Below are 57,671 nucleotides of genomic sequence, written 5' to 3'. Positions count from 1 at the left end.
CGGCGATACCGGCAGCTTTCAGGCCGCGATTCTCCAGCGCGGTGAGCGGCGGCAGACGATCGTTGTTGCCGCCGTTCCACGCGGGCAGGCGCGGCTCGACAAACTTGTCGGTCAGCAGCGCACCGGCGATGGTCAGCACAATCACCGAGCTGGCCATAAAGTACCAGTTGTCGATCACGCTAACGTGCACGGTATCGCTCACCGCTTTGGCGGCTTCGGTGCTGATGCCAGAAAGCAGCACATCGGTGGTGACAATCAGCAGGTTGGCGGTAAAACCCGATGCCACGCCGGCAATCGCCGCCATCAATCCCGCCACCGGATGGCGTCCCACCGCGAGGAAGATCAGCGCGCCGAGCGGCGGCATTACTACCAGCGCGGCATCGGACGAAATGTGGCTGAAGAAGGCGATAAACAGCACCATGTAGCTGGCGTAGCGACGGCTCACGCGCGAAGCCATCTTCACCATCAGCGACTGCAGCAGGCCGACTTTTTCCGCCAGGCCCGCACCAATCACCAGCGCCAGAATCGATCCCAACGGCGTAAAGCCGCTGAAGTTTTTGATGATGTTGGGCAGGATCCACTGAATCCCGGCAACGCTCAGCAGGTTGTTCACCCGCACCAGCTCGCCGTTGGCCGGGTTTTTCACCGCCACGTCGAAGCTGCTGAGTATGGCGGTGGCCACCATTAGCACCACAATCAAATAGACGAACAGTAAGAATGGATTCGGCACTTTGTTGCCGACGCGTTCAATCCAGCTAAACAGCTTTCCGGGGCTGCGGTTCTCCGTGGTGGCTTCCATAGATCATTCCTCGTCAGTCGTCTTGTTATGTTTGCATGCCCGCTGGGGGCTATATTTTTTGTATTTTTTTGGTATTTCAGAGGTCGCCATTAATGGCGATCTGTATCGTGCGTTCATGGTGACGGTCGCCATAAATGGCGACCCTACGGCGCAGGGTGCGCGCCGGTAAAACGCATTGTTATTTCAACTTCGATGGCGTGACATCCGCTGGAATCGGGCAGACGTAAGGCTGCTCGCGGCGCACGCGCTGGAACTCGTCGCGGCAGCGTGCCAGCGCTTCGTCATCCTGCAACAAGGTCAGCGCGGTGGCAGCCATCACTTTTGCGGCCAGACACATGCCTTTGTGGGCAATGGACGTGCGGCCCTGCGCCACCAGTTGCCAGGTGTGCAGCGGCGTGCCGAAGGCGAAGCAGGGCGCAAAACACTGTGCGGTGGGCGTCACCCAACTCACATCGCCGACGTCGGTTGAGCCGTAAAGGATCTCGCGCGTCACCGCATAAGGCGCCACTTCATCCATCAAAATCTTGTCGCCCAACGCTTCGGTCCAGGCAACGCCCGCTTCACCGCCGGTGCGCGCTGCATTGAGACGCGCGTTGCGCAGATCGTCTTTGCTTAGCGTGGATCGAATCTCGGCGGCAAACGCCTGCTCCGCTTCACTGTAGTCAGGTAAACCAAACTGATGCAAATAACGCTCCATCACGCTTTCCAGCGCGCGATTCGGCACGTAATTGGAGCAGGCTTTATCGAAGCGCACCGTCATCTGCGTGTCGGTCATCAGGGCCGCGCCTCGGGCGATGTTGATGACGCGCTGATAGATATCCTGCGCCTGATCAAGCTGCGGCGCGCGAATCAGATACAGCACTTCGGCATCGGCTTGCACCACATTGGGGGAGACGCCGCCGGCATTGGTCACCGCGTAGTGCAGACGCGCTTCCTGCACGATGTGCTCGCGCAGGAAGTTGGCGCCGGTGTTCATCAACGTCACCGCATCCAGCGCGCTGCGTCCTAAATGCGGCGAGTTAGCCGCGTGCGCTGCCACGCCTTTGAAGCGGAAGGCGGCCTGAATGTTGGCCAGCGTGCTGAGGTTGAACATGCCGCTGAAACCTTCGGGATGCCAGGTCACTGCCGCATCAACATCATCGAACAAGCCTTCGCGCACCATAAAGGTTTTGCCGGAGCCGCCTTCTTCGCCCGGACAGCCATAAAAGCGCAGCGTGCCGCGCTGGCCGTATTCGGCCCACCAGGCTTTGATGGCGAAAGCGGCAGCCAAACCGGCGGTGCCGAGCAGATTGTGTCCGCAGCCGTGGCCGTTGCCGTTTTCCACCAGCGGCTGCGGCGTGGCGCAACCCGATTGCTGACTCAAACCCGCCAGCGCATCGAACTCGCCGAGAATGGCGATCACCGGTTTTCCGCTGCCAATGCTGGCGATAAACGCGGTGTCGATGTTGCCGACGCCGCGCTCAACGCTAAAACCTTCGTGTTCAAGCGCATCGGCCAGCAGCGCGGAAGACTTTGTCTCTTCAAATCGGGTTTCCGGCACGTCCCAGATGGCATCGCTGAGGGCGGTAAAACGCGGCTGGTTTTGGTTGATGTAGTGATCGATAAATTCGCTATGGCTCATCGCTGGCCTCCAAACTGTGATTGATTAAGTGCCAGCGTCGCCAGCGTCTGTACGGCAGTCGCCATGATCGCTTCGTCGAAATCGAACTTCGCGTTGTGATGGCCCGCCGCCAGATCGCAACCGAAAATTACGTAGGAGGATTGGCCGCCGCGCTGCTGCACGCGCTCCAGCATGTAAGTGGCATCTTCCGAGCCCGCCGCCTGCTGTTTGGTATCGATCACTGAGTTGAAAATGCCCAGCGCCTCGGCCTGCTGGTGGATGAAATCCACCCACGGCGGGCTCGGCGTGCAGCTACGCGCGCCGCCCATCAGCTTGACGTCATATTCCACGCCATACATCGCCGCCGCACCGGCAATCACGCGCAGCGCCTGCTGATAGATATCGTCGTTAACCTGATTGCTGACGCCGCGCGTTTCCACCTTCATTAGTGCGCAGTCGGGCACCACGTTGCGTCCGGTTCCGGCCTGCAACACGCCAACGTTAACGCGCGCCACACCGCCGCTGTGCTGCGGCAGATTGTGCAGCGCCAGCGTGGCCTGCGCCGCTGCCAGCAAGGCGTTGCGACCCTCTTCCGGTTTGCCGCCGGCGTGCGCGCCGACGCCGGTGAAATTGACGTCGAGTTTGGTGGTGGCGAGGAAGCTGTCGCTGCCACAGACGATTTCTCCGGCCGGTACGCCGGTGCCGAGATGAATGGCAGTGAACAGATCAACATCATCCACCACGCCCGCCGCCACCATTGCTTTCGCCCCGCGCACGCCTTCTTCGGCAGGCTGGAAAATGAGTTTGATGGTGCCGCTCAGCTGCGCTTTCATCTCCATTAATACGCCCGCCAGCGCCAGGCCGATGGTGGTGTGGCCGTCGTGACCGCAGGCGTGCATCATACCGGGATTGCAGGAGGCAAAGCCTTCGCGCGTTGGCAGATGATCGGCAGCGCGGCTTTCATTCTGATCGAGCGCATCCATATCCACGCGGAAACCCATCACCGGGCCAGGACGACCAGTTTCCAGCGTGGCGACCACGCCACAAAATCCGCCGGAGAAGTGTTTAATCCATTGCGGCAGCGCGCCTTGCTCCAGCGCGCGCGCTTCCTGCTGCGCCAGCACCTCATCAGAGGGTAATCCCATGCGCGAGTCGGCATCGATCACCTCGCGGCCCAGCTTGAGTTGATAACCAAGACGATGCAACTCTTCAGCTACCAACGTGGCGGTGCGGAACTCCAGCCAGCCCGATTCGGCAAAATGGTGCAGATCGCGTCGCCAGGCCTGCATCTGCGGGATGCGCGCGTTGACGAGGTCAGAAAGGGTTTTCATCGGCATTTCCTTTGTGTTGGTTTTTTATGCATTCATCCGAATCTACACATTGGTTTTGCCGCGCATAAGATGCGAATATCTTGCTACTGATAAACAACGGTTATCATCAAACTATGTCTGCGAACCTCAAACTTCATCAGCTGCGCGCGTTTGTTGACGTGGCGCGTCAGGGCAGCATCCGCGCCGCCAGCCGCTTGTCCGGACTTTCACAGCCTGCGCTAACCAAAGCGATTCAGGAACTGGAGCTGGCGCTGGGCGCGCGCCTGTTTGAGCGGCGACAGCAGGGCGTTACGCTGACCGATATCGGTGATAACTTTTTTAAGCATGCCAGCCTGATACTGGAAGAGCTGCGGGTGGCGCAGGAAGATATTCAGCAGCGGCTGGGATTGGCTGGCGGGCGCGTCAACATCGGCGTGGGCGGCAGTATTGCGCGCACCGTCATGCCGCAGGTGATCAATCAGTTTCATCGCGAGTATCCGCTGGTTAAGGTGCGGATTGTTGAAGGCCAGCTGGTTTCGATGGTGCATGAACTGCGTCAGGGCGAATTGGATTTCACCATCAACACCTATGATAAAAATCATCTCGATCAGGAATTGGTGTTTGAACGGCTGATGGAGCGCGACTATCAGGTGGTGATGCGCAAAGGGCATCCGATGGCGCACGCGCGCACGCTTGCTGAGCTGCAGCATTGCGACTGGACCATGCCGACGCCGCAGGGCAGCTATTATCGGCTGCTGCACGATCTGTTTGGCGAACGCGGCATGGCGCCGAAAATCGTCGTCACCTGCGAGACCTTTATGGCCTGCACCAGCCTGGTGGCGCAGAGCGATTTCGTCAGCATTATTTCGCGCGATGTGATTGAAGACCCGACGCACGGCGGCCAGCTGATTTCCCTCGATCTCGACGAACCCTTACCGAAAGCCACTTTCTATCTTATCCAGCGCAAAGACACCGCGCTGACACCGATGAGCGCCTATATGGCGCAGCTGTTTCGGCGCTACTGTCAGCAAAGGTAAGAGTGCGGCCTGGCTCGCAACTGTATAAATAATGCGCACTACACTTGCAGTGGACGTTCCCTTTATGGAGTACAGACCATGCAAGTTACCCCGTATGTGTTTTACAGTGGTCGCTGCGAAGAGGCGATTGCCTTCTACCTCGACGCCACCGATGGCGAGCTGCTGTTCAAGATGACTTATGGCGATATGCCGGATGAAACGCCGGTTGAGGACGAAGGTTGTATCTCGGGCGTGAGCTTTTCGCCGGAGCAGATTATGCATGCCCATCTGCGCATCGGGCAGGGCGAAATTATGATGAGCGACGGCGCACCGCAGGCGGCGTATGGCGGTTTTGCCGTGAGTTTATCCACGCCGGATGAGGCGCAAGGCAAGCGTTGGTTTGAGGCGTTGTCAGCGGGCGGTGAAGTGACGAAAAGCTGGGCACCGACGTTCTGGGCCAATGGCTTTGGCATGTTAACCGATAAGTTCGGCGTGCCGTGGATGGTGAATGCGTATAAGCCGCAGATTTAGGTGGGTGGTGCGCGCTGGCCCTCACCCTAACCCTCTCCCACAAGTGGGAGAGGGAACCGATCGAGCTAACAACGCCCTCTCCCGCTTGCGGGAGAGGGCTGGGGTGAGGGCTATGCAGCTCAAAACTTAGAAGTTGTAACCCACCACCAAATAATAACCCCAGCCAGTCGATTTCACTTCAAACGGACCGTTACCGAAGTTCACCTCCTGGCCGTCAGCCCACTGGCCGCCGTTGTGGAAATAACGCGCCACGGTTGAAACATGCCAGTGATCGTAGTTCAGCGACAGAATGTGGCTCGATGCAATCGAGTTGCTGGTGCGTGAACGATCGGACTTATCACGCAGATCGGAACCCCAGTCGAAGTTGGTGAAGCCGATGTAGCTCAGCTTGCCGCCCCATAGATCGGTAATCGGCACAAAGTATTTCACCTTGAAGCGATAACCATCCCAGCTGTTCTCGTTCGCCGCACCGTAGTTTTCCCACTGGTATTTCGCGTAAACGTTCAGCGACAGGCCGATATCGCTGTGCGTATCGATGTCGGTGCCGAGACCCATGTACCAGGTGTTCTGACGGCTATCGCTGTTGCGACCCATGTCATAGATGTAGTTGTTGGCGAAGTACCACTCTTTAAACGGACCAAAAGAGAGGTCGGTGCCGGTCAGCTTATCGATGGAGAAACGTGGCTCAATTTCCATGAACATCGGCGAACCGTGGTCGAACACGCCGTTGGCGTTGCTGTTGCCCACGCCGAAGAAGTTGGTCAGATCGAGGTAGCCGTAGAAATCGAACCAATCCTTTTTAGCAAAGGCTTCGTATTCCAGATACACGTCGTTGTTGAACTGGGGTCCAAAACGGGTGTGGTAGCTGCCCACCACGTTCACGCTCTGATGCCACCAGTCAGAAACGTACTGCGGATCGCTGTCTGCCGCTTGTGCCGCACCAGTCCAGCTGCTGGCCAATAAGGCCCCTGCTATCAACGCTTTATATTTCATTATTGTTAACCACATGCTTTTGATCGCCGGGCCGTCGCCGCGATCGGGTGAAATTGATCCCAGGGGATGGGCAGTGAGTTGTCGTATCCGGTCTGTGTCGCCAGATTTTCAAGCTTGCGTAATGTGCCTGTAACAGAGGCATAGAAAATAGATTTTGGTCACGTTTGTCAAAAAGTGTTGCAGTTTGATTCACTGGAAATGTGATCATTATCACATAAAGGCCGTGAGGCGAACGGAACCCCGCAACCGTTTACGTTGTCGCGTTCGTCGGGAAAAAGGTGTTGAGGGGATGGTGCGATAGGTTGCAAGGTCGCCATGAATGGCGACCTTGCGGGGTTATGGGAGGGTAACGCGTACCTGCAGGCCGGCAATCTGGCCCTGCTGATCGTGGCGGTTCGACAGCGCAACCTGCATCTGATGCTTTTGCGCCACGCTGCGCACAATCGATAAGCCTAAGCCGCTGCCTTGCGCCTGCACATCTGGTGAACGGGTGAAGCGATCAAAGGCGCGTTCGATAAAGGATTCCGCCATGCCGGGCCCGTTATCGACAATATCCACCACGGTGTGATTGCCGACGCGATGCAGCAGCACATCGACCAAACTGCCTTCCGGCGTGTGCAGCATCGCATTGCCGATCAAGTTATCGAACAGGCTACGCAGATCGGAGCGGCTGGCGTGCAGGCGATAATGCGTGGTGCCGTTAAAGCCGATATCAATGCCGCGCTTATCTGCCACCACCATCAGCTGCTCAATGCTCTCTTTCAACAGGTCGTCCAGCTCGATGCTTTCTACCGTGGCGACCACCGATTGATCTTCCTGACGTGAGATATTCAGCAGCTGCGTCACCAGATGGCGCGTGCGCGTTACGCCCGCTTCCAGCTGATCGAACTGGCGGCTGGCTTCACCGGGTTGAATATGTTGCCGCAGATTCTCCAGCTGCAAAGTCACGGCGGTAACCGGCGTGCGCAGCTCATGCGCCGCATCTTCGAGGAACTGGCGCTGCGACGACCAGGCCGCGCGCAGTCTATCCAGCAAAGCGTTGTAAGCTGCCACCAGCGGCAGCACTTCATCCGGCAAGCCATCAGGAGAAACGCTATGCGGATGCAGGGTTTCCTGGGCTGCGATATGGCGCGACGCCACGCGTAAATCGCGCGTTATCGCCCGCACCACCAGCCATATCACAATCAGTGAGAGCGGCATCATCAGCACCAACGGAATGATGGCGGAGAGCGCCCGCTTGACCATGATACTTTTCATGTAGCCGATATTATGCAGCACCTGAATATTGCCGATTTCACTGCCCAGCTCGCCGGGCCGCGTGTAAACACGCCATTCACAGTCGTCGCCACAATCACCAACTTTCAAATCGGTCCAGCCTTTTTTCAGCTGCAACGGCGCATGCAGGCCCGGCCACGAGCTGGCGCGCAGATGGTTGCTTTCGTCCCACAGCTGAACGATATAGGTGCTTTTGAGTTTCTCTTCATGCATCACCATCGGCATCAGTGCGGGCATGCGTTGGCTGCTGGCCCAGGCATCGGCGATCTTGGCGAGCTGATCGTCCTTCATGGTGCCCATCATGTCGCCGTAGCAGTGATAGAAATACCAGGTGACGCCGCCAATCATCGCCAGATGCAGAATCACCAGCGTGGCGAGCAGTTTGTTACGCAGCGAGCGCATAAAGGTGAAAGGTTTCATATTGCCGGTACCCGCCAGCCAAGTCCGCGTACGTTGCGGATCACTTCGTTATCCAGTTTGCGACGCATACCGTGAATCAGTACATCCACCGCGTTGCTGCTGACCTCTTCGCCCCAGCCGTAAATACGGTTTTCTAACTGTTCGCGTGAAAGGATCGCGCCGGGCCGCTCCAGCAAGGCGTAGAGCAGGGCATATTCGCGTGCGGTGAGCTGTTCGCGCTGGCCTTTGTACAGCACTTCGCGCGTCATGATGTCGATCTGCACGTCGCCGCTGCCGAGCAGAGAATCTGCCGCACCGTGACGACGGCGGGTAATGGCGCGCATACGCGCCAGCACTTCTTGCAGATCAAAGGGTTTCAGCAAATAGTCATCCGCGCCGCTGTCCAATCCCTGAATGCGCTGCTGCACGGTATCGCGGGCGGTGAGCACCAGCACTGGCGTCATGTCGCCGCGCGTGCGCGCTCGACGCAGCACCTGCAGGCCATCTTCACGCGGCAAACCAAGATCCAGTAACACGCAGGTATAGCCGCCTTCGGCCCAGGCATTGCTGGCATAGACGCCGTCGCGTACCCAATCCACCGACCAACCTGCCGCTTCCAGCGCTTGCTGCAGATTCGCGCCAATCATTTCGTCATCTTCTACCAGCAGCACACGCATGATGCCCTCCAACTTAACTGAACGCAGTGTAGCGACAGATAATTAGGCCAGAATTATACCCGTTTTCCCCCTTGCTAATTCTGCGCTAATTTTCTGCTAATTAAGGGATAAATTTAACGCGCTATTGTGGCTGCACTGGACATATTGCCAACGCAGGAGAATCCCATGAATCAGCGCGAATTTATCCGTAGTTTGCTGGACTGGATAGAGAATAACTTAGGGCACGATCTTCATCTGGATGAAGTAGCACGCCGCTCGGGATACTCCCGCTGGCATCTGCAACGTCTGTTCCGTCAGCACACCGGTTTTTCGCTGGCCGAGTACATTCGCCAGCGCCGCTTAACCGAATCTGCATTGACGCTGATTAACAGCGATGAGGCGATTTTGCAGGTGGCTATGAGTTACGGCTTCGATACGCAGCAGGCTTATACTCGCACCTTCAAAAACTACTTCATGGTTACGCCAGGCCAGCTGCGCCGCCAGCGTCGCGTCGAGCCAGATCGCTTATTGTTCCCATTGGCGGTCGCGTAGGGTCGCCATTTATGGCGACCGTTTCACCAACCGCACAAACCCAATGGCGACCGGGCTCGGGGATGTGTTGTAATCTGCTGTTCTCACTCTCTTAACTGCCAGAGAACATGGACAACAGCGACAATCTCTCCGCCATGATGCTGTTTGCACGCGTAGTGGAACGACAAAGCTTTAGCGAAGCCGCACGCACCTTAGGCGTTTCCAAATCCCACGTCAGCCGCGAAGTGGCGCGACTGGAAGTGCGACTCGGCATCAAGCTGCTGCAGCGTACCACGCGCAAAGTGATGCTGACGGAGCTCGGCCAGGCTTACTATCCATTCTGTGTGCGCATGCTGGAAGAGATGCATCGCGCCGACGCCTTTGTGCAGCAGGTGCATCAACTGCCGGCGGGCAACGTGCGCTTGCAGGCGCCGATCACTTACGGCTGCCAGTGCGTGGTGCCAACGCTGAATGACTTTATTCGCCGCCATATTCACATCAATGTCGATCTCGAACTCACCACCAGCGATGACCCGCAACCCAGCGCCGACGTAGCGATTGTCATCCGCGCACGTGCGCCCGATGCAGCCAACTATCGTGAACTCGCCAGCATTGACTGGGGCTTGTACGCCACGCCGGATTATCTGGCGGCGCATGCGCCCATCGATCATCCCGACCGCCTGACGCGTCACGATCTGCTGCTGTTTCACGGTCCGGCGCACACCGCCGCGCTGCCGTTTCGCCGTGATAAACAGCGGCTGGCGCTGGATGTGCATAGCCGTTTCCGCGCTAACAACAGCATGGCGCTGCTCAATGCGGCGCTGGCGGGCACCGGCATCGCCTATCTGCCCGCTTATATGACGCAGGATGCCTTAGCGCGCGGTGAAATCCAGCAGGTGTTACCGGAGTGGCAAATGGATCGCCTGCACAGCTATCTGTTGCTGAAAGAGCAGCCGCAACCCTCTTCGCCGGTAACCTTGCTGTGCGATGCATTAATCAACGCGCTCGGCACGGCGTAATTGTTGTTATCTGGCGACAATGTTGCGCCGCCTGGCAATTATCATCACAACCCTGTTTTCTCTGATTGCTCGCTGTTAGCCTGCTAAAAAAGCAAAAAACAGGGATATCACCATGCAGCAACCTCCACTCGCGTTAGCGCCCGAACAGCAACACTGGAAGCGAAATTTATTTGTCTGCGTGCTGGGTTCGTTCAGCACCATCGTGGCGATGACGCTACTGTTGCCGTTTCTGCCTCTCTACGTGCAGCAACTCGGCGTGCAGGAACCGGCGGCGATTGCGCGCTGGTCGGGTGCCGCCTACGGCGCCACCTTCCTCAGCGCCGCCCTGACCGCGCCACTGTGGGGCAAACTGGCCGATCGCTATGGCCGCAAATTGATGTTGATTCGCGCCAGCCTCGGCATGGCGATTGCGATGTCGCTGATTGGCATGGCCACCGCGCCGTGGCAGCTGGTGGCGCTTCGCTTACTAGCGGGTTTGCTCGGCGGTTATGCCTCGGGATCGACCATTCTGGTGGCGGCGCAAACGCCGAAAGAGCAAACCGGCTGGGCGCTCGGCGTGTTGTCGTCCGGCATTATGGCGGGCAACGTGGTGGGGCCGCTGCTGGGCGGCGTGTTGCCGCCGCTGATTGGCATTCGTCACACCTTTTGGCTGACCGGCGCGGTGATTTTCCTCGCCTTCCTCGCCACCACCTTTTTGCTGAAAGAGGTGCCGCGCTCCTCTGGCAAGAAAACCGTGCAAAACGCAGCGGACGACGCGAAGTCACTGAATCTGCCGGTGGTGCGCCTGATGTGGCTGTCGGGCATGCTGCTGATTTTCGCCAATATGTCGATTGAGCCGATCATCACGCTGTATATCGGCCAGTTTGTCAGTGGCGATCACGCAATAACCGTCACCGCCGGATTGGTGATGGCCGCCGCCGCGCTCGGCAGCATTATCTCCGCGCCGCGTCTGGGACGGCTGGCCGATCGCGTTGGGCATGGTCGCGTGCTGGTTTACGGATTGATAGCCTGCGCGTTGCTGCTGATCCCGCAGGCGTTTATCAGCGAAGCATGGCAATTGGTGGTGCTGCGTTTTCTGATGGGCATGGCGCTGGGTGGATTGATGCCGTGCGTCACGGCGCTGATTCGTCACAGCGTGCCGCAGTCACAGGTGGGTAAGATGCTGGGTTATTCCACTTCGGCGCAGTATGTCGGCCAGGTTTCAGGTCCGCTGTTCGGCGGCTTTATTGGCGGCGCGCTTGGTATGCGTCCGGTGTTTCTGGCGACCTGCGTGATTATGGCGCTGTGCGCGCTGTTAAACGCCCGCGTGCTGCGTAACCGCTAACTCGTAGGGTCGCCATTCATGGCGACCTTCATGATGGGCGCACCGCAAGTTTGTGCGTTTTTTGCAAAGGTCGCCATAAATGGCGACCCTACGAAAAAGCGGGCCTAAGCCCGCTTTGTTACTTCAACGCGAAAACTTACTTCGCATCTGGCAGTGCATAAGCAATCACATAATCGCCCAGCTTGGTACCAAACGAACCGTGACCACCTGCTGCGATAACAATGTACTGCTTGCCATCCACTTCATAGGTCATCGGCGTTGCCTGGCCGCCTGCTGGCAGACGTGCCTGCCACAGCATTTCACCGGTATTGGTGTCGAAGGCACGCAGATAGTTATCTGCGGTAGCACCAATGAAGAACACGTTACCTGCGGTGGTGATTGGGCCGCCCAGCATTGGCATACCCATTTTGAACGGCAATGGAACTGGCGCGCTATCGCGAACCGTACCAATGCGTTTTTTCCACACGGTTTCGTTGGTCTTCAGATCAACCGCTGAGACATAGCCCCAGGCCGGTTGTTTACACGGCAGACCAAACGGTGACAGGAACGGATTCAGCTCCACGCCGTACGGTACGCCGTACTGTGGCTGGATGCCGGTTTCAGTACCTGAACCGCCTTTGTCGTCAGCCGGTGGCTCGATCGGGTTGCCCGGACCGCGCGGAACCAGCTTGGAAACAAACGGCAGCGCCATTGGGTTAGCAATCGCAATCTGACGATGTGGATCCACCGCGATACCGCCCCATTCGAACATGCCGAGGTTGCCTGGGAACACCAGCGTACCTTGCTCAGACGGCGGGGTGAACGGACCTTCATAGCGCAGACGCTTGAAGATCACGCGGCACACCAGCTGGTCGTACAGGGTCGCGCCCCACATGTCCTTGTCCGTCAGATTCTGTTTCGGACGGAAGGTCAGCTCGGAGTACGGCTGAGTCGGTGAAACGTGGTCACCTTTAGCGGCGCCCTGTGGAACCGGGGTTTCCGGCGCAGGGACAACCGGCTCGCCGGTACGACGATCCAGCACAAAGATGTTACCGGTTTTCGCCGGTGCATAAATTACCGGTACGGTTTTGCCATCTTTGGTGGTGATATCGGCCAGCGTCGGCTGCGACGGCAGGTCCATATCCCACAGATCGTGATGCACGGTCTGATACGACCACACCAGCTTACCGGTGGTGGCGTTCAGTGCCAGTACGCTACTCGCATAACGTTCCTGTTCTGCTGTGCGGTTGCCACCCCAGATATCCGGCGTTGACACACCCATTGGCAGGTAAACGATATCCAGTTTCGGATCGTACACCGCCGGTGCCCATGAGTTCGGTGAATTCATGGTGAAGGTGTGTTCATCCTGTGGAATCGCGTTTGGATCTTTCGCGCCCGGATCGAACACCCACAACAGTTTACCGGTGTTGACGTCGAAGCCACGGATGGCGCCAGACGGCTCACGGGTTGAGTAGTTATCGGTGACCGCACCCGCAACCACGATAGTGGTGTCGGTGATGACCGGCGGTGACGTCGGCTCGTACTGACCTGGGGTCAATACTGGCTGCTTGTGCTGCAGATCCAGTTCACCGTTGTTGCCAAAGGCAGCACAACGTTCACCGGTTTCTGCATCCAGCGCGAACATGCGGCCATCATTTACCGGCAGGTAAATACGGCGTGAGCACAGCGCAGGTTGGGTATTGGCCGCATCAGCTGCAGCAGGGACTTCGTGGTAAGAAACGCCACGGCAGGTCACGTGCTGGAAGGTTGGATTCGGCTTCAGGCCCGGATCAAATTTCCACTTCTGCTTACCGGTTTTGGCATCCAGCGCAAACAGAATCTGATGCGGTGAGCACAGATACAGGGTGTCGCGGATTTTGATTGGCGTGACTTCATCGGTGATTTCGCCCGGATCGTTTGGCGTCTTCAAATCGCCGGTCTGGAACTGCCAGGCAACCTGCAGCTCTTTAACGTTACCGGTGTTGATCTGCTTCAGCGGCGAGAAACGGGTGCCTTGCTGGTCACGTGCATACGCAGGCCAGTCAGCATCATCGATTTTGCTCAGCGGCTGTGCCTGCGGAGCATTTGAGGCCGCCGCTGGAATTTCACCGTTCAGCTCTTGTGGATCGTGGAACACTGCCCACGCCAGCACCAGCACGCTGGCAAGCAGCGCCACTGACAACAGCGCCAGAGCGCCTTTGCCGGCATTATTCAGACCGCGATAAACAAACGGCAGAATCAGCCAGATGCCGAAGATCACCAGCACATCGGTACGCGGTGCCAGCGCCCAGAAGTCGAAACCGACTTCCCAAACGCCCCACACCAGCGTTGCCAACAGCAGCAATGCGTACAGCAGTAATGCTGAGCCGCTACGGCGCCACAGCAGAATAGCGGTGATCAACATGACCACACCGCCAATAACGTAGTACCAGGAACCACCAATGGCGGCTAACCAAACGCCACCAACCAGCATAAACGCGCCCGTCAGCAGTGCAAACAGCACTGTGAGAAAACGGATTACGCCAAAAGATGAGGAAGCTTTCCCCATAATATTGACCTCTTTCTTTGCCATTAAAAACTAAAAAGGAAACAACGCGTTGGGTTGCTTCCCGACATAGAGTACGAAATAACGAAACGGTTCGAACGACGCTTTCCGTGCGGCGAGATGTTCCCTTTGCGTTAAATTTTATCTTAAAAACGTTAAAGGGTTTGATATTTTTAGTGCTTTGCACTCGTGGGGAGGAAGTAGTGCGACATTTTATGGGGGAATAAAGGTGTTATGTCCGGTTAGATCGGGCCATAACACCTAAGAGCAACACTTTGTGTAAACGTTTACCCTTCGAGCAGCATGCTGCTGGTGCGTTGCTGTTGCCAGCCACTCAAATTAAGCTGCGCATAGTGTTCAGCAGTTAGCGTTAACTGCTGGGTACGTAATATTACCTCCGCTTCTCTTTCGCGACAGGACTCCAGCAGAAAAGGAAAGCTGAACTTGAGGTAATTATCGTTAAAAAATTCATCGGTCAGCACAATACCGCGAAAAGGAAAGGTGGATATATTCTTCCAGCAGGTGCCGGGCGGAGCCAAATCATATAGCCAAAATGAGAAACGCTCTGCGGCCTGGCGTAATGCACTATCTTGCTGAACTAAATCGGCATAATTGATCGCCAATTGTACATTCTCATTCTGCAGGCAGGAATAATTATCCGGTGCCTGTAAAAAGCGCAGAAGGTTATTTCCCGTTAACGGGATGATTATTAATTCGGGTGCATCCGGCAACTGGTTATGCAGCGAAATTATGTTGCATCCATTAAGTGTTGTCGTGCTTTCCTGTTTGCAATGCATAAAAGGTGCTGAATAACACACGCCAGCTAGCGCACCGTCGAAACGGCGAATGCGCTCAGTAACATAAGGATTATAAGATCTGTTTTCCATTTATCTCTGTGAATAAATTAATTGGATGGAACGTCTTAATTATTATAAGAACGGGCGTCTGGTGAAATCTTAATCGCGACAATATAAACCCTTTACTTAATAAAGTTGAGATTTTTTAATTGTCTCTGATAGAGAGATATTAAGTGAAGCGGTTGCGATAATTCACACTCATCTTATCTGTGATGATATTTTCACGTTATAACCATCAGCCGGCTAATATTAAGAGCTCTATGCTTAGCTAAATTTTGGATAAGCTTCTGTTTTTAAACAGCACGGCTAGCCATTGCCTGGCTCAACAAGATGCCGCACTCTGTGGCCTGAAAAAATAAAGCGGAAGCCATGATGTGGCTTTTCACCAGGTTGGTGCAACGACGCTAACCGATGTAATGATTTAGGATGGGATAAAACTATGGGCTCTACAGTATCCGCAGCAGAGGATTCGTTGCTGCGGCACAGGTCGTTTGTCGCCTTTTGGCTGGCGCGCACCTGTTCATCGTTTGGTTTTCAAATGTTCTCGGTCGCGGTCAGTTGGCAAATCTATGCGCTGACTCACAGCGCGATGGCACTGGGCATGATTGGTCTGATGCAATTTCTACCTTCCGTGCTGCTGGCACTGCCCGCCGGACATCTGGCGGATCAGCTCGACCGTCGCCGCATTGTATTGCTCGGACAATGCATTGAGTGGCTGGCGCTGCTGGGGCTGGTTGCGCTCACGCTGATGAACTGGGCGGGCAAGATTGAGATTTGGGGATTGGTGTTCCTGATCTCCGTGGCCAAGGCGCTTGAGTGGCCAGCGATTACCTCGATGCTGCCCGCGCTGGTGCCGCCGCCGATTCTGGCCCGCGCCATGGCTGCCAGTTCGGTGGGCGGACAGGCGGCGGTGATTATCGGCCCAACGCTCGGCGGCTTCCTTTATGTTGCGGGTCCGGATGTGGTGTATGGCGTCTCGGCGCTGTTCTATCTGTTCTCCATCGTGCTGGTGAGCCGACTGCGCTATGAGCGGCCGCCACAGGCGCGCTTGCCGATGAATCTGCCCAACCTGTTTGCGGGCGTACGGTTTATCCGCGATCGCAAAGATGTGCTCGGCGTGATTTCACTCGATCTGTTCGCGGTGCTGTTGGGCGGCGCGACTGCGCTGCTGCCGATCTTCGCGCAGGATATTCTGCATACCGGGCCGTGGGGATTGGGCATCCTGCGCGGTGCGCCATCGGTCGGCGCGCTGCTGGTTGGCGTGTGGCTGAGTCGTCATAAGCTGGAGAAGAACGTCGGCATGATCATGTTCGGTTCGGTGGCGGGTTTTGGCGTGGCGACGCTGGTGTTCGCGCTCTCCACCCAACTGTGGCTGTCGGTGATCGCGTTAGCGGCGCTGGGCGGTTTCGATATGGTCAGCATGGTGATTCGCGGCGCGTTGGTGCAGTTGGATACGCCGGATGATATGCGCGGCCGCGTCAATGCGGTCAACGCCATCTTCATTAATACCTCGAATCAGCTCGGCGAGTTTGAGTCAGGTTTATTGGCGGCGTGGATGGGCGCAGTGCCCGCAGCAGCGATTGGCGGCATCGGCACGCTGATCGTGGTGGGCGTGTGGATGACGATTTTCCCGCATCTGCGTAAGCGCCAGAAGCTGGAAAACGAAACCGTGGTTTGATGGGTTGGTCGTCATGATTTCGTGCGTCCATTTTGACGGTCGCCATGAATGGCGACCCTACGGCGTAGGGTGCGCATTTATGCGCACCGTTTCACAACCCGCACGATCCCCCAACATCACACGTTAATTGCTTTCCCCAGGCTGGCGTCAAAGGTTTTCCAGCTCTCCGTCATATCCACCACGGTTTTCGATTTACGCGCTTCATCGATTTTGATCGCGGTGAGGCCCGCTTCCAGCGCATCCACCACGGAAACCTTCAGCGGCGTTCCTTGCGTAATATGTTTCACAATCTCTTCTGCCATCAGCGCATCGGCGCCGTAATGGCCGTCATAAGCGTTGCCGTCATACTCGGTATCCACTTCGCGCTCGCCGGTGCGGGCGTTGTGCACGCGGAAATAGTTACGCACGAAGTCACCTTCGGCCATGCCATCGGTGCCCATCACGCAGAAGCGGCGGAACTCATCCGGCACGTTAAGGTTGGCGTGGAAGGCGAGGGTGGCGCCACCGGCATACTCAATCAGCGCGGTTTGGTAATCGACGATATCGGCATCGCCGTCAAACACCGCATCGGTGCTTGACCAGCCGCTCGGCTTAACGTGATACACCTCAGACTGCGGCGTTACCGCACCTTTAGGCGCATGCTGCGGCGTGAAGTTTTTGCGTCCGCCAAAGCTGGCAACGCGCACCGGACGCTCGCCGACCAAACCCTGATAGAGATCGATATCGTGGCAGCATTTTTCCAGAATGTACGGGCCAGCATACTTCTCCAGACGACGCCAGTCGCGCTGGAAGAACGCACCGTGATACGGCTTGATGTGTTCGGTGGCTTCAATTGAGGTAATTTCGCCGAGGCGATTTTCATCGCGCGCGGTGAGCAGGTCGCGATAGAGCGGCGAGTAGCGCAGCACCAAACCGACCAGAATGCGCTCGTGACCATATTGCTGCACCAGCTGTGCCATCGCCATGGTCTGCTCTTCGTTGATCACCACCGGTTTCTCGGTGAACACCGTGTAGCCCGCCGCTAAGCCCTGACGAATATGTTCAAGGTGCATAAAGTTCGGTGAACCCACCAGCAGCAGATCAAAGCCGCCGTGTTGCAGCAGCGCGTCCACGCTATCAAACGCGGTGCCCGGTTCGATGCCAAAGCTGTGCAGGTTCGGTAATCCTGCCGGAGCGGGATCGACATAACCCACCACGGAAAACGCTGTGTCGGCTTTGTTGAACTCTTTCACCACATGGGAAAGACGAAAGCCCAGACCAATAATGCCCACTTTCATGTTGTACCCCTGAAGCCCGTTGCCTGTAAGCCGCCCGACCTGTCAGGCTGCTGATAATCTGACCGCTAACTTATTACGACAGAAAAACTAATGTCAATCCGTGTGGCGGATCTCAATTGGTGAAAAATTGTTATTCATATGATTTATATCTATTTTAATTAACTATACGGATTGCCTATTTATTTGTTATTGCGATTTAAGTTTTTTTCCCCTATCTTTCGCACATCTATAAGCGTCATACCGTTTCGGGCTGGCAGGAGGAAGCGCGTGCAATCACTAATGCTGGGTATTGATGGCGGTGGTACGCACTGTCGTGGACGCCTGACCGACAGCGCCGGACGGCTGCTGGCGGAAGCCAAAGGCGGTCCTGCTAACGTCTGGTCGCAGTTTGATGCCGCAATTGTGGCCATTGAGCAGGTGATCGAAGATCTGTTTACGCAGGCGAATTTACCCGCTGAAGCGCGCGACCGCACGGTGATCGTCGCCGGGCTGGCGGGCGCGAATGTCGCCTCGGTACAAACCCGTCTCGCTAGCTGGCAGCCACGCTGTCAGGCGCGCTATCTATTTACCGATGTAGAAATCGCCTGTGCCGGTGCACACGCCGGTGCGCCGGGTGCGGTGTTTATTATTGGCACCGGCAGTCAGGGCGCGGCCTGGGATGGCGCGCACTTCACGCTGCTCGGTGGCTGGGGTTTTGCCCTGTCGGATGCCGGTTCGGGCGCGATTCTCGGCCAACGCGCGCTGCGGCTGGCGCTGCTGGCGCACGAAGAGATTGTGCCCGGCTCGGCGTTAACGCAACGCATCATGGCAAGCTATCAAAATAGCCCGGAACAACTGCTGATCTGGTCGAAACAGGCGACACCCGCCGATTGGGGCCGCGTGGTGCCTGAAGTCTTTGCTGCCGCGCAGCAGGGCGATGTGCACGGCACAGCGCTGGTGCAGCAATGCGCCGCGGATATCGTGCAGATGGTGCAGCCGCTACTGGCGCGCAGCCACGGCAAGCTGGCCTTGATGGGCGGATTAGCCGAACCCATTCAGGCGTGGCTGCCAGCGGATATCGCCGCGCTATTGGTGCCGCCGCAGGGCGATGCGCTGAGCGGTGCGATTCGCCTCGCCACGCAGTTCAGCCTGACACTTCCCGCTTAACTTCAGATAAAGAGGCTCATGAGCGCTCCCAACGTAACCGCGCGCATTCTGCGGCTGATTGTCGAAAATGCGCCTATTAGTCAATCCGATCTCAAAGTGCGCAGCGGCCTGAGCATGTCGACGGTATCGCAAGCCACCAATCGTCTGCTGACCGGCGGCATCGTGCAGGAGCTGGGACTGCGTCGCGTCTCGATGGGGCGACCCAAAACGCTGCTTGGCCTCAATCCGGATCACGCCAGCGTGGTGGGGATTCAGCTCAACGCCGAACGCAATCTGATGGTATTGACCGATCTCAGCGGCAACATCATTGGCGAGCAGCAGATTCCATCCGGCGCGATGACGCCCAAGCAACTCGGCGATGCGCTGGCGAAGTTTTTGCGCGGCGTTGAAGGCAAAAAGGTTGGGGCGATTGGTCTGGCGCTGTCGGGTTTGGTCGACGCCAGCAACGGCGTTTGCGTGCTGTCACGCGCGTTGGGCTGGGATAACGTGCCGATTGCCCGTCTATTGGAAGAGCGCTTCTCGCTGCCGGTATTTATTGAAAACGACGCCAACGCGCTGGCGATGGCGGCGCTGGTGTTTGGTCAGCTCGGTCACGCGCAGTCGGCGGTGATTGCTACCTTCGGCAAAGGCATCGGCGCGGGGATTCTACTCGATCGCCAGCTCTATCGCGGTCGTCACGGCAAAGCCGGTGAGATTGGTGTGTCGCTGCTGGGCGATGGTTCTGAGCGTTTGCTGGAGGATGTGGCGTCGTCGCAGGCGATTCTGCAGCGCGTGGCGGCCACCGCCAAAGACGAGGCGCCGCACACGCTGCGCGATCTCGATGTGCGTCCAACGCCAGAGGTGCTGAGCGCGCTGGCCGAGGCCGGGCAGCATTTGGGGATGTCGCTGGCGAACCTGTCGGTGGCTTACGATCCGGACGTGGTGTATCTGGCGATGGAGCCGCAAATGGCTTCGCGCATTCTGCTTGATCACATTACGCAGAGTTTCCAGACCTACCGTTTGAAGCTGACGCCGCACATGACGCCGCTGCAGTTCCTCACCGAATCCAACCGCATGTGGGCGCAGGGCGCTGCCGGGTTTGCGGTGAATAAGTTGCTGGATTTACTGGCCGCGCAGGCCGATGAGGATATCGCGTCGTGATTTTGTGCGCGCGTTGAGACGGTCGCCATAAATGGCGACCCTACAATTATTCTGCGGGATTTTCGTAGGGTCGCCATTTATGGCGACCGCCATCACCAACGCACCACCGCCCTCAACGTAACCGCAAACCCTGCTCATCAAACAGCAAACAATGCTCGGCGCGCAGCTGGTAACTCATCCTCTCGCCAATCGCGTGTTCCGCCACGTTACGCTCCTCAATCACCAGCAGCTTCTCTTCGCCGATATCGAGATAGAGATAATTGGTGTGTCCCAGCATCTCGCTAAACGACAATTCGCCGCTGAAACTCACGGCATCATCGTTGCTGCTCACCGGCTGGAAATGCTCCGGGCGCACGCCCAGCGTGATTTTCTGCCCTTCGCGGCACGGCGCGGCGATCGGCAGCGTAAGCTGATTGATGCCCAGCGCGGGCACACGTAGCTGCACCGCGCCCGGCGCGATCGCCGCCACTTCGGCATTGAGGAAATTCATCTTCGGCGAGCCAATAAAACCGGCGACAAACAGGTTGTCGGGATCGCGATACAGCGCCATCGGTGCGCCAACCTGTTCAATGCGGCCCTGACGCAGCACCACAATGCGATCCGCCAGCGTCATCGCCTCCAGCTGATCGTGCGTCACGTAGATCATGGTGTTGCCCAGCGAAGCATGCAGGCGAGCAATCTCAATGCGCATCTGCAAACGCAGCTCAGCATCAAGGTTCGACAGCGGCTCATCAAACAGGAATATGCGCGGATGGCGGATAATCGCGCGGCCAATTGCCACGCGCTGCCGCTGTCCGCCTGACAATGCGCGCGGTAAACGATCAAGGAATTCAGTGAGATGCAGACGAGCCGCCGTCTTTTGTATTGCCTGTTCAATTTCGGCTTTCGGGCGCTTCATCACCTCCAGCGGATAGGCCAGATTGCCGCGCACCGTCATGTTCGGGTAGAGCGCATAAGACTGAAACACCATGGCGATGCCGCGCTCGGTGGCGTGCTGATCGGTCATGTCGGCGCCTTCAATCAGCAGCTTACCATCGGTAATTTCCTCCAACCCGGCAATCATGCGCAGCAGCGTGGATTTCCCGCAGCCGGAAGGACCGACAAACACCACGAATTCGCCGCTGTTAATGGTGAGATCGATGCCGTGAATCACGTTCACATTCTCGTAGGACTTCTTAACATTTTGCAGATGCAGGCTAGTCATGCGATGCCTCGAATCAGAGAAGTTGGCCCATATAAATGGCGTTGCTGCGCATAATCGGCGTGAAGCCGAGGCGCTGATAGAAACCGCACACCTGCTCGTTTTGCAGGCTGACGCCGAGGTACACGCCCGGCACGCCTGCAGCACGCAGATCGTGCAGCAGCTGTTCAATCAGCTTGCGCCCCCAGCCGCCTTGCTGTGCGGCAGGCAGCAGATTGATGTGCAGATGCGCAGGCCACTGCGTCACCAGCTGATCCGCCGCCGCATCGGGCTGATGAATCGCTTCCAGCACTTTGCTGTCGAGCGCAGCCTGCGGCGCGTAATCACGATACTGCTGTTGCAGCTGTGGCCACCAATCGCTATTCAGCTTTGCTTCGAAGGCGCGCGTATCGGGCGCGGCAACCGCGTAGCCGACTACCTCGCTGTGCTGTTCCAGCACATAAGCAAATTCGGGTGCAAAGCGCGCGTAGGGAATGACAAAGCGCAGGCCGGGCAGCGCGGGATCGGAGTAGAGCGCGCTGGCATCGGTGCCGGCATTGGCGGTCTCTAAGCAGATGCGCGACAAGGCGGGGAAATCTGCCTCGCTGGCGCGACGAATAACACCTTCAGCCGTCATGGTGGAGCCTCTGTGGTCAGGAGATGAACAGATTTTACGGTAAAGAAAGCCGACTTAGTTTTCAAGGTGTAATAATTGCGCTGGCGCACAAAGCTGATGCGAACTATAACCACAAAGCATGACGGAACGTCGGACAAACTCACGCGCCACGCCTGTTCACACGCCAGATCACGACACATTGCCATTGGCTCTCGCAGCGTAATGATAATAACTATAGGATTTTCATATGCTCTATCAGTGAGTTAAAGCGCTTCGTTTGCCTGAGTGATTTATACTGATGCTCAGGCTTTAATCTTCAACGCCGTCTGGTTTGCGCACTGAATCGCAGCATCCTCTGCTGTTCCAGTGGCTTTTCTTCTTACTCTTTGCACTGTATCACAGAGCAAAAATTCCGCAGTGGCGATGTTTGACTTTCTTTTGTGCATAAAGTAAGTATGAATTATGTGCGTTATCGCTGCTGAATCAACCTGCCGGGAATCGCAGGTGTCGAGATGAAGGGATGCCAGTCATCTGTTGGAGAAACCGAGCATGATGTGTGATTCAACCAATCGTCCTTCCCGTTTGCAAAGCTCACTGCGCACCGTGTCGCGTCTGGTCTCCGCCGGGATTTTGCTCGGTGCGACCATGGCAGCCGCGCAGGCCGTCACCCTGAATGAGTGGGATATTTACAACTATCCGCAACAGACCGAAGCGGTGGATGAAGCGGTAAAAGCGTTCCAGCAAAAGAATCCGGGCATTGTGATTCAGCGTTCGGTGCACTCCTTTGAAGACACGCGCATTCCGCTCAAGCTGGCATTGACCGCCGGTGACGGGCCGCAGATTGCGCAGGTGAATCAGGGCGGCGGCGATATGGGCTCGCTGGTGAAAGACAAGCTGCTGTGGCCGCTGGATGATTACGCCAAAACCTACGGCTGGACCACGCGCTTCCCGGATTCGATCCTGAAACGTAACCGCTGGTCAGATAAACAAGATTTCGGCAGCGGAAAACTCTACGGCGTGGCGAGCCTCGGCGAGATGGTGGGTTTGTACTACAACAAAGCGCTGCTGGATAAAGCCGGTGTCGCGGTGCCTAAAACCTTGCCGGAACTTGAGCAGGCGATGGAGAAACTCAAAGCCGCCGGCACGCCGCCGATGATGCTCGGTCTGCTCGACGGCAACATGGGCCAGCAGCTGCTCAGTACCTTGTGGGAAGCGCAGATTGAGAGCAGCGACCGGAAAAAACTCGACGATCTGATTTACGACGTGGGCGGCACCTTTAAAGACGACAAGCTGGTGAAAGCCGCCAATCTGATGAAAGGCTGGAACGACAAAGGCTATCTGTTCCCCGGCTTCCAGGGCATTGGGCACGATGATGCCGCGACCCTGTTCCAGAATGGTCAGGCGGCGTTCCTGGTAAGTGGAACCTGGTATCTCGGCCAGTTTAAAGACAACAAAGATCTGCACTTCGCCGCGATGCCTGCGGGTGAGGGCGTGCAGCATCCGCTGATGGTGGGCGGCACCGATTTGGCATTCTCTATCACCAGCACCGCGAAAGACAAAGCGCAGCAGGACGCAGCGGCGAAATTCATCGATTACATCGTCTCGGATGAGATGGCGAACCGCTGGTTGAAAGTGGGCTTCCTGCCGGCTGGCACCAGCAAAAATGCGCAGATTCCAGCGGATAACCCGCTGCTGGCGGAAGCCTATCAGGTGTGGGTAACGCTGAATGACAACGATGGTCTCGGCCATTATCTCGACTGGGCCACACCAACCATGAACGCTGAACTGAATCAGAATGTGCAGCTGCTGCTGGCGGGACGTCAAACCGCCGATCAGATGGTGATCAACTTCGATAACAACTATCAACGGTACCTGAAAACCCTCAAGCACTGATGACGTACGGCCCGGCGTAAGTGGCCGGGCCGCGAACAGGCCCGCAAGCGAGTACGGTTATGCTGAATAAATCTGCCTGGCGCAATGCGCTCTATCTTCTGCCCGCGGTGCTGGTGTATGCAGTGTTTCTGCTGCTGCCGCTGCTGGCCTCGTTAGGGATCAGCTTCACTGAATGGGACGGCACCTCGTGGCCGATTTTCATCGGCATGGGCAACTATCTGCGTATGTTCCAGGATCCGGTGTTCTGGGTGGCGCTCGGCAATAACGCCTTGCTGATGCTGTTCTACACGCTGTTTCCGATTGGCGTTGGGCTGCTGCTGTGCAGCTTCCTGTATGAGACGCGCAATAACAAAGAGCGCAGCGTGCTGCGTATCCTCTTCTTCCTGCCGTACATCATGCCGATGGCGGTGCTCGGCGTGGTGTGGCGCTGGCTGTATAACCCGGCGTTTGGTCCGATCGATCAGTTCTTGCGTGCCGTCGGTTTGCCGCAGCTGGCGAAGTCGTGGCTGGGCGATTTTACCTTCGCGCTGCCCGCCGTGGGCTTTGTTGCCACCTGGTACTTCTTCGGTTTCTGCTTAGTGCTGTTTATGGCCGGCTTGCAGCGTATGGATCCCTCGCTGCTGGAAGCGGCCGATCTCGATGGCTCATCACGCCGCCAGAAATTTATGCGCATCACGCTGCCGTCGCTGCGTCCCGAACTGCGTATCGCGCTGCTGCTGACGGTGATCGCCAGCCTGAAAGCCTTCGATTTGGTCTACGTGATGACGCAAGGCGGACCGGGCACGTCAACCATGGTGACCAACATCTTTATGTATAAGCAGGGCTTTGATCTGCACTACTTCGGCTACGCCTCCGCCGTGGCGGTATTCAGTATGCTGATTGTGTTGATGATCAACGGCTTAATTCATCTTTGTTTACGGGAGCGTCACTGATGCGCGGCACGCCAACTGTCTCACGCGCGCTGATCTGGATTGTTGCGCTGATGACCATTATGCCGTTTTTAATGGCGCTGATGACCTCGTTCAAAACCCAGATGGAGCTGTTTCAGGGCGTGTTCACCTTGCCCTCATCAATCAATTTTAAAAACTACGTCACCGCGTGGCAGCAGGGACATTTCAACGTCTACTTCATGAACTCGGTGCTGGTGGTGATTCCGGTGGTGATCTGCAGCATCCTGCTCGGCATTCTGGCGGGATTCGGTTTTGCCTGGCTGAAGATCCCCGGCAAAACGGTGGTTGCCGCGCTGCTGGGCCTTGGCATGGTGCTGCCGAGTGAAGCCTTTATTATTCCGCTCTATCACGAGCTGCGCTGGATGGGGCTGACCAATACCTATCTGGCGCTGATTCTGCCGCAAATCGCCCTGTCGCTGCCGTTTACCACGCTGATGATCGCCACCGCGTTGCAGCAGGTGCCGCGTGAGCTGGTGGAAGCGGCGGTGATGGATGGTGCATCGCGCCGCAAAATTCTTTGGGGTTTATTGGTGCCGGCGATTTGGCCGACGCTGTCTACGCTGGCGCTGCTGCTGTTTATCTGGACGTGGAACGAGTTCCTTATTCCGTTGATTCTGGTGAATAAAGATGAGCTGCGCACCTTGCCGATCGGCATGATGTTTTTCCAGAACAAAAACACCATCGATATCCCGGTGCTGATGGCGGGTGCGATGATTGTCATCCTGCCGCTGGTGGCGGTGTTCCTGGTGTTCCAGCGCAAATTTATCAGCGGCGTCACCGAAGGCGCCGTCAAGTAAGGTCGCACACCACAATCATCACGGTCGCCATGAATGGCGACCCTACAACATCCACACACCACCGTCGTAAGGTCGCCATTTATGGCGACCTTCGTGATGAACGCACGATACATAACGGCACTTATTGTCCACCAGCAAAAGGTTTTGGTCATGCGGCGCGTGCTGCAATAGCGCATCGCCGCTATTCAGGAGAACCGCATGCACGTTTCACTGGCTGATTTCTATCCCATTGCCGATGGCGAAACGCTGGATACTTACTGCTTCCAGCGCGCTCTTAATCATCTGGCATCGCGCGGCGGCGGCACTTTGTCGGTGCCGCCCGGTCGCTACCATCTCGGCACCTTAACGCTGGGTTCCAACATCAATCTGCATCTCGAAGCGGGCGCCACGCTGCTCGCCAGTTCCCGCATAGAGGATTATCAGCAACAGCTGGCGCAGAGCCAGGCTGAACTGTCGCAGCATGTGCTGCTCTACGCCGCCGGGCAGCGCAATATCCGCATCAGTGGCAAAGGGGTGATCGACGGTAACGGCGATGCCTGGTTTGCCGCAGAAAAGGACCATCAGGGTTATCGCCTGCCGCGTCCGCAGCGCCCGCGCATCGTGGTGTTTGAGGATTGCGAGCAGGTGACGCTGGAAGATTTCACCATCATTCAGGCACCGATGTGGACGGTACATCTGGTGAGTTGCCGCCATGTGCACATTGATCATCTCACTATTGATAACAGCATGAGCATGCCGAACACCGATGCGCTGGATATCGACAGCTGTGAAGCGGTGTTTGTCAGCAATAGCTACCTGAGCGCGGCCGATGACGCCATCTGCATCAAAACTACCCAAAAACCCGCGCATCTGCGCCGAGCCGCGCGACAAATCTTGATCAGCAACTGCCTGCTGCGTTCTTACAGCTGCGCGTTCAAAATCGGCACCGAAACCTTCGACGACGTGGAAGATGTCACCGTCTCCGGCTGCACCATCTTTGATTCCAACCGCGCGATTGGCTTGCTGTCGCGCGATGGCGGCCAGTTCCGTCGTTTGCTGTTCAGCAATATCACGCTGGCCTGCCGCCACGCGCCGCCGTGTCATTGGGGTAAAGCCGATGCGCTGTTTGTTTCAGTACGCGCGCGTGATCCGGCGATAGCGCCGGGCAGCATCGAGCAACTGCAATTCAGCAACGTCAGCGGAGTAATGGAAGGGGCAATTAACCTGCATGCGGAACAGCCAGGACAGATTCGTGATGTGATGCTGGCGAATGTGCAGCTGCGGCAAGTGGTGGCGGCAGGCGCGGATCAAGGGCATTACGATGTGCGCCCGCCGTGTAACCCCGAATCGCCGACCGGCATGGGTTTGGACAATGCGTATAAACTGGATAGCGCATCGGGTTTAGCGTACGGCGTTGCCACTTATCCGGATGGATTGCCGGGCATGTTTGCACGCGGTGTTGAGAATTTGCAGTTGCATAACGTGGTGATCGCGCGCCCGCAACCGTTGCCGCACGGCTGGCATGCGGAAACGGTGCAGATTTCGTAGGGTGCGCATTTATGCGCACCTGGATGTTACAGCGCCTGCGCGATAGCCGCGCCCAGCTCCTCGGTTGATGCGCTGCCGCCGAGGTCGCGCGTCAGGCTGTTGCCCGCTGCCAGCGTGCGCTCAATGGCATCCAATACCGCCGCGCCCGCTTCGGCGTAACCGAGATGCTCGAGCATCATCGCGCCACACCAAATCTGGCCAATCGGGTTGGCCACGCCTTTACCGGCGATATCTGGCGCCGATCCATGCACTGGCTCAAACAGGCTAGGGAATTTGCCTTCCGGATTGATGTTGGCCGAAGGCGCAATGCCGATGGTACCGGTACAAGCTGGGCCGAGATCCGACAGGATGTCGCCAAACAGGTTGCTGGCGACCACCACATCGAACCAATCCGGATGCAGCACGAAGTTAGCGGTGAGAATATCGATATGATATTTATCGACTTTCACTTCTGGATAGCTCGGTGCCATCGCTTCCACACGGCTGTCCCAATACGGCATGGTAATGGCGATGCCGTTGGATTTGGTGGCCGACGTGAGGTGTTTTTTCGGGCGCTTCTGCGCCAGTTCGTAGGCAAATTTCAGGATGCGATCGACGCCAACCCGCGTCATCACCGTTTCCTGAATCACCACTTCACGATCGGTGCCGGGGAACATAGTGCCGCCCACCGACGAATATTCGCCCTCGGTATTTTCACGCACCACGTAGAAATCGATATCGCCCGGCTGACGATTGGCCAGCGGCGCTTTGACGCCCGGCATCAGACGTACCGGGCGCAGATTGACGTATTGATCAAACTCGCGACGGAATTGCAGCAGCGATCCCCACAGCGACACGTGATCCGGCACCACATCCGGCCAGCCCACCGCGCCAAAGTAGATGGCATCGAACTGGCTGAGCGTGGCGAACCAGTCATCGGGTAGCATTTTACCGTGCTGCTGCCAATATTCGGCGCTGGCGAAATCAAACCATTGCCACTCCAGCGCAATATCAAATTTCTTTGCCGCTGCATCCATCACGCGGATGCCTTCAGGCATCACTTCTTTGCCAATGCCATCGCCAGGGATGACGGCGATTTTATAGGTTTTGCCGCTCATAGGGTTTCTCGCAGGTTGCTGTTGATGTTCTGTACGCAGTATAACCATGCATCTGTGGGAAATAATTAGCCTGAGCGATAAGCCAATGTTGAATAAAAGTAGAGAATCGCGCACCTCAACCGACGATCTGGCGTTCTTCGTGCGCGTGGCGGCGCTGGACAGCTTAACCGCCGCCGCACGCGAACTTGGCTTATCGCTTCCGGCGGTGAGCAAGCGCCTGAGCCAGCTGGAGCAGCGCTTAGGCGTGCAACTGCTCAAGCGCACCACGCGGCGGCTGGAACTGACGGCGGAGGGCAAACGCTATCTGGATGGTGCGCGTCCACTTCTCGATCAACTGGCGGAGCTGGAGGAGTCGGTGAGCAGCCAAACCTCGGTGCTGCGTGGCTCGCTTAACATCAACGCCTCTTTCGGCTTTGGACGGCGTCACGTCGCACCTTGTGTGTCGCGATTTGCCGCGCTGCATCCCGAATTAGCCATGAGTTTGCAGCTCAGCAGCCAGCCGCTTAATTTTCTCGATGCGCGCGTGGACATCGACATCCGCGTCGGTGAGCCGCCCGATGCGCGACTCATCGCGCGTAAGCTGCGCACTAATCCGCGCGTACTGTGCTGCTCACCTGCGTACGCCGCGCGCCACGGCATGCCGGCAAGCATCGCAGCGCTGGCCCAGCACAACTGCATTTTACTGCGCCAGTTCGACAGTGATTTCGCGCTGTGGCGCTTGGGTGATAGCACACAGCAGCTGACGCAAAAGGTGCGCGGCAGCTTAATCACCAACGATGGCGAAGTGGCGATGCAAATGGCGTTAGATGGGCATGGCATTCTGCTGCGTTCGTGGTGGGATGCGCAGCACAGCATCAAACGCGGTGAACTGCTGCATGTGCTGCCAGAGTGGAGAGCCGCTGATGGCGACATCTTTGCCGTCTGGCAGCCGCAGCGCCAGCTGCCGCTACGCATCAGCGCGTTTGTTGATTTCCTGCAAATGGAGCTGTAATTAATAAGTCTGTTTTGATTATTTGTAATCATCATTGATGATTTGTGAGCAGGTTCAAACAAATTCAGCCCAGTCTATCCTATAAATTGCCCCTATTATGCGTAAATTCATTCTTGTTTGAGCGAAATGAATCATAAGCGTAAGTGGGGTGGCGAAGTGCATAGACACGCGTTAATAACAACATCGGCCACCTCATCAACGGAACGCGTGAAGCCCAGCGCGTTCCACGACCCTACGTTATCGATGAGGCTGAAATGAAACAATTCTCTACAGAAGGGATGGTGATTATCGTCGGGATTGTCATTGCGTACATCCTGTTCACCACCTGGCTCACCTGGCGCCTGCGCAGTAAAAACAGCGGTGACTTTATGGCAGGCTCCAATGTGATGCCGGCTTTTGTGGTGGGCGTGATGCTGATGTCGGAATACATCGGCGCTAAATCCACCATCGGTACGGCTCAGGCGGCCTTCGAGGATGGCTTTGCCGCTTCATGGTCGGTGATTGGTGCCGCCATCGGTTTCCCGCTGTTTGGTTTTCTGCTGGTAAAACGCATCTACAACACCGGCAAAATCACCATCTCTGCGGCGATCGCTGAACGTTATGGCAACTCCACCAAAAACATCATCTCGCTGATCATGATCTATGCGCTGCTGCTGGTTAACGTGGGTAACTACGTCAGCGGTGCGGCGGCGATCTCCACGGTGCTCAACCTCGATCTCACGACCGCAGCAGTGATCACCGCGATCGTCAGTACGTTCTACTTTATGTTCGGCGGCATGAAAGGCATCGCCTGGGTCACGCTGCTGCATAGCGGACTGAAATATATCGGGATTCTGATCATTCTCGGTGTGGCGCTGCACATGACCGGCGGCGTTAGCCCGATGATCAAAGAGATGCCACATTTCTACTGGACGTGGGATGGCAACGTCGGCGGCAGCACCATCTTCGCCTGGATGATTGGTACCATCGGCTCGATCTTCTGTACGCAGTTTGTGATTCAGGCGATTGCCTCAACCAAAAGCGCCGAGTCCGCCAAACGTGCGACCTGGGTGGCGTTCTTCTTCTGCATGCCGATTGCCATTGCCATTGCGCTGATTGGCGTGGCGGCGAAATACCTGCATCCCGATATCAAAAGTCTCTATGCGTTGCCGGTGTTCCTGCAGGACATGAGCCCGTGGCTGGCGGGGATTGTCACCACCTCATTAGTGGCGTCGATCTTTGTCAGCGTCAGCACCGTAGCGCTGGCGATTGCCTCGCTGGTGGTAAAAGATTTCTACGTGCCCTATCGCAATCCGACGCCGGAGCGCGAGTTCCGCATGACGCGCTGGCTGTCGCTGCTGATCGGTTTCCTGCCGCTGATTTTCGTGCTGTTCGTGCCGGAAGTGTTGAAGCTCTCGTTCTTCACTCGCGCCATTCGTCTGTCGATTTCAGTGGTGGCGATCATCGCCTTCTATCTGCCGTTCTTTAAAAGCACGCGCGGCGCTAATGCCGGCCTGATTGGTGCCTGCGTCATGACCTCGGTGTGGTATCTGCTCGGCGATCCTTTTGGTATCAACAACATGTATGTGGCGCTGGTCACGCCTGCGGTGATCATGGTGATTGACCGCCTGATCCCGTCAAGCCAAACCCATGAGAAAAAAGCCCCGAAATCTTCAATGCAAAACAGTGGAGCCTGAAATGAGTGATTTAACCCTTACCGTTGAACGCAGCGGTAACCTCTCTCCGCACGCGCAGGATGCGCAACAGCTCACGGCAATGCTGCCTTCGGTCTGCCCGCAGAACCACGCGTCGAATCTGCTGCCATTGCCCAATGGCGACCTGCTGTGTGTATGGTTTGGTGGCACGCAGGAGGGGATCGCCGACATTTCTGTGTGGTGCTCGCGGCTGGAAAGCGGCAGCACGCAGTGGAGCGAGGCGCAAAAGCTCTCTGACGATCCCACGCGATCCGAACAGAATCCGGTGCTATTCCTCGATCCCGAACAGGTTCTTTGGCTGCTGTGGACGGCGCAGAAATCCGGCAATCAGGACACCGCGATTGTGCGCTACCGTCAGTCACGTGATTTCGGCCGCAACTGGGGCGCTATCAACACCTTGCTCGATCAGCCTGGCACCTTTATTCGCCAGCCGATTGTGGTGCTGCCAAATGGTAACTGGCTGCTGCCGGTGTTTTATTGCCGAACTCAGCCAGGCGTGAAATGGGTGGGTAACGATGATATCAGCGCGGTGAAAATCTCCAGCGATAAAGGCCAAAGTTGGCGCGATGTGGCGGTGCCAGAAAGCCTGGGCTGCGTGCATATGAACATTACGCTGCTGCAGGATGGCAGCTTGCTGGCGCTGTATCGCAGCCGCTGGGCCGATTTTATCTATCAAAGCCGTTCGACCGATGGCGGCGAAAGCTGGAGTGCGCCGCTGGCGACTGAACTGCCCAATAACAACTCGTCGATTCAGGTCACGACGCTGCGCAACGGCCATCTGGCGCTGGTGTTTAATGCCATGAGCGCTAAAGATGCCAGCGAGCGCCGTTTATCGCTGTATGACGAAATTGAAGATGAAGAGGATGACGGCGATGTGGCGGTGGCGGCCGAGCCGGTGGTGCACAGCGGACGCACCGCATTTTGGGGCGCACCCCGCGCGCCAATGACTTTGGCGATTTCCGCCGATGGCGGCAAAAGCTGGCCATGGCAGCGCAATCTCGACGAAGGCGATGGCTACTGCATGACCAATAATTCGCAGCAAAAGCTTAACCGCGAGTTCTCCTATCCGAGCATCAAACAGAGTGACGATGGCGCGCTGCATGTGGCTTACACCTATTTTCGTCAGGCGATTAAATACGTGCGCGTCGATGAAAGCTGGGTGAAAGGATGAGCAGGCCGCGACACGCGCTGGTGACGGGCGTCAGCTCTGGCATTGGCGCGGCCATTGCCGATCACCTATTGCAACAGGGTTGGCAGGTGACCGGTTTTAGCCGCACGCCGGTGCAGAATGAACATCCGGCGTTCACCTCGGTTAGCGTGGATTTGCTGGATGCCAATCTGCTGAAGCAGGCGCTACTGGCGCTGCCAAAGGTGGATGCGCTGGTGCACGCCGCGGGCATGATGGCGGCTGCGCCGCTCGGTGAGCTGGATGAAGAGCAGAGCACGCGTTTGTGGTACCTGCACGTGCAGGTGGCGCAGATCATGGCGAATGCCTTGCAGCCGCAGATGGCGCAGGGCGATCGTATCTTGCTGATTGGCAGCCGCACGTCACGCGGCGCGGCAAATCGCAGCCAGTACGTGAGCACCAAAGCGGCAATGGTGGGCATGGCGCGCAGCTGGGCGGCGGAACTGGCACCCAAAGGCATCACGGTGAATGTGATTGCGCCGGGCGCGACGGAGACGCCCATGCTGCTGCAGCCCGGCCGCGCCAGTTCACCGCCAAAGCTGCCGCCGATGGGGCGCTATATCAGGCCAGAGGAAGTGGCGGCGCTGGCGGGATTTGTGCTGTCGCCGGCCGCTGATGCGATCACCGGTCAGGAGTTGGTGATCTGTGGTGGGGCGTCGTTGTAAGTTGTGCGGTTGAAAACCAGGTCGCCATGAATGGCGACCCTACATAATCAGCGTCGCAATTCCGCCACATCCACCTGCCACTGATTCAGCTTGTTATACAGCGCGGTGCGCGAAATCCCCAGCAGCTGCGCGGACTGGCGAAGGTTGCCTTTTTGCTCGCGCACCACCTGCATCACATGCTGGCGCTCATTCTCCTGCAGCGAGCTCAATTCGCTGGCGACAGGCGCGTTACGCTGCACCATCACTTCCGGCAGATCGTGGCGATCAATCTCCAGTCCTTCACACAAATTCACCATGCGCTCGACCAGATTCTCCAGCTCGCGCACGTTGCCGGGCCAGTGCCACGCCTGTAAACAGCTCATTGCCTCGGCGGAGAGCTGCGGCGCGATGCGCTTCAGCCGGGTGCAGAGCGCCTGAATAAAGGTATTCACCAGGCCGGGAATATCCTCCTGGCGCTCGCGCAGCGGCGGGATCTCAAGCGAAATCACATTCAGGCGATAGTAGAGATCGCGACGGAACGCGCCTTTCTCCACCGCATCCAGCAGATTGCAGTGGGTGGCTGCGATGATACGCACGTTAACCTTGATGGGATGCGCCGCGCCGATTCTCACCACTTCGCCTTCCTGCAGCACGCGCAGCAGGCTGGTTTGCGCCTCGAGTGGCATCTCGCCAATCTCATCGAGGAACAAGGTGCCGCCATCCGCCAGCTCAAATTTGCCCGCCGAGCCGCCGCGCCGCGATCCGGTAAAAGCGCCATCGACATAGCCAAACAGTTCGCTCTGCACCAAATCACGCGGCAGCGCGCCGCAGTTGAGCGCGATAAACGCTTCCTGTTGGCGCGGGCTGGCGTTGTGAATCGCCTGCGCGAACAGCTCTTTGCCGGTGCCGCTTTCGCCGGTTAATAACACGGTGCTGTCGGAACGGCTGCTGGCGCGCGCTTTCTGAATCGCTTGTAGCACGCGCGGTGCGTGCCCGCGAATCATCTCAAAGGTGTAGCTGGCGCCCACGCCCATCACACGGCGCGTAATGGCGCGGATACGCTGGTTCTCGCGCAGCGACAGCACGCGACCGCCGTCGGGCGCAGGCATCAGCGAAATCAGGCAGGAAAGGGGATTGACGCCATCTGGCATAAATTGCAGCTCGCGGTCATTGCAGAACGGCATGGTGAGCAGCGATCCGCCTTGTGGTTGCAGCAGCACGTCGATCGGCCCGGCGTTGGGATCGAGGCCGCTAAAGATCTGGCGGGCATAGCGATTCAGCGTTTTGATGCGGCCGTGGCGATCGCAGACGATCACGCCTTCATTCAGGGTTTCGAGGATCGACTGCTGCTCGGCCAGCAAACGGCGCAGCATCAATTGCTGACCGACCGCTTCCGCTGCCGCCTGCACCGTGCCGAGCGTGTGCGCATTGAAGTTGTCGGGCGTGGCGGTCAACGTGAGTACGCCCAGCAACTGGCCGCTGGCATCACGCACCGGCGCGGCGGCGCATTGGCGATGGCGTTTGCGCAGATCCAGCTTCCAGTTCTCGCCGCTCAATACATACACCAGCCGCTGCTCAATCAGGCAGCGTGCGGTGCAGTTGGTGCCGAGCACCTCTTCGCGCAGGATGCTGCCGACCGGCGTCAGATCCGCGCCGCAAAAATGCAGCGTCACGCCTTGCGCATCGGTCAGATTGATGTGGCCATCCGGGTTATACGCCAGCAGATTTTCCATGATGCTGCGCGCTGCGAGGATCAACTCGGCGTTGTGCTCAAGGATCGCCGCCAGTTCCGCTGCGGGCGGCGAGACATAGGCGAAGGTGGCGGGATCGATCGCGCGCTGCTGCGATCGCTGCCACGACTGCAAAATGCTGTGCCGCATCCAGCCGGGCTGTTCGCCGCGTTCGAAGCTGTGCCAGCCCTGCCACAACAACGTATCCCATTCACCCACCTCGGCGCTGTCCGGCAAGCTGAAGATCGGATCGCTTTCATCTTTAAACGGCAAACGCTCACTGGCACGCATGTGACACTCCTGACCAAGATGGAATGTCCATTTTATTGACATGTGAAGTTGACATGTAAATTTTGTTGCCAGATTGTGAGCTATATCTGTGTTATGCCTCACATAAAGTGGCGGATTGCAGTTGGCATCGCCTTTGCACTAAAGATTGCACATCCCTGCGCTCGAATGAGCACATCCAAAACAATAAGGAATAGGTCATGACATTTCATCTTAAGCCAGTACGCGTCGGCCTGATTGGCGCCGGACGCATGGGCAGCTTCCACGCGGAAAATCTGGCCTGGCGTGTGCCGGGAGCGATCCTGGCGGCGGTAGCCGATCCGCAACCGGGCGCCGCCGAAGCGCTGACCAACAAGCTGGGCGTCGCCAAGGCCTACAGCGATCTGCATGCTCTGCTGCAGGATCCCGACATTGAAGCGGTAGCGATTGCCGCGCCGGCGCGTACGCACGCCGAATGGGTGATCGCAGCCGCCAAGGCCGGCAAGCATGTGTTCTGCGAGAAGCCGATGGCGGTGACGCTGGATGAGGCGGATCGCGCGATTGCCGCTGCGAAAGCAGCTGGCGTGGTGTTGCAGGTCGGTTTTAACCGCCGCTTTGATTCAGGCTTTGCGGCGGCGATCGCCGCGGTGAAAGCGGGTGAGAATGGCACCACGCAGCTGAGCCGATCGCTGACGCGCGATCCCGGCCTGCACGATCCTTCACGCATCCCGCAGTGGACGATCTTCCTCGAAACGCTGATCCACGATTTCGACACGCTGCTGCATTTCAATCCTGGCGCGAAGCCGGTGGAAGTCTATGCGCTGGCCGATGCGCTGGTGCGTCCGGATTTCAAAGATAAAGGCTTGCTCGATACTTCGGTGGTCACCATCCGCTTTGATAACGGTGCGATCGCCACCGCTGAAGCCAACTTCCAGGCGGTATATGGCTACGACGTTCGCGGTGAAGTGTTCGGCAGCAAAGGCATGCTGCAGGCGGGCCACATCAACATTAACAACTGTGTGCGCTATCACCAGGATGGCATCGCGATTGAAACCTCACGCATGGATTCAGACCTGCTGCGTGAAGCCTATGTGGCGGAGATGGCGGAATTTGCCCGCTGCATTCGCAGTGGCGAGACACCGCGCGCTACCGGTGAAGATGCGCGTAACGCGCTGGAGATCGCGCTGGCCTGTATCGACTCGGTGCAGCAGCAGCAGCCGATCAAACTGGGAGGTCGCTAATGGCCGGTTATCAGCTCTCGGTTTGTGCCGAAATGGTGTTTCTCGATCTGCCTTTTGTCGAGCGCGTGAAACGCATTCACGAACTGGGTTTTGGCGTCGAAATCTGGGGCTGGGCCAACAAAGATATTGATGCGCTGGCAGCAACCGGCGCGCGTTTCACCTCGATGACCGGCTACGTCAGCGGCAACCTGACCGACGATGACGAGATCCAGCAGCTGCTGCAAAGTGCCGAAGCGTCGCTGGCGGTGGCCGAACGGCTCAACTGCCCGGCGTTAAACCTGCACGGCACCGGACTGGATGACAAAGGGTTGCCGGTCAAACCGGTGGAAGTGGTGACCGGCGCGATGTGGCTGAAAGCCGCCGATACGCTGCGCAAAGTGGCACAGCTGGGCGAGCGTGCCGGACGCGTCTTTACGCTGGAGAACCTCAACTTGCCGGTTGATCATCCCGGCACGCCGTTCGCGCTGGCCGCCGACACGCTGGCGCTGGTGGAAGCGGTAAACAGCCCAGCGCTGAAGATGAATCTTGACTTGTATCACGCGCAGATCGGCGAAGGCAATTTGATCGAATTGATTCGCCGCTGTGGTTCGGCGATTGGGGAGATTCAGGTGGCCGATGTGCCGGGCCGTCAGCAGCCGGGCACCGGCGAGATTAACTATCGCGCCATTGCCCGCGCGCTGCACGATGTCGGCTATCAAGGCACCGTGGCGCTGGAAGGCTGGGCCAGCGGCGAAAGTGGCGCCGCGCTGCAGCAGTTCCGCGATCACTTCACGCTTTAATGGTTCCACCGCCGGGTATTTGCCTGTTGCCCGGCGTTAAATCGATGAAATAAATAATAATATCTCAACCCTACAGGACTAACCCATGAACATCAGAAATGTGATGCTGTGCCTCTGCGCATTGCTGCTCAGCCTGAGCGCGAGCGCTAAAACCTTCACCGTCGGCGTGGCGCTGGCTAACTTCGATCTCAACTTCGTTTCGATTCTGCGCACCCAGATGCAGGAGGAACTGAAAGCCAATCAGCTCAATAGCCAGTTTGTCGATGCCAAAGGCGATGTGGCGCTGCAGGTGCAACAGGTGGATGATTTTGTGAATCAGGGCGTCGATGCCATCATCCTCAATCCGGTCGATACGCAAGGCGTATTGCCGATGATTACCGCAGCGAAAAACGCCGGCATTCCGCTGATCTTCGTCAACCGTAAACCGGAAGTGAAGTTGCCCACCGACATGGCGTATGTCGGTTCTGACTCGGCGTTGGGCGGCGAAATGCAGATGGAAGCGCTGGCGAAGAAGATGAATTACAAAGGTAACGTGGCGATTCTGATGGGCGCGCTGTCGAATGAAGAAGCGCGCGAACGCACCCGCGCGGTGGAAGCGGTGATCGCCAAATATAAAGATATGAAGGTGATTGAGAAGCAGAGCGCCAAATGGCAGCGCAACGAAGCGGTGGATGTGGTGTCGAGCTGGCTGCTGAACCAGCGTCCGATTGACGCTATCGCGGCGAATAATGATGAGATGGCGATTGGTGCCATCATGGCGCTCAACCAGGCGAAGAATGAGAAGATTTTAGTCGCCGGTATCGACGGCACGCCGGATGGTCAGCAATTTGTGAAAAACGGCAAAATGACGCTGACCATTTTCCAGGATGCAAAAGGGCAGGCGACCGGCGCGGTGCAGGTGACTAAAGCGCTGCTGGAGAAGCAGAAAGTGCAGGAGTTTAACTGGATTCCGTATCAAACCATTACGCCTGAGAACTACGCGCAGTTCGCCGCGAAATAACCTTTTTAGCTGACGAAAACTCTCCTGCTTGCGGGAGAGTTTTACGCTGGAAACCAGATTTATTCCCCCTCCACTTCGCTTTATTTGCCAAACCCTGACTGATAAACTCCGGCTGCAACCAGAATCGCTTCTGGTTAATAATTGCTCAGGCATGATGCATTGACAGAACGCACGCGTTCACCCGGAGAAAAGTGCAGGATGGATAAAGACATTCTCAAGACAATTAATTCTCAGCACCTTTTCCCCGCGCAAAGCGACCGGCATATCTTTTTTGGTGTTGATGGTAAATTCATCGCCCACTCGCTGATTACCATCATGTCGATAATCAAGCATGCCGATGATGCGCGTTATCACTTTCACCTTATCTCTTCGGAAATCTCCGCAATTGATACGGCGCGTCTGGAAAAAATATTCGCCGGACAGTCACATGGATTAACGCTGCATCATATTCAGGACAGTCTGTTTAGTGCTTTCCCCACTACAGAGCTGTTCACGCGCGCGACCTATTATCGTTTTCTCGCTCCGCTTATATTGCCTCATGCCGATAAACTGCTTTATCTCGATGCGGATATGGTTTGTCTGAATCCTCTCGACGAATTATGGCAAATTGCCATGCCATCCGAAGTGATTGCCCTGGTTGTTGGTGAGATTGCAGCACTGCAAGCGCAGTTGGCTGAAAATGTTGGCCTGCGTGGAAAACGCTACTTTAATGCTGGCATGATGCTGATTGATGTTCAAAAGTGGAACCGAGAGCAGGTGAGTGAACACGCTTTTAATTTGCTCAGCGAAAAGGGAAAACAGTTCCAGTATCTTGATCAGGATGCGTTGAATATGCTGCTTGAAGATCGTGTGATATTTACTGAAGCTCGCTTTAATACCATTAACATGCTCTCACACGATGATAACGGTTATACGCAGGATGTGCCGCATAATACCTGCTTATTGCATTACGCTGGTGCTGATAAACCGTGGCAACAGTGGAATCAACAACACGTTGGCCATTACTATCGCGATCTTTATCAGATTTCACCGTTAGCCGATGTTCCTTTCGAAGCACCTAAAAACGCGCAGCAAGCGAAGAGAATGTATAAATATTTGTTCCGTAGCCATCAACGGTTATCGGCACTCTATTGGCGCATTAAGTATTTTAAAATGAGGTATTTTTGAGTGCAGACCTTACGTTTAAAGCCGCTGTTAACCGAAAACAATGTTTATCAGCTTTGCTTTCTATTACTGACAATGGCGTTTGCTTTTTCGTTAGTGATTCCAGCTTATCCAAAGAAAACCTTTTATCTGGTCGGTTATTTAACGCTGTTTTTTCTGCTTGCTCAGGGCATAAAAAGAAAATTCGTGCTGGATAAGAGCGCTTTAATCGTCGCGATTCCCATTTTGCTCTTGGGCTTAGTCAGGGTGATTTGGTCGCGTATTTATGCCGATGCGTATTTCAATGATGTGGTGGATAACTATTTTCAGGGCGGGAAACTCTTCATTATCTCCGCTTTTGTCAGCTATTTTTTCATTGCGTGGCGTCATTGTCTGTCAGAGAAAATCTTGCGCATTAGCGTGTGCCTGTTGATTTTTGGTTTACTGCTGACGCTTGGCGCCGCTTTTTATGAGCACGCGCAGACACAGCAACGTATTAGATTACTCACAGATTCAGCGGGAACCGTTTCGTACCTGATCACGGCATTGGCTTTAACTGCACTGTTTATTGTCAATAAGGTGATCGTTCGCCGTCTTAATCAAATTCTGCTGTTCACGGCTATCTTTGTGGTGAATATGCTGCTGATGTTCCTCACTGAATCTCGTGCGGCGGTATTGGTGTTGCCTGTTTTATACCTGCTATGTTTCTATCTGGTTCATCGCTGGGCGGGAAAATATTCACTGGTGATTCTAGTGCTACTCATTGCTGGTGGCCTGTTCTTGATGCCAAGCTCTATTATGCATCGCCTGGACAACATCCAGAACGAGATCGATAGTTATCAAAAAAATAATGACACCTCGATTGGTGCACGTTTCTCGATCTGGAAAAGTGGCTATCACAGCGTCTCATGGTCGCTGCTGGGGCAAAGTCCGGATGACAGAACGGATAAAGCACGCGCTTATATTAAAGCCAATGAACGTGCTAATCCTGAAGCCTATAAAAATGTCATGTATCACTTGCATGATGACTTATTAGAAACGCTTTCGCTGCAAGGGATCGCCGGTGCCGTCACCCTGGTTATTTTTTATGTTGGGTTGATTATGGTGGCTATACGGCGTCGGGCATTGGATGTCGCGCTGCTGCCTGTTTCCATTTTTATTTTCGGTTTAACTGATACCGTATGGATACAAAGTAGTTCGGTGTTTATTCTGATGGCATCGATTATTATGAGTTATGCGCTGATACAGCGTAAACCCATAACCAGTAAATAGACTTTGTAGGGTCGCCATTTATGGCGACCGCTTTCCTCAACGCCTCAAGCCATTCCCCGCAACTTCATCTTAAGAAACTTTTTCTTCAGGCTAAATCTGACTTTACTGTCCATCATAAATGAAGCGAAAGGCACGTTTTCTATCGCCTGCTTTACCACGCCTTTTTCATGCTCATCGCTGATTAACGGATAAAACTTATGTGCCAGATTGATCCAATGGCAAGCGAGCAGGTTGCGGTATTTTTCACCGAGCACATTATCCATCTGTTGCGTGGCTTTGATCAGCATCGATATTTTATTGGCATCCAGCGCGCTGGAGAGGCTTTGACCCCGTTTAAAATAAAGATAAGGCCCATATTTTGCTAAAGAGATCTTTTCACTGGCTTTCAGGATAGAAGGAAACAAATACGCATCTTCATAGCAGGTGAAATCGGGAAAGTGATTATCGGCAAACAGCGATCGTCTAATAAACTGGCCGATAAAATGCGCCTGAATATCGCGATGGATAAGGAATTTTTCAATCACCAGATGTTGCGATAAGGCGGTAACCTGCAAACCTTTCCACTGTTGTAGCTTAGTCTTCTTTTCATAAACCTCATTCAACGGTGCCAGCAGAATATCGGGTTGTTGTGCCTGTAAAAACTGCACGATGTCAGTAAAGGAGTTCTGCAGAAGCTGATCGTCACCATCCAGCATAGTGACATAGTGGCCGCTGCATTTGCTGACGCCAAAATTTCTTACCTTGCCGATGTTACGGAGCATCACGTCGAAGATTTTCACATGGCTGAATGAAGCGGCAAAGGTATGCAGCAACTCGCCGGTATTGTCCGTGGATGAGTCGTTCACCAAAATAATCTCGACAGCATCCTCAACGCCCGTGCAGGCCTCTTTAAGGCTGTTTAATGTCTCGGCAATATACTTTTCGCAATTATGAGCCGTGACCAGGACGCTGAGCGTGCAGGGTGAATCCATCATTAGCCTCTATCCGTTAACAGCCTGTGTGGCGAACAAGTCTATCGCTTTCTACGCCGAAGGGAATGAAATTGTGTTGCACGGCTTCGGTGATCATCCTCACAACTCCACACATCATTAATTACCGTAACTAAACTTTTACCCCGATCCGCCGATATTTTTTCAACTGAGTCCGTGCGCTTTGCCCCACGATTTTGGGGCTCTACGATCAACTTCTGGTGTGGAAAAATGTCATGATCGCAACGCCCTTGTCAGGCCCGGCGGCTTTGCCGGTGGAAATGGTTTCGCTCAAACGTATCGCCCAGCGCGCGGATAGCCTGGCGGTGATCCTTAGTTGGGCACTGTTGCCGATCGCACTTGGCGTTGGCTGGCTCAATGACAGCGTGCTGGTGGCGTTGATTGCTGGCCTGGTGCTGGCCCTGCTGGCGACGTTTTTCGGTACTGTACTGCGCGGCACGCTCACGTCGCGGCTGGTGTTATCCGCGCTGTTAATCGGCTGGGCGGGCTTGCTGATTCAGGTAGGCGGCGGCGAAACCGAATACCACTTCTCGGTGTTTGTGCTGATGTCGGCGCTGCTGGCGTGGCGTGATGTGCGCCCGTTATTGATGGGCGCTGCTGCTGCGGCCACGCATCATGTGTTATTCAATTATCTGCAGGAAAATGATCTGTTCGGCGTGGTGGTGTTCCATCATCCGGGCTGGGACATGGTGTTTTTCCACGCGCTGTTTGTGGTGGTGCAAACCGCGATGCTGCTGGTGATCGCGCGCCAGATGGCAGCCGATGCGCGCTCCGCCAGCGAAGTGGCGCAACTGGCGGCACACATCAATCAGCAAGCCGGTTATCTCACGCTGAGTGCCGATACGCAGCAGAGTGAAACGCCTTTTGCGCGCACCTTCAGTACTACGCTTGGCACCATGCACGGCACTTTGCATCAGGTTAGCGACGGCGTAGGCCTGTTGCTGGCGGAGTCCGATAGTATTCTTGAACGCAACGCCGCGCTCTCGACGCGCACCGATGAACAGGCGCAGGCGTTGGAAGTGGCGGCCAGTGCGATGACAGAAATCAGCATCGCCGCCAGCTTAACCCGCGACAAAGCGCAGAGCGCACGCGAGCTGGCGAGTGAAACCCGCGCGGTGGCGACGCGTGGTGAAGAGAATATTCAGTCGGCGATTCGCTCGATGGAGAAAATCAGCGAAGAGTCGAGAAGGGTGAAGATCATTCTGGAGCTGATCGACGGCATTGCGTTTCAGACCAATATTTTGTCGCTGAACGCCTCGGTAGAAGCGGCGCGCGCCGGTAATCAGGGACGCGGTTTCGCCGTGGTCGCCAGCGAAGTGCGTAATCTGGCGATGCGCAGCGAAAGTGCGGCGCGCGAAATCCGTCAGTTGATGGACGCCAGTTCCACCAGCACCGAGCACGGCACCGTGCAGGTGGAGCATGCGGCACAAACCATGCGCGAGATTCATAGCAGTATTAGCGGGTTATCGCAGCTGGTGACGGAACTGTCGGAGATGAGTGAGCAGCAGAATTTGAGCATTGAGCAGATTCAGCAGAGCATCAATAGCATCGATCACAGCGTGCATCATAACGTGCAGCACGTTGCGGAAACGCTGCAGGTGGCGCAGCAACAACAGCAGCAGGCCAATGCGTTGAAGCAGGCAATTTCGTTGTTTAAGTTGGGGTAAGTGCGACCATTAAGAAGGTCGCCATGAATGGCGACCCTACGTCGGAATTTGTAGGGTCGCCATTTATGGCGACCTGGTTAATCACCGCGCGGACGCGCTTATGCTACGCCATTCACCAGCAGCACGCGGTACTTCGCGCCTTTCAGGCGATGCGCCTTGGCTTCCTGATATGCCGGGCTGAAATACCAGCCTTTCGCCGCCTCAGCATCCGGGAACTCCAGCACCACCACGCCTTCCGCTTCCGGGCCTTCCAGCGTTTCCAGCTCGCCATAAAACGCCAGCGGGGTGATCGGGTGATCGCCGCGCGCCTGGCCGGCTTTCTCGGAGTACTTCGCCAGTTCGTCTTTGTCTAAGGTTTCGTCCTTAATAAACACCACATATGCAGCCATTACTTCTCTCCTCGCGCCTGGCGTTTGTCTTCAGTGTTGTTATCGAAATCGGCGGCATCATGGCGCTCCAGCAGCTGATCCTGCGGCTCGGCACCAAAGGCGCGATTCACTTTACGGCCACGAATCACCGCCGGACGCTCGGCAATCTCTTTCGCCCAGCGCACCACATTTTTGTACGACTGCGCATCAAGGAATTCGCTGCCGCCATACTGGTTGTTCAGCACCAGATTGCCGTACCACGGCCAGGTAGCGATATCAGCAATGGTGTATTCGTCACCGGCGAGGAAACGATTGTCGGCCAACTGACGATCCAGCACATCCAGCTGACGCTTGGCTTCAAGCGTGAAGCGGTTGATGGCGTATTCGATTTTTTCTGGCGCGTAGTGATAGAAGTGACCAAAGCCGCCGCCGAGGTACGGCGCAGAACCTTGCAGCCAGAACAGCCAGTTCAGGGTTTCGGTGCGGCCCGCCAGCGAGGTAGGCAGGAAGTGGCCAAACTTCTCAGCCAGATAGAGCAGGATGTTGCCGGATTCAAACACGCGCTGCGGTGGCGTGACGGAATGGTCGCTCAGCGCCGGGATTTTTGAGTTCGGGTTTACATCAACAAATCCGCTGGAGAACTGATCGCCATCGCCGATACGGATCAGCCAGGCATCGTACTCAGCGTCTTTGGCACCGACCGCCAGCAACTCTTCCAGCAGGATAGTAATTTTCTGGCCGTTTGGCGTGCCGAGCGAATAAAGCTGCAGCGGATGTTTGCCGACCGGCAGGGCTTTCTCGTGCGTCGGCCCGGCGGTTGGACGGTTGGTTTTCGCGCCGTTACCTTTGGCTTCCGGGTCCCAGGTCCAGACTTTCGCGGGCTGATACTGATGTTCCGACATAGTGGTTTCGCCTTGTTGTGTTTGTATTTTTGCTGTTACTGAGTGTAGCAGCGCGTGATACAGGCGATTTAACCGCGCTGGCGGTGCGACGCAAAGTCCGATTATGTAAAGTTCTCTTGCGTAAACAGCATAAAGTCCACTTTGCCGGGCTGGTAGGTATCAGGAATCTCGCCCTCTTCCAGATGCCGCAGCATCAGCGTTAAGGCGAGCTGGGCATGGCGCAGGGTGTTTTGATCGAGGGTTAAGGTCAGCACGCGATCCTGCAACAGCCGGCGTGTGGTGCTGTACAACTCGTGCGTGACGTACAGCACTTTGCCGTCAAGACGATGCCGTGCAAGCGCTTCGTGCACCTGCGTATTGCCAATGCCGGTGTTATACAGCCCAACAATCGGCGGCGAGGCGGCCAGCGTTTTTTCTAACAGGCGGCTGATGCGTTCGCGTTCATCCTGACCGGCAAGAATCTCGCGCAGGCGCAGCTGCGGAAAGCGTTCGGCCAGCACCGCCTGAAAACCCTCAATGCGCAGGCGATGCGCTGCGTAATCGGCGCGTCCGCTCATCAACACCACTTCACCCGGCTGCGAAAGCATGCTGCCAAGCATCAAACCGGCGGTGCGCCCGGCTTTGTATTGATCGATGCCGACGTGGCACAGCCGCGCGGCATCGGGCAGATCGGCGACCAGAGTGATTACCGGCACGCCACGCGCTTTACAGGCGGCGAGCGCATCGTAGATCAGCGGGTTTTCATGGGCGAAGACGATCAGCGCGTCCATCTTTTTACTGCTGGCGGTGATGTGCGCGGCGAGTTTCTCTGGCGCGTTTTCCGGAATCAGCGTGCGATGCAGACGCAGGCGACGATAACCGAGTTCGTCGGCGAGTTTGGCAAAATCTTGCGCTAGTTGCTGGAAGAAGAAGGAGGCGTTACCGCTGAGCAGCACTTCGATCTGCCACGGATGGCGATGCTCCTCGGGCAGAATGCGTTTCAAACCGGCGTCACGCGCTGCCTGCAGGATTTTTTTGCTCATGGCGGGCGATACGCCGCCGCGATCGTTGAGTACCCGATCAACCGTGGCGACACCAACGCCCAGTTGTTTTGCCAGCTCGGCCAGCGTCACTGCTTTCATGTTGCGTGCATTCCATCAGAGCGGGCCCTCATCCTAACCTTCTCCCGCCAGCGGGAGAAGGGACTGTTTTGTTCCCTCTCCCTGTGGGAGAGGGTTAGGGTGAGGGCATCAGCCCGCACTTACCTTAACCCAACAGCTCACGCTCAATCAGCTCACGGGTTTCCACCGCCTGATACTTCATCTTTTCCGGATAGCCAAACAGCGCCGCTGAGATAATCGACTCGCCGCCGACCTTAAAGGTACGGTTGGCGAAATTCATTTCGCGCAGCGCTTCAAACAGCGCATCGAAATTCACTTCGCCTTCACCGACCGCCACGTGCTGGTGGATAGTCGCATCCACGCCTGGCGGATTGACGATATAGCGACAGTGCTTGGTGTGGTTCATGGTATCGGCGATCAGCATATGCGACAGATCGTCGCCCGCGTAATGCAGCATGTTCTTCACATCGCCCACGCCTTTGTCGTAATAGAAGGTGTGGGGTGCGCTGTAGATGTACTTCACGTTTTCGCTGCGGAACGACTTAACAATGTCAGCGGTTTCGTTGCTCTGCTCGCAGAAATCCCACGGATGCGCCTGAATTTCGACGCGGATGCCTTCACGTTCGATAATCGGTAGCAGCTCTTCCATCGAGCGATAGAACATCTCTTCACAAATTTCCGGCTCGTTGGGATTACCCGACAGCTCGGTGTTGATCACCTGCACGCCCATTTCGACGGCGATCTCGATCATGCGTTTCCAGTTCTTCACCGCCGCCTGACGACGCAGTTCATCCGGGCCAGACCAGCGATAAACGGTGATAAACGAGGAGATTTCCAGCCCGGTGGCATTCAGCGCATTTTTGTATTCGCGCATGATTTCACGGCTGGCTTTCGGATGTTTATAGAACGGGTTGATCTGCGGATGCGGCGACTGCTCGATGTACTTGTAGCCCCATTCCGCCACCTGATGCACCATGCGCGTGATACCGAGATCCCTGATTACATCCACATCAAAAGCGATTTTCATTGTTTTCTCCTGAGCGTTAAGCGGTGCGCTCTTCATTAAAGACCACACCGATCTGCTGTCGCACTGCATCCATCGCGCTCAAGGTCGCCAGCGAGGTGGCAAGCGGACGCACAGGTGAGTCGGTCAGGCCCTGATGAATACACCAGGCGGTATGTTCGATTTCATGACTGAGCTGAATATAGCGATTAGCCGGTTCTTCCCAGCGCAGCGTGTGGCGGCCATCGCTGGAGGTCAGACGGAAGTTACCCGGCGCGTAAAACTGGCCGTCGAGATAAAGCGTGGCATCACGACCGGCGATTACGGCGGTGCCGGGCGTGTTGCTGAACAGCGTGGTATTGAGTACCGAATGCATGCCGTTGGCGTGGGTCAGCAGCATTGACGCCTGGCCGTTGACGCCACCCGGCGCGGGCTGGCCCACGGCGGTAATGCTAGCGGGTGCACCGCCGACCAAAACACTCAATCCCAGCAGATAGCTGCCGAGATCCAGCATGGTGCCGCCTGCCAGGTCCGCATTGAAAATGCGGTGATCTTCGGTGAAGTACTCGCCATGATCGGCCAGCAGCGTATGAACGTCACCTAATGTGCCATCGGCTAACAGCTGGCGAATCACATCGTATTTTGGCGCAAAGTCGCACCACATCGCTTCAACGCACAGGCGCTGCTGCTGATGTGCCGCCTGTTGCAGCTGCAAGGCTTGCTGCGCGTTGAGCGCCAGCGGTTTTTCAATCAGCACATGTTTGCCAGCCTGCAAGGTACGCAGACCGTCGCTGAAGTGATGATTATGCGGCGTGGCGATATACACCACATCGACATCGTTGCGGCTGAGCAACGCATCAATGCCTTCCACCGCATGCGGGATTTCCCATTTAGTGGCAAAGGCTTGCGCTTTATCGAGGCTGCGCGAGGAGACCGCCACCAGCTGCTGCTGCGTATGGTGGCGCAGCGCGTTGGCAAAGTGATCGGCAATCCAGCCGGGCCCAACAATGCCCCAGCGCAGCGCAGGAATTTGATGGGCAGGATGACGATGCGGGACAGGTAAAGTGGTAGGGAACATGGTATCTCCGTTTATTCGACCTTTTTAAGGCAGATCGCGTTAAATGTAGGAAGAGCCAACCGCAGTCTCTACTCTTTTTCTGATGCGAAACCATCAGCCTAAACCGCCTTTAATGCGCCAATAAATATCAAACATTTATTCTGAATGGTATGGAAATGAAATGGATTGTTTCGTTTTTGCGAGGGCGATCAAAATAATGAGAGATTCTCTATCACTCGATGCCGTTTAATGATGATTTCTGCGTTTGAGGATTGGTGATTTATAGCGGGTTAGGGCATTATTTTTGATAATTTATTATCATTTTTAATCTGGAAATAGCGCATGAGTAAAATCACTATGACCGCGATTGCCGCCGCTGCCGGTGTTGGCGTGGCGACCGTCGATCGCGTCTTAAACCGTCGCGCGCCGGTGCGCGCCGCGACGGAGCAGAAGGTGCTGGAAGCGGCCAATCGCCTCGGTTATCGCATCGGCAATGTGCCGCTGCTGAGCGGCATCGCGCCCGCCTCAAGCGTAACGCTGCGCATGGGCTTTATCCTGCTGTCAAAATCCTACTCGTTCTATCATTCCCTCACTGATGCGCTGCGCCAGCATACGCAGCCGTTTCATCCGGCAGGCAGCGAACCGCTTTTTACCTGGCACGACATTGATGATGTGGAAGCGGTTGTGGCCTCGCTGTATGCGCTGGCCGAGCAGGTGGATGCCATTGGCCTGGTCGCGCTGGATCACCCGCTGATTCGCCATGCGATAGAAAACATATCGCGTCAGGGCGTGCGGGTTTATGCACTGTTTTCCAACTTTTCACCGTGCGGCCACGCCGGTTATGTCGGCCTCGATAACCAGAAAGCCGGGCGCACTGCCGCGTGGATTGCCACGCATCTGTTGCATCAGCCGGGCTCGGTCGGCGTGCTGGTGGGCGACCATCGCTTTATCTGCCAGGAGAGTAATGAGATCAGTTTCCGTTCCTATCTGCGCGAGCAAGACAGCGCGCGGCGCGTGCTGGAGCCGTTGAAGACCAATGAATCGATTGATGGCGGCTACCGTTCCACGCGCCAGTTACTGGAAGAACATGCCGATTTGGCGCTGATCTTCGCGCCGTGCGGCGGTATTGAGGGCGTGATTCACGCGTTGCGCCAGCAGCCGCAGCGCAAGGTGGCGTTGATTTGTCATGGTCCGGTGAAAGAGGGCGAGCTGGCGCTGATTGATGGCACCATCACGGTGATGATCCGCAATCGCATCGACGAAATGGCCATGCGTTTGGCGCAGATGGTGCAGCAGCATCATGTGGAACCGGGCGATCATTTCACCCAGATCATCCTGCCGTTCGATATCGTCACACGTGAAAACCTGTAAACCGCGTCATTGCTGGATTTGATATTTTTTCTATCATTTTCATGATGCGAAATACTATGATCGCTATCAAAAAATGAATGTTTCATGGTTGTTGGTGATGAAATATTTATTTGATACTTGCGCTATCCACTACCGCAAGGAACGATCATGACTATTCATATTGCTAACGCGCCCTGTAGCTGGGGCGTTGATGACCCAAAAAATCCTTTCCTGCCGCCGTGGCAGAAAGTCCTGAGTGAAGCGTCACAGGCCGGTTATAAAAGCATTGAGCTGGGCCCGTGGACCTATCTGCCGGTTGAACCTGCCGAACTGCGCCAGCAGCTGGAAGCGCACGACCTGTCGCTGGTGGCGGGCACCATCTTTGATGATTTGGTGAGCGAAGCCAATTTCCCGGCGATGGTTGAGCTGACGCACAACATTTGCCGCAACCTGTCGCTGGTGCCGACCGCCACCAAAACCCATGCGGACAACAAACCCGCGCCTTATCTGGTAATTATCGACTTCGGCAATCCAGAACGCGCCAAATACGCCGGTCAATCCGACAAGGCGCCGCGCCTGTCAGATAGAGAGTGGCAGCGCATGATGCAGCACATCACCACGCTGAGCCAGATTGCCTGGAACGAATACGGCGTGCGCGCGGTGATCCACCCGCATGCCGGCGGCTGCATTGAGTTCGCCGACGAACTGCAACAGCTGGTGGAAGACATCCCGCACGAGGTTGCCGGTTTGTGCCTCGACACCGGCCATCTTTACTACTCCGGCATGGATCCGATTCCTTACCTCAGCCGCTACTGGGATCGCATCGATTACCTGCACTTCAAAGACGTTAACGACGCGGTGTGGCGCGACGTGATTGCGCGCGGCGTAGATTTCTTTGCTGCCTGCGCAGAAGGCGTGATGTGCCCGATTGGCAAAGGGGCGATTGATTATCCGGCGGTGCGCGCCTTCCTGGCAGAGCGCAATTATCAGGGCTGGATCACCGTCGAGCAGGAGCGCGATCCGCGTGATGCCGACACCAGCCTGCGTGACGTCACCGCCAGCCTGCACTATTTGCAATCGGTCGGATTCTAAGGAGAACAGCATGATTAACGGTATTAAAGCTCTGGATCGCTCACTGCGCTGGGGCATGGTTGGCGGCGGCGGCACCAGCCAGATTGGGTATATTCATCGTTCGGCGGCCACGCGTGACAACAACTTCACGCTGCTGGCGGGCGCATTTGATATCAACGCCGAGCGCGGCCGCGCCTTTGGCACCTCGCTGGGGATTGATGCCGATCGCTGCTATGCAGATTACGAAACGATGTTTGCGGCAGAAGCGGCGCGTCCGGACGGCATTGAAGCGGTGTCGATCGCTACGCCTAACAACACGCACTTCACCATCTGCCGCGCCGCGCTCAATGCGGGTTTGCATGTGGTGTGCGAGAAGCCGCTGTGTTTCACCGCCGCCGAAGCCGATGAGCTGGAACAGCTGTGCGCCGAGAAGAAGAAAATCATCGGCGTGACCTACGGTTATGCTGGCCATCAGCTGATTCATCAGGCGCGCGAGATGATTGCGGAAGGTTTGCTGGGCGAGATCCGCATCATCAACATGCAGTTCGCGCATGGCTTCCATAATGAAGCGGTTGAATTGCAGAACGAAAGCACCAAGTGGCGCGTCGATCCGCGCTTCGTCGGGCCGAGCTATGTGCTGGGTGATTTGGCGACGCATCCGCTGTTTATCGCTGAAACCATGGTGCCGCATCTGCAGGTGAAACGCCTGCTGTGCAGCCGCCAGAGCTTTGTCAAAACCCGTGCGCCGCTGGAGGATAACGCCTTTGTGATGATGGAGTACGACAACGGCGCGGTCGGCACCATGTGGGCATCGGCGGTGAACTGCGGTTCGATGCACGGCCAGAAAGTGCGGGTGATCGGCGAGAAAGCCAGCCTTGAGTGGTGGGACGAACAGCCGAATCAGCTGCGCTATGAAGTGCAGGGCGAGCCGGTGCAGATTCTCGAGCGCGGCATGGGTTATCTGCATCAAAGCGCGCTGGCTGACGACCGTATTGGCGGCGGGCATCCGGAAGGATTGTTTGAAGCCTGGTCCAATCTTTATCGCCGTTTTGCGCTGGCAATGGATGCTACCGATCGTGGCGATCGGGCGTTCCTCAAGGACTTTTGGTATCCCGGCGCGCATGCCGGTTTGATGGGCGTGCGTTGGGTGGAACAGTGCGTGAAATCCGCCGATGCGGGTGCGGTGTGGGTGGATTGTTGAGATAGGTGCGGTGGTTGGCAAGGTCGCCATGAAGGGCGTAATGCTTCTCAGATAAGCAGCGCGCTGACATCGCAGGGGTTCCGCCCGCTAAGCATCTGGCAGTTTCAGAATGCCAGAAGCAGGCGGCCGGGCTAAGGTCCGAAGGCGCGGACCTTAGCAATCCGCGCCTTGCGCCGTCCTCGCTTATCCCTCCGGCCTGACGGACCGCGCGGATTCGCCTTCCTGGCTCATACCGCGCTTTCGCCGACGTCCTGTCGGCTCATCCTGGCCGTCACTCTGCGCTCGGCGCTGCGGATGGCGCCCAACACCGCCGCCTGTGATGACAGTGCCCGAACTGGTTTTTCGTAGGGTGCGCACCAGGTCGCCATGAATGGCGACCCTACAGAGGATTGGCGCGTTTTTCGTAGGGTCGCCATTTATGGCGACCTGAAATTCAGTGTGAACGCAAATCGCTGAGGAAGCGTTGCGCGCGTGGGTGCTGCGGTTGGGTGAAGAACTGTTCCGGCTGTGATTTTTCCAGAATCTGTCCCTGATCCATAAACCAGATGGTATCCGCCACTTCACGGGCAAAGTTCATCTCGTGGGTGACGCACATCATCGTCATTCCTTCCTGCGCCAGACCGCGCATCACCGACAACACTTCGCCGACCATCTCTGGATCGAGCGCCGAAGTCGGTTCATCGAACAGCATCACCGGCGGCTTCATCGCTAGCGCACGGGCAATCGCCACGCGCTGCTGCTGGCCGCCAGACAGCTGCGCTGGATAGGCATCGGCTTTGTGCGCTAAACCGACGCGCTCCAGCAATTCACCGGCCTGACGGCGCGCTTCGCTGCGCTTCACGCCCAGCACTTTCATCGGCGACATCATGATGTTCTCGGCTACTGACACATGCGGGAACAGGTTGAAGCTCTGAAACACAAAGCCGATGCGCGTGCGCAGTTGATTGAGGCGCGTGCTGCTGCCGTGAATATCGGTGCCATCAAACACGATCTGGCCGTCATCGATGGGTTCCAGGCGGTTAACGGTGCGGATCAGCGTTGATTTGCCCGAGCCGGACGGGCCGCACACCACTACCACTTCACCGGGATTAATCTCGGCGCTCAGGTTGGTCAGCGCCTGATACGCGCCGTACCATTTGTTGACCTGATTAAACATGATCATCGGTCCCATGCGGTTTCCTTATTGCGAAGAGGTTTTAGTCAGCATCACCGTGGGCGCTACGCTGGACGTTAGCTGCGGCGGTTGACGACGTTTCTGCGCAATATGCGCTTCGAGTTTATTGGCCAGCCAGGTGAGGCTGAAGCAGATGATGTAGTAACTCAGCGCCACAATGGCGAACACCTGGAACGGTTTGGTCAGCAGCTGATTGCTCACCTGATTGGCAGCAAAAGTCAGCTCTGGCACGTTGATCACGTAGCCGAGCGTACTGTCTTTGATGATCGACACCAGTTGGCTAACCAGGCTCGGCAAGGTGTTAAACAGCGCCTGCGGCAGAATCACCAGACGCAGGGTTTTCAGGTGGCTCATGCCCAACGCGCGCGATGCTTCGTATTGGCCGTGCGGCAACGCCTGAATGCCGCCGCGCACGATCTCCGCGATATAGGCACTTTCATAGATCACCAGCGTACACAGCATGGTGGCGAAGCCGCTGATGTTGTGGCCAATCAGCAGCGGCACACAGAAGTAAGTCCAGAACACCACCATCATCAGCGGGATGCCGCGCAGCAGGTAAACCCAGCCGGTGGCGGGCCAGCTCAGCCAGCGCCACGGCGACAGACGCGCCAGGCCTAGCAGCACACCAATCGGAAATGCCAGCAGCACCGCCAGCACCGAGATCAGCAGCGTACAGAGCACGCCGCCAATCGGACCGTTCGGGTATTGGCCCATCAACAGCAGCATGCCGTTGTCATGCAAAATGGTGAAAATCTCAAACATCGCCATTACCTCGCATAGACGCGCTGGAAGCGGCGGGCCAGCAGTGCGCCAAGGCCCATCAGCAGCAGGGAGAAGAACAGGTAGCCCACGGTCGCCACGATGTAGGATTCGAAGGTACGGAACGTTTGGTTCTCAATATCACGCGTCACATAGGTCAGATCCGCCACGCCAATCACCATCGCCAGGCTGGTGTTTTTAAACAGCAGCACCGTGTGGTTGATCACCGCGGGCAGCGCGTTGCGAATGCCCTGTGGCAGAATCACGCCGCGCATGGCGCGCACGTAGCTCATGCCCAGTGCGCGCGCGGCTTCGTTCTGGCCGTCGGGAATGGCGCGCAGGCCGCTGCGGATATCTTCGGAGAAGTACGCCGCCTGGCACAGGCCCAGCGCGGTGAGGGAGAACAGGAACTCGGCGTTGTAGTTGTTGATCCACATCTGCAGCGCTTCCGGCAGCAGCGTGGGAATGGCGAAGTACCACATCATCAACTGGATCAGCGTCGGCACATTGCGGTGATAAGAGACATAGGCTTTGACCAGCCCGACCGCGATGCGGTTTTCAGTCAGACGGATCACCACCAAAAGCAGCGCCAGCAGCATTGCCAGCAGCCAGGCACCCAACGCCAGTTCAAGGGTGATCACCGTTCCGTCAACGATCATCTGGCCGTATTGGCCGGTTATCACACTGCTGAAATCGAGAGCCATTCTGTTACCTCATGGTCGCAAATTACGCGCTGTGGTCGCCCGGTCGCATGGTGGAAAGACCGCCCGGCACCTGCAGCGTTGGGGTGATTTCGATGTTGCCGATATTCACCGCCAGCGGTGCCGCGAGTGCGAAGGCGACGCAGTCGGCGATATCTTTGGCCTGCGGCAGTTCAAAGCCATCAATGAAGCGGCGGCGCGCCTCTTCGTGATCGCCTGACACGTTGCCGAAGATGTCGGTGGCGACGCGGCCCGGACAGATTTCGGTGATGCGCACGCGTGCACCGTAGCAATCGACGCGCAGCTGGCGCGAAAGGGCATGCACACCAGCTTTGGTGGCGTGATACACCGAGTTGCCGTTGAAGTTGTAGATGGCAGCAATTGAGGTGATGTTGAAGACGTGGCCGCGATCGCGTTTCACCATGCCCGGCACCAGCAAACGGCACAGATGCAGCACCGCGCGCAGATTGACGTCGACCTGGGTTTCAATCACGTTCTCGTCGGCATCAAGAATCGATCCCGGATGCGACAGGCCCGCGTTGTTGACCAGAATGTCGATTTCGAGATCTTTACACAGCGCGGTCAGCGCGTTGACGTCGCTGACATCCACCGCATGCGGAATACAGCCGGTACGATCGGCCAACGCCGCCAGCTGCTCTTTACGGCGCGCCACTGCGTGCACGGTGATGCCCTCTTTGCACAAGCGCTCAACGATCGCTTCGCCCATTCCCGCGGATGCGCCGGTTACCAGCGCGGTTTTGTAATCTGAAAATGGCATCTGCCTCTCCTCGTTATGGCGTCTTTTGACTGTATGCAGTTATGCCGCAAGGGCATAAGACATAAAAATTTTGAGGCAATAAGCGCCCCTTATAACCCTGTTCGCCCGCCATTTATGGCGACCGAAACGTCAACACGTCCTCGTCATACTCCACCGCAGACGAATGCTCTGCGGCGAACGACTGCACCGTGCCATTATCCGGACTGATCACCGGCACATACAGCGGGCCAACCTGCACCAGCGCCACTACTTCACCGGCCACAATCTGCTGGCCGGGCGCGACAAAATCCTGCTGGCTATGCGGATGGCGGCGCAGCAGCGTGCCGGGCATCGGTGCGCCGATGCGTTGCGTGATGGGGAAGATTTCAGCGGCGGGAACCGTGGCAGGCGCAGGCGCGGGCGCGGCTGGCGTGGCGGCGAAGGTCAACCGCACCGACCAGTGTTTGCCATCGAGCGCCAGACTGTTCAGCCCGGAGGATTGCATCTTGCGCGCCAGCGCGCGCAGCGTCGGCAGCGGTATTGCGGTTTTATCCATGGAATTCCCGTCAAAGCGAAACACGCCCGCCAGAGCGGGCAAAATCGTAATCTAGCGCGTTCGCAATACGGGCAGTAAGAGGGTTTCGCTTTGCGGCAATAAGCGGGACTTATCCCACCAAAGTCAGTGGATGGTTCTCAACGTTGCGGCGCGACATCAGCGACAGCAGGATCGATTTCACCGCTTCGGCCGGCTGTGACAGCGGCAGATGATCCGACATGCAGAACGACAGCGACACCTGCACATCTGGATCGACGATCTTCGCCATCCACGCATCGCCGCTTTTCAGCATCGCGCGCGCAGCGGATTCCGGCATGATGGTGGTGCCAAGTCCGGCGCTCAGGGCGGCATTCAGGGTGGTTTGTGACTCGATCTCGCATTTCACGCGGTACTGCAGATTGTTTTGTACGAAGGCGTCGTCGAGCACTTTGCGCATGATGTTATAGACGCGCGGCAGGAACAGATCGTATTGCGCCACCTGCGCCAGCGGGAGCTCTTTCACCGGTTGCGCGAGGCTGAACGGGCAGACGAAGTAGAGATCCTCTTTCATCAGCGGCATAAAGCGCAGGCCGTGAATGGTGCGGTGATCGTAAATCACCGCCATATCCATGCGGCCATTCATGATCAGTTCGCTCAGCGTGGTGCCGAAGTTCTCATTGAAGTAGAGCACGATGCCGGGATGCTGCTGCTGCACTTCCATCATCAGCGGTAACGCGAGGTTTTGTGCGGCGGTGCCCGGCGCTAAGCCCACCGAGACGCTGCCGCTCAGCGAGGCACCAACCAGCTCAATGGCGCTTTGTGCCTGCTCGCACTGGCGCAAAATTGCCTGCGCGTGGGAGTAGAGCGTTTTACCGGCTTCGGTCGGCGTCACGCCGCGCTTGGTACGAATGAGTAGTTGCTGATTCACTTCACCTTCCAACGTAGCCAGCTGCTGGCTCAGCGCGGGCTGGGCAATATGTAAAATATCAGCGGCCTGAGTCAGGCTGCCCACATCAACAATTTTAACAAAGTACTTCAGGCGACGAAGATTCATGAACGCTTCCTCCAACAGAACGCATAGCGGGTATCAAGCAAACTTGATGCCAAAATAAGCTTTCGCGAGTGAACTCAGACAGGAGGGTAGAGCCACAGTGCCTCCTAAGGCCGATGCTGAGTTGGACAGTTGCCGTGACGGCGAGGGTAAAACAGCGACCTTTGCACTGGTATGGTGCGATTCACTCATTAGATTTGGCGATGATGGGAGTGAGTAAACGGGCGTTGCGCGCTGTTAACCGGCACTCAAAGTAACACTCTATTAACATTGCGTCAGGCGCTGGCGCGTGACCTGCCGCGCATTTCCACATCAGGCTCGCCACCTTTATGGCGAAAGTGTGCGGTCGGTTCAGTCATCGCTTTGTGTTATATCACCACAACAAAGCACTATTAACCGCCGCTTCGGGCAAAAACCTATCCTCTGGTACACGTCGTGTTTGCAGCTTGCTGCAAGCCGTTCATGCTGACACTAGCCAGGATTAACCCATGCCCGAGATAGCCGATCGATTAAAGAATGTCACCGTTTCTGCCTCCGTTGCTATGACCCAAAAAGCCCGCGATCTCGCCGCGCAGGGCATTGATGTGGTAGCGCTTTCCACCGGTGAACCCGATTTCCCCACGCCACCTCACGCGATTGAGGCCGCTTACGCCGCCGCGCGCGCCGGAGATACGCGCTATCCACCTACCGACGGCACGCCAGCGCTGCGCAAGGCGATCCAGCTGAAGTTCAAACGCGATAATCAACTCGATTACGACGTCAGCCAGATCCTTACCGCAGGCGGCGCTAAGCAGATCATCTTTAACGCGATCCTCGCTACCATCAATCCAGGCGATGAAGTGGTGATCCCGACGCCATCGTGGATCAGCTATGCCGATATCGTTAAATTCGCCGGTGGCGTTCCAGTGGCGCTGCCGTGTGCGCAGGAGAACGGCTTCAAGCCGCTGCCTGCCGATTTAGACGCTGCCATCACCGACAAAACCAAATGGTTGCTGCTCAACTATCCGAGCAATCCCACCGGTTCGGTGGCGACCAAAGCGGAGTTGCACGCGCTGGGCGAGGTGCTGTTGCGCCATCCGCAGGTGTGGATCATGACCGACGATATCTACGAGCACCTGATTTATGACGATGTGCGCTTTTATACGCTGGCGCAGGTTGAGCCGCGCCTGGTTGACCGCGTGCTGACGGTGAATGGCGTATCGAAAGCCTATTCCATGACCGGCTGGCGTTTGGGCTTTTGCGGCGGCCCGGCGCCGTTGATCAAAGCGATGAGCAACGTGAATACGCAGAACAGCGGCGGCGTTTGCACCTTAACCCAAGCCGCGGCGGTGGCGGTGCTGGAAGGCCCGCAGGATCTGCTGCAGGAGCGCGCGCACATCTATCGTCAGCGCCGCGATTACGTGCTGGAACGCCTGACGTCGATTGACGGCCTGCGCTGCCATAAACCGCAGGGCGCATTTTATCTGTTTGTGAATATCGCGGGCTACATTGGCAAAACCAGCGCCGGTGGTAGGTTGATCACTAATGATGCCGATTTTGTGCTGGCGCTGATTGAGGAGCAGCACGTGGTGACAGTGCAGGGCGCGGCGTACGGCATGAGCCCGTTTATCCGCTTGTCGTATGCCACCAGCATGGAGCGGTTAGAGACGGGATGCGATCGTATAGCGGCGTTTTGTGGTGGTTGCGTTTGATGTCCAGGTCGCCATAAATGGCGTAATGCCGCTCAGTTAAGCGCAGAGCGACTTTCGTTCGCCATGTGCTAAGCAGTTGCAGCACCCTGGTGCGGCGACCGAGCAGAGGGCGTCTGGCTGCACTGAACCCCGGATCCTGGACAAACAATCCAGAATCCGGAGGTTAAAATGAAGCACCCATATTCCGTCAGGCTGGCTGCAGTTCAGCACTAT

The 57,671-nt window shown here is 56.7% G+C and carries 51 protein-coding genes (1 of these 51 running past the window's edge); 26 read left to right on the top strand and 25 right to left on the bottom strand.

Features of this window, described 5'->3' with window-relative positions:
* From abgT to BM323_RS19815, 3 genes are all read right to left on the bottom strand, one after another.
* Positions 1-799, bottom strand: partial view of a p-aminobenzoyl-glutamate transporter gene (abgT, locus tag BM323_RS19825; RefSeq protein ID WP_008105612.1) — the 5' portion only. The gene continues 722 nt to the left of window position 1, outside the view; only the first 799 of its 1,521 coding nucleotides appear in the window; it begins with the start codon at positions 797-799; its stop codon lies off the left edge, out of view.
* Between the two features lie 178 nt (positions 800-977).
* On the bottom strand, positions 978-2,420 hold the full coding sequence (locus BM323_RS19820) for a M20 family metallopeptidase (protein WP_008105610.1): 1,443 nt from the start codon (positions 2,418-2,420) through the stop codon (positions 978-980).
* Positions 2,417-3,730, bottom strand: a complete 1,314-nt coding sequence (locus BM323_RS19815; protein ID WP_008105608.1) for an amidohydrolase — start codon at positions 3,728-3,730, stop codon at positions 2,417-2,419. Before BM323_RS19815 ends, BM323_RS19820 begins: the two co-directional genes overlap by 4 nt.
* A 113-nt stretch (positions 3,731-3,843) precedes the next feature.
* Here BM323_RS19815 and BM323_RS19810 point away from each other — a divergent pair, with 113 nt between their 5' ends.
* Both BM323_RS19810 and yjdN read left to right on the top strand, forming a co-directional pair.
* Positions 3,844-4,746 (top strand): LysR family transcriptional regulator, encoded by a 903-nt coding sequence (locus tag BM323_RS19810; protein ID WP_008105606.1) that lies wholly within the window; start codon positions 3,844-3,846, stop codon positions 4,744-4,746.
* Positions 4,747-4,824: 78 nt separating this feature from the next.
* Positions 4,825-5,256, top strand: coding sequence for a VOC family metalloprotein YjdN (gene yjdN / locus BM323_RS19805; RefSeq protein WP_008105604.1), 432 nt, complete (start codon positions 4,825-4,827; stop codon positions 5,254-5,256).
* A 126-nt stretch (positions 5,257-5,382) separates the two neighbouring features.
* On the opposite strand, the gene BM323_RS19800 is transcribed toward yjdN, so the two are convergent.
* The 3 genes from BM323_RS19800 to BM323_RS19790 form a co-directional block, all read right to left on the bottom strand.
* Positions 5,383-6,249 carry a nucleoside-specific channel-forming protein Tsx gene (locus BM323_RS19800; RefSeq protein ID WP_008105602.1) on the bottom strand — a complete coding sequence of 289 codons (867 nt, stop codon included), beginning with the start codon at positions 6,247-6,249 and terminating at the stop codon, positions 5,383-5,385.
* Between the two features lie 336 nt (positions 6,250-6,585).
* The gene (locus BM323_RS19795; RefSeq protein ID WP_008105600.1) at positions 6,586-7,944 is read right to left on the bottom strand and encodes a sensor histidine kinase; all 1,359 of its coding nucleotides are present in this window, start codon (positions 7,942-7,944) and stop codon (positions 6,586-6,588) included.
* A complete protein-coding gene (locus BM323_RS19790) occupies positions 7,941-8,600 on the bottom strand; it encodes a response regulator (protein ID WP_008105599.1) in 660 nt (219 codons plus the stop codon). Before BM323_RS19790 ends, BM323_RS19795 begins: the two co-directional genes overlap by 4 nt.
* A gap of 165 nt (positions 8,601-8,765) precedes the next feature.
* On the opposite strand from BM323_RS19790, the gene BM323_RS19785 reads away from it, so the two are divergent.
* The 3 genes from BM323_RS19785 (at position 8,766) to BM323_RS19775 (ending at position 11,453) form a co-directional block, all read left to right on the top strand.
* Positions 8,766-9,131 carry a helix-turn-helix domain-containing protein gene (locus BM323_RS19785; protein ID WP_008105596.1) on the top strand — a complete coding sequence of 122 codons (366 nt, stop codon included), beginning with the start codon at positions 8,766-8,768 and terminating at the stop codon, positions 9,129-9,131.
* A 107-nt stretch (positions 9,132-9,238) separates the two neighbouring features.
* Positions 9,239-10,129, top strand: a complete 891-nt coding sequence (locus BM323_RS19780) for a LysR family transcriptional regulator (protein WP_008105594.1) — start codon at positions 9,239-9,241, stop codon at positions 10,127-10,129.
* Between the two features lie 112 nt (positions 10,130-10,241).
* Positions 10,242-11,453, top strand: a complete 1,212-nt coding sequence (locus tag BM323_RS19775; protein WP_008105592.1) for an MFS transporter — start codon at positions 10,242-10,244, stop codon at positions 11,451-11,453.
* A gap of 136 nt (positions 11,454-11,589) precedes the next feature.
* Here the strand turns inward: BM323_RS19775 and BM323_RS19770 are convergent, their stop codons facing one another.
* Together BM323_RS19770 and BM323_RS19765 are read right to left on the bottom strand one after the other, a co-directional pair.
* Positions 11,590-13,980, bottom strand: coding sequence for a glucose/quinate/shikimate family membrane-bound PQQ-dependent dehydrogenase (locus BM323_RS19770; RefSeq protein ID WP_008105591.1), 2,391 nt, complete (start codon positions 13,978-13,980; stop codon positions 11,590-11,592).
* A gap of 284 nt (positions 13,981-14,264) precedes the next feature.
* Positions 14,265-14,864, bottom strand: coding sequence for a hypothetical protein (locus tag BM323_RS19765; RefSeq protein ID WP_008105589.1), 600 nt, complete (start codon positions 14,862-14,864; stop codon positions 14,265-14,267).
* Between the two features lie 409 nt (positions 14,865-15,273).
* Between BM323_RS19765 and BM323_RS19760 the strand changes: the two genes are divergently transcribed.
* Positions 15,274-16,512, top strand: a complete 1,239-nt coding sequence (locus tag BM323_RS19760) for an MFS transporter (RefSeq protein ID WP_008105588.1) — start codon at positions 15,274-15,276, stop codon at positions 16,510-16,512.
* A gap of 116 nt (positions 16,513-16,628) precedes the next feature.
* Here the strand turns inward: BM323_RS19760 and BM323_RS19755 are convergent, their stop codons facing one another.
* Positions 16,629-17,789: a Gfo/Idh/MocA family protein gene (locus BM323_RS19755; RefSeq protein ID WP_008105586.1), complete on the bottom strand. Its 1,161-nt coding sequence runs from the start codon at positions 17,787-17,789 to the stop codon at positions 16,629-16,631.
* A gap of 267 nt (positions 17,790-18,056) precedes the next feature.
* Here BM323_RS19755 and BM323_RS19750 point away from each other — a divergent pair, with 267 nt between their 5' ends.
* Both BM323_RS19750 and BM323_RS19745 read left to right on the top strand, forming a co-directional pair.
* Positions 18,057-18,935, top strand: a complete 879-nt coding sequence (locus BM323_RS19750) for a glucosamine kinase nucleotide-binding domain-containing protein (protein WP_008105585.1) — start codon at positions 18,057-18,059, stop codon at positions 18,933-18,935.
* Between the two features lie 18 nt (positions 18,936-18,953).
* Positions 18,954-20,075 (top strand): ROK family transcriptional regulator, encoded by a 1,122-nt coding sequence (locus BM323_RS19745; RefSeq protein ID WP_008105584.1) that lies wholly within the window; start codon positions 18,954-18,956, stop codon positions 20,073-20,075.
* Between the two features lie 112 nt (positions 20,076-20,187).
* Here the strand turns inward: BM323_RS19745 and BM323_RS19740 are convergent, their stop codons facing one another.
* Together BM323_RS19740 and BM323_RS19735 are read right to left on the bottom strand one after the other, a co-directional pair.
* On the bottom strand, positions 20,188-21,279 hold the full coding sequence (locus tag BM323_RS19740; RefSeq protein WP_008105582.1) for an ABC transporter ATP-binding protein: 1,092 nt from the start codon (positions 21,277-21,279) through the stop codon (positions 20,188-20,190).
* 13 nt (positions 21,280-21,292) lie between these two features.
* Positions 21,293-21,892 (bottom strand): GNAT family N-acetyltransferase, encoded by a 600-nt coding sequence (locus tag BM323_RS19735; protein WP_008105580.1) that lies wholly within the window; start codon positions 21,890-21,892, stop codon positions 21,293-21,295.
* Between the two features lie 528 nt (positions 21,893-22,420).
* Here BM323_RS19735 and BM323_RS19730 point away from each other — a divergent pair.
* The 4 genes from BM323_RS19730 (at position 22,421) to BM323_RS19715 (ending at position 27,038) form a co-directional block, all read left to right on the top strand.
* Entirely contained in the window at positions 22,421-23,764 is a 1,344-nt protein-coding gene (locus tag BM323_RS19730) for an ABC transporter substrate-binding protein (protein ID WP_008105576.1), read from the top strand.
* A 59-nt stretch (positions 23,765-23,823) separates the two neighbouring features.
* Positions 23,824-24,696, top strand: a complete 873-nt coding sequence (locus tag BM323_RS19725; protein ID WP_008105574.1) for a carbohydrate ABC transporter permease — start codon at positions 23,824-23,826, stop codon at positions 24,694-24,696.
* Positions 24,696-25,511, top strand: a complete 816-nt coding sequence (locus BM323_RS19720; RefSeq protein ID WP_008105572.1) for a carbohydrate ABC transporter permease — start codon at positions 24,696-24,698, stop codon at positions 25,509-25,511. Before BM323_RS19725 ends, BM323_RS19720 begins: the two co-directional genes overlap by 1 nt.
* A gap of 198 nt (positions 25,512-25,709) precedes the next feature.
* Positions 25,710-27,038: a glycoside hydrolase family 28 protein gene (locus BM323_RS19715; protein ID WP_008105571.1), complete on the top strand. Its 1,329-nt coding sequence runs from the start codon at positions 25,710-25,712 to the stop codon at positions 27,036-27,038.
* Positions 27,039-27,064: 26 nt separating this feature from the next.
* On the opposite strand, the gene BM323_RS19710 is transcribed toward BM323_RS19715, so the two are convergent.
* The gene (locus tag BM323_RS19710; RefSeq protein WP_008105568.1) at positions 27,065-28,135 is read right to left on the bottom strand and encodes a tartrate dehydrogenase; all 1,071 of its coding nucleotides are present in this window, start codon (positions 28,133-28,135) and stop codon (positions 27,065-27,067) included.
* Positions 28,136-28,220: 85 nt separating this feature from the next.
* Between BM323_RS19710 and BM323_RS19705 the strand changes: the two genes are divergently transcribed.
* From BM323_RS19705 to BM323_RS19690, 4 genes are all read left to right on the top strand, one after another.
* Complete coding sequence (locus BM323_RS19705; RefSeq protein WP_091004264.1) at positions 28,221-29,126, top strand: LysR family transcriptional regulator; 906 nt, start codon at positions 28,221-28,223, stop codon at positions 29,124-29,126.
* A 254-nt stretch (positions 29,127-29,380) separates the two neighbouring features.
* A complete protein-coding gene (locus BM323_RS19700) occupies positions 29,381-30,802 on the top strand; it encodes a sodium:solute symporter family protein (protein WP_008105562.1) in 1,422 nt (473 codons plus the stop codon).
* Between the two features lies 1 nt (position 30,803).
* The gene (locus BM323_RS19695; RefSeq protein ID WP_008105559.1) at positions 30,804-31,991 is read left to right on the top strand and encodes a sialidase family protein; all 1,188 of its coding nucleotides are present in this window, start codon (positions 30,804-30,806) and stop codon (positions 31,989-31,991) included.
* The gene (locus tag BM323_RS19690; protein WP_008105557.1) at positions 31,988-32,671 is read left to right on the top strand and encodes an SDR family NAD(P)-dependent oxidoreductase; all 684 of its coding nucleotides are present in this window, start codon (positions 31,988-31,990) and stop codon (positions 32,669-32,671) included. The genes BM323_RS19695 and BM323_RS19690 overlap by 4 nt, the downstream gene beginning before the upstream one ends.
* 47 nt (positions 32,672-32,718) lie before the next feature.
* Here BM323_RS19690 and BM323_RS19685 read toward each other — a convergent pair whose 3' ends face one another.
* Entirely contained in the window at positions 32,719-34,671 is a 1,953-nt protein-coding gene (locus BM323_RS19685; protein ID WP_008105556.1) for a sigma-54-dependent Fis family transcriptional regulator, read from the bottom strand.
* A gap of 197 nt (positions 34,672-34,868) precedes the next feature.
* Here BM323_RS19685 and BM323_RS19680 point away from each other — a divergent pair, with 197 nt between their 5' ends.
* From BM323_RS19680 to BM323_RS19660, 5 genes are all read left to right on the top strand, one after another.
* The gene (locus BM323_RS19680) at positions 34,869-35,888 is read left to right on the top strand and encodes a Gfo/Idh/MocA family oxidoreductase (RefSeq protein ID WP_008105554.1); all 1,020 of its coding nucleotides are present in this window, start codon (positions 34,869-34,871) and stop codon (positions 35,886-35,888) included.
* Positions 35,888-36,667, top strand: coding sequence for a TIM barrel protein (locus tag BM323_RS19675; protein ID WP_008105552.1), 780 nt, complete (start codon positions 35,888-35,890; stop codon positions 36,665-36,667). The genes BM323_RS19680 and BM323_RS19675 overlap by 1 nt, the downstream gene beginning before the upstream one ends.
* A gap of 85 nt (positions 36,668-36,752) precedes the next feature.
* On the top strand, positions 36,753-37,667 hold the full coding sequence (locus tag BM323_RS19670; protein WP_008105550.1) for a substrate-binding domain-containing protein: 915 nt from the start codon (positions 36,753-36,755) through the stop codon (positions 37,665-37,667).
* Positions 37,668-37,865: 198 nt separating this feature from the next.
* Positions 37,866-38,834 carry a glycosyltransferase family 8 protein gene (locus tag BM323_RS19665; RefSeq protein ID WP_008105548.1) on the top strand — a complete coding sequence of 323 codons (969 nt, stop codon included), beginning with the start codon at positions 37,866-37,868 and terminating at the stop codon, positions 38,832-38,834.
* Positions 38,835-40,082 carry an O-antigen ligase family protein gene (locus BM323_RS19660; RefSeq protein WP_008105546.1) on the top strand — a complete coding sequence of 416 codons (1,248 nt, stop codon included), beginning with the start codon at positions 38,835-38,837 and terminating at the stop codon, positions 40,080-40,082.
* A 44-nt stretch (positions 40,083-40,126) separates the two neighbouring features.
* Here BM323_RS19660 and BM323_RS19655 read toward each other — a convergent pair whose 3' ends face one another.
* A complete protein-coding gene (locus tag BM323_RS19655; protein ID WP_036648617.1) occupies positions 40,127-41,056 on the bottom strand; it encodes a glycosyltransferase family 2 protein in 930 nt (309 codons plus the stop codon).
* 230 nt (positions 41,057-41,286) lie between these two features.
* Between BM323_RS19655 and BM323_RS19650 the strand changes: the two genes are divergently transcribed.
* Positions 41,287-42,738 carry a methyl-accepting chemotaxis protein gene (locus BM323_RS19650; protein ID WP_008105542.1) on the top strand — a complete coding sequence of 484 codons (1,452 nt, stop codon included), beginning with the start codon at positions 41,287-41,289 and terminating at the stop codon, positions 42,736-42,738.
* 98 nt (positions 42,739-42,836) lie between these two features.
* On the opposite strand, the gene BM323_RS19645 is transcribed toward BM323_RS19650, so the two are convergent.
* The 5 genes from BM323_RS19645 to BM323_RS19625 all read right to left on the bottom strand — a co-directional run bounded on the left by BM323_RS19645 (position 42,837) and on the right by BM323_RS19625 (position 47,189).
* Positions 42,837-43,127: a DUF1330 domain-containing protein gene (locus BM323_RS19645; protein ID WP_008106932.1), complete on the bottom strand. Its 291-nt coding sequence runs from the start codon at positions 43,125-43,127 to the stop codon at positions 42,837-42,839.
* Positions 43,127-44,008, bottom strand: coding sequence for a glutathione-dependent disulfide-bond oxidoreductase (gene yghU / locus BM323_RS19640; protein WP_008106935.1), 882 nt, complete (start codon positions 44,006-44,008; stop codon positions 43,127-43,129). The genes BM323_RS19645 and yghU overlap by 1 nt, the downstream gene beginning before the upstream one ends.
* Positions 44,009-44,109: 101 nt before the next feature.
* The gene (locus BM323_RS19635; RefSeq protein WP_008106937.1) at positions 44,110-45,129 is read right to left on the bottom strand and encodes a LacI family DNA-binding transcriptional regulator; all 1,020 of its coding nucleotides are present in this window, start codon (positions 45,127-45,129) and stop codon (positions 44,110-44,112) included.
* Positions 45,130-45,253: 124 nt separating this feature from the next.
* Positions 45,254-46,135, bottom strand: coding sequence for a sugar phosphate isomerase/epimerase family protein (locus BM323_RS19630; RefSeq protein ID WP_007888450.1), 882 nt, complete (start codon positions 46,133-46,135; stop codon positions 45,254-45,256).
* A gap of 16 nt (positions 46,136-46,151) precedes the next feature.
* Complete coding sequence (locus BM323_RS19625) at positions 46,152-47,189, bottom strand: Gfo/Idh/MocA family protein (RefSeq protein WP_008106938.1); 1,038 nt, start codon at positions 47,187-47,189, stop codon at positions 46,152-46,154.
* A gap of 321 nt (positions 47,190-47,510) precedes the next feature.
* Between BM323_RS19625 and BM323_RS19620 the strand changes: the two genes are divergently transcribed.
* The 3 genes from BM323_RS19620 to BM323_RS19610 all read left to right on the top strand — a co-directional run bounded on the left by BM323_RS19620 (position 47,511) and on the right by BM323_RS19610 (position 50,790).
* Positions 47,511-48,539, top strand: coding sequence for a LacI family DNA-binding transcriptional regulator (locus BM323_RS19620; RefSeq protein ID WP_008106941.1), 1,029 nt, complete (start codon positions 47,511-47,513; stop codon positions 48,537-48,539).
* Between the two features lie 147 nt (positions 48,540-48,686).
* A complete protein-coding gene (locus BM323_RS19615) occupies positions 48,687-49,610 on the top strand; it encodes a TIM barrel protein (RefSeq protein ID WP_008106943.1) in 924 nt (307 codons plus the stop codon).
* 10 nt (positions 49,611-49,620) lie between these two features.
* Positions 49,621-50,790, top strand: a complete 1,170-nt coding sequence (locus tag BM323_RS19610) for a Gfo/Idh/MocA family protein (protein ID WP_008106945.1) — start codon at positions 49,621-49,623, stop codon at positions 50,788-50,790.
* A gap of 433 nt (positions 50,791-51,223) precedes the next feature.
* Here the strand turns inward: BM323_RS19610 and BM323_RS19605 are convergent, their stop codons facing one another.
* The 6 genes from BM323_RS19605 to nac form a co-directional block, all read right to left on the bottom strand.
* Positions 51,224-51,961 carry an amino acid ABC transporter ATP-binding protein gene (locus BM323_RS19605; RefSeq protein WP_008106948.1) on the bottom strand — a complete coding sequence of 246 codons (738 nt, stop codon included), beginning with the start codon at positions 51,959-51,961 and terminating at the stop codon, positions 51,224-51,226.
* 9 nt (positions 51,962-51,970) lie between these two features.
* Positions 51,971-52,726 carry an amino acid ABC transporter permease gene (locus BM323_RS19600; protein ID WP_008106950.1) on the bottom strand — a complete coding sequence of 252 codons (756 nt, stop codon included), beginning with the start codon at positions 52,724-52,726 and terminating at the stop codon, positions 51,971-51,973.
* Between the two features lie 5 nt (positions 52,727-52,731).
* Entirely contained in the window at positions 52,732-53,427 is a 696-nt protein-coding gene (locus BM323_RS19595; protein ID WP_008106951.1) for an amino acid ABC transporter permease, read from the bottom strand.
* A 22-nt stretch (positions 53,428-53,449) separates the two neighbouring features.
* The gene (locus tag BM323_RS19590) at positions 53,450-54,202 is read right to left on the bottom strand and encodes an SDR family oxidoreductase (protein WP_008106954.1); all 753 of its coding nucleotides are present in this window, start codon (positions 54,200-54,202) and stop codon (positions 53,450-53,452) included.
* Between the two features lie 112 nt (positions 54,203-54,314).
* Positions 54,315-54,737, bottom strand: a complete 423-nt coding sequence (locus BM323_RS19585) for an acyl-CoA carboxylase biotin carboxyl carrier protein subunit (RefSeq protein WP_008106956.1) — start codon at positions 54,735-54,737, stop codon at positions 54,315-54,317.
* 109 nt (positions 54,738-54,846) lie between these two features.
* A complete protein-coding gene (gene nac / locus BM323_RS19580) occupies positions 54,847-55,770 on the bottom strand; it encodes a nitrogen assimilation transcriptional regulator NAC (protein ID WP_008106958.1) in 924 nt (307 codons plus the stop codon).
* Positions 55,771-56,255: 485 nt separating this feature from the next.
* On the opposite strand from nac, the gene BM323_RS19575 reads away from it, so the two are divergent.
* Positions 56,256-57,458, top strand: coding sequence for a pyridoxal phosphate-dependent aminotransferase (locus tag BM323_RS19575; protein WP_008106959.1), 1,203 nt, complete (start codon positions 56,256-56,258; stop codon positions 57,456-57,458).
* Positions 57,459-57,671 lie beyond the last annotated feature (213 nt).

It is taken from the genome of Pantoea sp. YR525, from assembly GCF_900116775.1.
Lineage (GTDB): Bacteria > Pseudomonadota > Gammaproteobacteria > Enterobacterales > Enterobacteriaceae > Pantoea > Pantoea symbiotica.
The sequence above is the reverse complement of the archived record's forward strand: the minus strand, read 5'-3'. Positions and strand labels throughout refer to the sequence as shown.

Coding starts and splice junctions, on each gene's coding strand:
- BM323_RS19760 (WP_008105588.1), top strand. CDS start 15,274: ATGGGCTCTACAGTATCCGCAGCAGAGGATTCGTTGCTGCGGCACAGG.
- BM323_RS19630 (WP_007888450.1), bottom strand. CDS start 46,135: ATGAAAATCGCTTTTGATGTGGATGTAATCAGGGATCTCGGTATCACG.
- BM323_RS19795 (WP_008105600.1), bottom strand. CDS start 7,944: ATGAAACCTTTCACCTTTATGCGCTCGCTGCGTAACAAACTGCTCGCC.
- BM323_RS19665 (WP_008105548.1), top strand. CDS start 37,866: ATGGATAAAGACATTCTCAAGACAATTAATTCTCAGCACCTTTTCCCC.
- BM323_RS19755 (WP_008105586.1), bottom strand. CDS start 17,789: ATGAAAGTGGGCATTATTGGTCTGGGCTTTCGTCTTTCCCATGTGGTG.
- BM323_RS19685 (WP_008105556.1), bottom strand. CDS start 34,671: ATGCGTGCCAGTGAGCGTTTGCCGTTTAAAGATGAAAGCGATCCGATC.
- BM323_RS19675 (WP_008105552.1), top strand. CDS start 35,888: ATGGCCGGTTATCAGCTCTCGGTTTGTGCCGAAATGGTGTTTCTCGAT.
- BM323_RS19645 (WP_008106932.1), bottom strand. CDS start 43,127: ATGGCTGCATATGTGGTGTTTATTAAGGACGAAACCTTAGACAAAGAC.
- BM323_RS19680 (WP_008105554.1), top strand. CDS start 34,869: ATGACATTTCATCTTAAGCCAGTACGCGTCGGCCTGATTGGCGCCGGA.
- BM323_RS19690 (WP_008105557.1), top strand. CDS start 31,988: ATGAGCAGGCCGCGACACGCGCTGGTGACGGGCGTCAGCTCTGGCATT.
- BM323_RS19595 (WP_008106951.1), bottom strand. CDS start 53,427: ATGGCTCTCGATTTCAGCAGTGTGATAACCGGCCAATACGGCCAGATG.
- BM323_RS19600 (WP_008106950.1), bottom strand. CDS start 52,726: ATGTTTGAGATTTTCACCATTTTGCATGACAACGGCATGCTGCTGTTG.
- BM323_RS19730 (WP_008105576.1), top strand. CDS start 22,421: ATGATGTGTGATTCAACCAATCGTCCTTCCCGTTTGCAAAGCTCACTG.
- BM323_RS19815 (WP_008105608.1), bottom strand. CDS start 3,730: ATGAAAACCCTTTCTGACCTCGTCAACGCGCGCATCCCGCAGATGCAG.
- yghU (WP_008106935.1), bottom strand. CDS start 44,008: ATGTCGGAACATCAGTATCAGCCCGCGAAAGTCTGGACCTGGGACCCG.
- BM323_RS19695 (WP_008105559.1), top strand. CDS start 30,804: ATGAGTGATTTAACCCTTACCGTTGAACGCAGCGGTAACCTCTCTCCG.
- BM323_RS19650 (WP_008105542.1), top strand. CDS start 41,287: ATGATCGCAACGCCCTTGTCAGGCCCGGCGGCTTTGCCGGTGGAAATG.
- BM323_RS19740 (WP_008105582.1), bottom strand. CDS start 21,279: ATGACTAGCCTGCATCTGCAAAATGTTAAGAAGTCCTACGAGAATGTG.
- BM323_RS19790 (WP_008105599.1), bottom strand. CDS start 8,600: ATGCGTGTGCTGCTGGTAGAAGATGACGAAATGATTGGCGCGAATCTG.
- BM323_RS19625 (WP_008106938.1), bottom strand. CDS start 47,189: ATGTTCCCTACCACTTTACCTGTCCCGCATCGTCATCCTGCCCATCAA.
- BM323_RS19770 (WP_008105591.1), bottom strand. CDS start 13,980: ATGGGGAAAGCTTCCTCATCTTTTGGCGTAATCCGTTTTCTCACAGTG.
- BM323_RS19710 (WP_008105568.1), bottom strand. CDS start 28,135: ATGAGCGGCAAAACCTATAAAATCGCCGTCATCCCTGGCGATGGCATT.
- BM323_RS19800 (WP_008105602.1), bottom strand. CDS start 6,249: ATGAAATATAAAGCGTTGATAGCAGGGGCCTTATTGGCCAGCAGCTGG.
- BM323_RS19725 (WP_008105574.1), top strand. CDS start 23,824: ATGCTGAATAAATCTGCCTGGCGCAATGCGCTCTATCTTCTGCCCGCG.
- nac (WP_008106958.1), bottom strand. CDS start 55,770: ATGAATCTTCGTCGCCTGAAGTACTTTGTTAAAATTGTTGATGTGGGC.
- BM323_RS19610 (WP_008106945.1), top strand. CDS start 49,621: ATGATTAACGGTATTAAAGCTCTGGATCGCTCACTGCGCTGGGGCATG.
- BM323_RS19765 (WP_008105589.1), bottom strand. CDS start 14,864: ATGGAAAACAGATCTTATAATCCTTATGTTACTGAGCGCATTCGCCGT.
- BM323_RS19605 (WP_008106948.1), bottom strand. CDS start 51,961: ATGGGACCGATGATCATGTTTAATCAGGTCAACAAATGGTACGGCGCG.
- BM323_RS19780 (WP_008105594.1), top strand. CDS start 9,239: ATGGACAACAGCGACAATCTCTCCGCCATGATGCTGTTTGCACGCGTA.
- yjdN (WP_008105604.1), top strand. CDS start 4,825: ATGCAAGTTACCCCGTATGTGTTTTACAGTGGTCGCTGCGAAGAGGCG.
- BM323_RS19715 (WP_008105571.1), top strand. CDS start 25,710: ATGCACGTTTCACTGGCTGATTTCTATCCCATTGCCGATGGCGAAACG.
- BM323_RS19705 (WP_091004264.1), top strand. CDS start 28,221: ATGTTGAATAAAAGTAGAGAATCGCGCACCTCAACCGACGATCTGGCG.
- BM323_RS19700 (WP_008105562.1), top strand. CDS start 29,381: ATGAAACAATTCTCTACAGAAGGGATGGTGATTATCGTCGGGATTGTC.
- BM323_RS19635 (WP_008106937.1), bottom strand. CDS start 45,129: ATGAAAGCAGTGACGCTGGCCGAGCTGGCAAAACAACTGGGCGTTGGT.
- BM323_RS19810 (WP_008105606.1), top strand. CDS start 3,844: ATGTCTGCGAACCTCAAACTTCATCAGCTGCGCGCGTTTGTTGACGTG.
- BM323_RS19670 (WP_008105550.1), top strand. CDS start 36,753: ATGAACATCAGAAATGTGATGCTGTGCCTCTGCGCATTGCTGCTCAGC.
- BM323_RS19745 (WP_008105584.1), top strand. CDS start 18,954: ATGAGCGCTCCCAACGTAACCGCGCGCATTCTGCGGCTGATTGTCGAA.
- BM323_RS19615 (WP_008106943.1), top strand. CDS start 48,687: ATGACTATTCATATTGCTAACGCGCCCTGTAGCTGGGGCGTTGATGAC.
- BM323_RS19590 (WP_008106954.1), bottom strand. CDS start 54,202: ATGCCATTTTCAGATTACAAAACCGCGCTGGTAACCGGCGCATCCGCG.
- BM323_RS19785 (WP_008105596.1), top strand. CDS start 8,766: ATGAATCAGCGCGAATTTATCCGTAGTTTGCTGGACTGGATAGAGAAT.
- BM323_RS19775 (WP_008105592.1), top strand. CDS start 10,242: ATGCAGCAACCTCCACTCGCGTTAGCGCCCGAACAGCAACACTGGAAG.
- BM323_RS19720 (WP_008105572.1), top strand. CDS start 24,696: ATGCGCGGCACGCCAACTGTCTCACGCGCGCTGATCTGGATTGTTGCG.
- BM323_RS19575 (WP_008106959.1), top strand. CDS start 56,256: ATGCCCGAGATAGCCGATCGATTAAAGAATGTCACCGTTTCTGCCTCC.
- BM323_RS19620 (WP_008106941.1), top strand. CDS start 47,511: ATGAGTAAAATCACTATGACCGCGATTGCCGCCGCTGCCGGTGTTGGC.
- BM323_RS19655 (WP_036648617.1), bottom strand. CDS start 41,056: ATGATGGATTCACCCTGCACGCTCAGCGTCCTGGTCACGGCTCATAAT.
- BM323_RS19585 (WP_008106956.1), bottom strand. CDS start 54,737: ATGGATAAAACCGCAATACCGCTGCCGACGCTGCGCGCGCTGGCGCGC.
- BM323_RS19820 (WP_008105610.1), bottom strand. CDS start 2,420: ATGAGCCATAGCGAATTTATCGATCACTACATCAACCAAAACCAGCCG.
- BM323_RS19735 (WP_008105580.1), bottom strand. CDS start 21,892: ATGACGGCTGAAGGTGTTATTCGTCGCGCCAGCGAGGCAGATTTCCCC.